General features: G+C 62.6%; 56 protein-coding genes, 1 tRNA gene and 2 pseudogenes (2 of these 59 only partly in view). 31 read left to right on the top strand and 28 right to left on the bottom strand.

The window, feature by feature from the left end:
- A protein-coding gene (locus tag BM348_RS07215) for a ribonuclease H-like domain-containing protein (RefSeq protein WP_092903320.1) crosses the window boundary here: on the top strand, nt 1-984 show its 3' portion. It extends 591 nt beyond the left edge of the window; only the last 984 of its 1,575 coding nucleotides appear in the window; the start codon falls outside the window, past its left edge; it ends in the stop codon at nt 982-984.
- Between the two features lie 6 nt (nt 985-990).
- On the opposite strand, the gene BM348_RS22175 is transcribed toward BM348_RS07215, so the two are convergent.
- A complete protein-coding gene (locus BM348_RS22175) occupies nt 991-1,119 on the bottom strand; it encodes a hypothetical protein (protein WP_281244674.1) in 129 nt (42 codons plus the stop codon).
- A 58-nt stretch (nt 1,120-1,177) separates the two neighbouring features.
- On the opposite strand from BM348_RS22175, the gene BM348_RS07210 reads away from it, so the two are divergent.
- The gene (locus tag BM348_RS07210) at nt 1,178-3,952 is read left to right on the top strand and encodes a DEAD/DEAH box helicase (protein WP_092903318.1); all 2,775 of its coding nucleotides are present in this window, start codon (nt 1,178-1,180) and stop codon (nt 3,950-3,952) included.
- Nucleotides 3,953-4,051: 99 nt separating this feature from the next.
- Here the strand turns inward: BM348_RS07210 and BM348_RS07205 are convergent, their stop codons facing one another.
- Nucleotides 4,052-4,735, bottom strand: coding sequence for a DUF502 domain-containing protein (locus BM348_RS07205; protein ID WP_092903316.1), 684 nt, complete (start codon nt 4,733-4,735; stop codon nt 4,052-4,054).
- 204 nt (nt 4,736-4,939) lie between these two features.
- On the opposite strand from BM348_RS07205, the gene purD reads away from it, so the two are divergent.
- A complete protein-coding gene (gene purD, locus BM348_RS07200; RefSeq protein ID WP_092903314.1) occupies nt 4,940-6,232 on the top strand; it encodes a phosphoribosylamine--glycine ligase in 1,293 nt (430 codons plus the stop codon).
- 346 nt (nt 6,233-6,578) lie between these two features.
- Here purD and BM348_RS07195 read toward each other — a convergent pair whose 3' ends face one another.
- Nucleotides 6,579-8,048 (bottom strand): aldehyde dehydrogenase family protein, encoded by a 1,470-nt coding sequence (locus BM348_RS07195; RefSeq protein WP_092903312.1) that lies wholly within the window; start codon nt 8,046-8,048, stop codon nt 6,579-6,581.
- 212 nt (nt 8,049-8,260) lie between these two features.
- Between BM348_RS07195 and dpsA the strand changes: the two genes are divergently transcribed.
- The gene (gene dpsA, locus BM348_RS07190) at nt 8,261-8,806 is read left to right on the top strand and encodes a DNA starvation/stationary phase protection protein DpsA (protein WP_092903310.1); all 546 of its coding nucleotides are present in this window, start codon (nt 8,261-8,263) and stop codon (nt 8,804-8,806) included.
- 161 nt (nt 8,807-8,967) lie between these two features.
- Here dpsA and BM348_RS21225 read toward each other — a convergent pair whose 3' ends face one another.
- A complete protein-coding gene (locus tag BM348_RS21225) occupies nt 8,968-9,135 on the bottom strand; it encodes a hypothetical protein (RefSeq protein WP_175507124.1) in 168 nt (55 codons plus the stop codon).
- A gap of 117 nt (nt 9,136-9,252) precedes the next feature.
- On the opposite strand from BM348_RS21225, the gene BM348_RS07185 reads away from it, so the two are divergent.
- The gene (locus BM348_RS07185; protein WP_092903308.1) at nt 9,253-9,807 is read left to right on the top strand and encodes a macro domain-containing protein; all 555 of its coding nucleotides are present in this window, start codon (nt 9,253-9,255) and stop codon (nt 9,805-9,807) included.
- A gap of 54 nt (nt 9,808-9,861) precedes the next feature.
- On the opposite strand, the gene purM is transcribed toward BM348_RS07185, so the two are convergent.
- The 3 genes from purM to BM348_RS07170 all read right to left on the bottom strand — a co-directional run bounded on the left by purM (nt 9,862) and on the right by BM348_RS07170 (nt 13,436).
- Nucleotides 9,862-10,863: a phosphoribosylformylglycinamidine cyclo-ligase gene (gene purM, locus BM348_RS07180; protein WP_092903306.1), complete on the bottom strand. Its 1,002-nt coding sequence runs from the start codon at nt 10,861-10,863 to the stop codon at nt 9,862-9,864.
- A gap of 121 nt (nt 10,864-10,984) precedes the next feature.
- Nucleotides 10,985-11,605, bottom strand: coding sequence for a metalloprotease (locus BM348_RS07175; protein ID WP_092903304.1), 621 nt, complete (start codon nt 11,603-11,605; stop codon nt 10,985-10,987).
- Between the two features lie 58 nt (nt 11,606-11,663).
- Nucleotides 11,664-13,436 carry a TraB/GumN family protein gene (locus BM348_RS07170; RefSeq protein ID WP_092903302.1) on the bottom strand — a complete coding sequence of 591 codons (1,773 nt, stop codon included), beginning with the start codon at nt 13,434-13,436 and terminating at the stop codon, nt 11,664-11,666.
- A gap of 109 nt (nt 13,437-13,545) precedes the next feature.
- Here BM348_RS07170 and BM348_RS07165 point away from each other — a divergent pair, with 109 nt between their 5' ends.
- Nucleotides 13,546-13,989: an acyl-CoA thioesterase gene (locus tag BM348_RS07165; RefSeq protein ID WP_092903300.1), complete on the top strand. Its 444-nt coding sequence runs from the start codon at nt 13,546-13,548 to the stop codon at nt 13,987-13,989.
- Between the two features lie 5 nt (nt 13,990-13,994).
- On the opposite strand, the gene BM348_RS07160 is transcribed toward BM348_RS07165, so the two are convergent.
- Entirely contained in the window at nt 13,995-14,780 is a 786-nt protein-coding gene (locus BM348_RS07160) for an HAD-IIA family hydrolase (protein WP_092903298.1), read from the bottom strand.
- Nucleotides 14,781-14,867: 87 nt separating this feature from the next.
- Between BM348_RS07160 and BM348_RS07155 the strand changes: the two genes are divergently transcribed.
- Nucleotides 14,868-15,332 (top strand): hypothetical protein, encoded by a 465-nt coding sequence (locus BM348_RS07155; RefSeq protein ID WP_092903296.1) that lies wholly within the window; start codon nt 14,868-14,870, stop codon nt 15,330-15,332.
- A 60-nt stretch (nt 15,333-15,392) separates the two neighbouring features.
- On the opposite strand, the gene BM348_RS07150 is transcribed toward BM348_RS07155, so the two are convergent.
- On the bottom strand, nt 15,393-16,202 hold the full coding sequence (locus BM348_RS07150; RefSeq protein ID WP_092903294.1) for an MOSC domain-containing protein: 810 nt from the start codon (nt 16,200-16,202) through the stop codon (nt 15,393-15,395).
- A gap of 303 nt (nt 16,203-16,505) precedes the next feature.
- Here BM348_RS07150 and BM348_RS07145 point away from each other — a divergent pair, with 303 nt between their 5' ends.
- The 9 genes and pseudogenes from BM348_RS07145 to BM348_RS07105 all read left to right on the top strand — a co-directional run.
- Nucleotides 16,506-18,017: a phosphoenolpyruvate carboxykinase (ATP) gene (locus BM348_RS07145; RefSeq protein WP_092903292.1), complete on the top strand. Its 1,512-nt coding sequence runs from the start codon at nt 16,506-16,508 to the stop codon at nt 18,015-18,017.
- Between the two features lie 208 nt (nt 18,018-18,225).
- A complete protein-coding gene (locus BM348_RS07140) occupies nt 18,226-18,411 on the top strand; it encodes an HEWD family protein (protein WP_092903290.1) in 186 nt (61 codons plus the stop codon).
- Between the two features lie 90 nt (nt 18,412-18,501).
- On the top strand, nt 18,502-18,804 hold the full coding sequence (gene cutA, locus BM348_RS07135; RefSeq protein WP_092903288.1) for a divalent-cation tolerance protein CutA: 303 nt from the start codon (nt 18,502-18,504) through the stop codon (nt 18,802-18,804).
- Between the two features lie 102 nt (nt 18,805-18,906).
- Nucleotides 18,907-19,383 (top strand): 50S ribosomal protein L11, encoded by a 477-nt coding sequence (locus tag BM348_RS07130; RefSeq protein WP_092903286.1) that lies wholly within the window; start codon nt 18,907-18,909, stop codon nt 19,381-19,383.
- Nucleotides 19,384-19,519: 136 nt separating this feature from the next.
- Complete coding sequence (locus BM348_RS07125) at nt 19,520-19,807, top strand: amphi-Trp domain-containing protein (protein ID WP_092903284.1); 288 nt, start codon at nt 19,520-19,522, stop codon at nt 19,805-19,807.
- 169 nt (nt 19,808-19,976) lie between these two features.
- Nucleotides 19,977-20,609: a 50S ribosomal protein L1 gene (locus tag BM348_RS07120; protein WP_050050598.1), complete on the top strand. Its 633-nt coding sequence runs from the start codon at nt 19,977-19,979 to the stop codon at nt 20,607-20,609.
- A gap of 1 nt (nt 20,610) precedes the next feature.
- Nucleotides 20,611-21,654: a 50S ribosomal protein L10 gene (locus tag BM348_RS07115; RefSeq protein ID WP_092903281.1), complete on the top strand. Its 1,044-nt coding sequence runs from the start codon at nt 20,611-20,613 to the stop codon at nt 21,652-21,654.
- Between the two features lie 14 nt (nt 21,655-21,668).
- Nucleotides 21,669-22,019, top strand: a complete 351-nt coding sequence (rpl12p, locus tag BM348_RS07110; RefSeq protein WP_092903279.1) for a 50S ribosomal protein P1 — start codon at nt 21,669-21,671, stop codon at nt 22,017-22,019.
- 120 nt (nt 22,020-22,139) lie between these two features.
- Nucleotides 22,140-23,015, top strand: a pseudogene (locus tag BM348_RS07105) (tripartite tricarboxylate transporter permease); the annotation flags it as partial.
- A 203-nt stretch (nt 23,016-23,218) separates the two neighbouring features.
- Here the strand turns inward: BM348_RS07105 and BM348_RS07100 are convergent.
- Nucleotides 23,219-23,983, bottom strand: a complete 765-nt coding sequence (locus BM348_RS07100; protein WP_092903678.1) for an HFX_2341 family transcriptional regulator domain-containing protein — start codon at nt 23,981-23,983, stop codon at nt 23,219-23,221.
- A 292-nt stretch (nt 23,984-24,275) separates the two neighbouring features.
- On the opposite strand from BM348_RS07100, the gene BM348_RS21220 reads away from it, so the two are divergent.
- A complete protein-coding gene (locus tag BM348_RS21220) occupies nt 24,276-24,737 on the top strand; it encodes a hypothetical protein (RefSeq protein WP_175507068.1) in 462 nt (153 codons plus the stop codon).
- Here the strand turns inward: BM348_RS21220 and BM348_RS22405 are convergent.
- The 4 genes from BM348_RS22405 to BM348_RS07075 form a co-directional block, all read right to left on the bottom strand.
- Nucleotides 24,625-25,914 (bottom strand): hypothetical protein, encoded by a 1,290-nt coding sequence (locus BM348_RS22405; RefSeq protein ID WP_139231157.1) that lies wholly within the window; start codon nt 25,912-25,914, stop codon nt 24,625-24,627. The genes BM348_RS21220 and BM348_RS22405 overlap by 113 nt on opposite strands.
- Nucleotides 25,915-26,350: 436 nt before the next feature.
- Entirely contained in the window at nt 26,351-26,509 is a 159-nt protein-coding gene (locus BM348_RS21215) for a hypothetical protein (RefSeq protein WP_175507123.1), read from the bottom strand.
- Between the two features lie 321 nt (nt 26,510-26,830).
- Nucleotides 26,831-27,838, bottom strand: coding sequence for a tyrosine-type recombinase/integrase (locus BM348_RS07080; RefSeq protein WP_092903271.1), 1,008 nt, complete (start codon nt 27,836-27,838; stop codon nt 26,831-26,833).
- Nucleotides 27,835-28,380: a hypothetical protein gene (locus tag BM348_RS07075; protein WP_092903269.1), complete on the bottom strand. Its 546-nt coding sequence runs from the start codon at nt 28,378-28,380 to the stop codon at nt 27,835-27,837. Before BM348_RS07075 ends, BM348_RS07080 begins: the two co-directional genes overlap by 4 nt.
- 58 nt (nt 28,381-28,438) lie before the next feature.
- Here BM348_RS07075 and BM348_RS07070 point away from each other — a divergent pair.
- The 5 genes and pseudogenes from BM348_RS07070 to BM348_RS07050 form a co-directional block, all read left to right on the top strand.
- Nucleotides 28,439-28,816 (top strand): annotated as a pseudogene (locus BM348_RS07070) (tripartite tricarboxylate transporter permease); the annotation flags it as partial.
- An 83-nt stretch (nt 28,817-28,899) separates the two neighbouring features.
- A complete protein-coding gene (locus BM348_RS07065; RefSeq protein WP_092903265.1) occupies nt 28,900-29,706 on the top strand; it encodes an N-acyl homoserine lactonase family protein in 807 nt (268 codons plus the stop codon).
- Nucleotides 29,703-31,016 carry a hydroxyacid-oxoacid transhydrogenase gene (locus tag BM348_RS07060; protein WP_092903676.1) on the top strand — a complete coding sequence of 438 codons (1,314 nt, stop codon included), beginning with the start codon at nt 29,703-29,705 and terminating at the stop codon, nt 31,014-31,016. Before BM348_RS07065 ends, BM348_RS07060 begins: the two co-directional genes overlap by 4 nt.
- 100 nt (nt 31,017-31,116) lie before the next feature.
- Nucleotides 31,117-32,022, top strand: coding sequence for a PLP-dependent cysteine synthase family protein (locus BM348_RS07055; protein WP_092903263.1), 906 nt, complete (start codon nt 31,117-31,119; stop codon nt 32,020-32,022).
- A 164-nt stretch (nt 32,023-32,186) separates the two neighbouring features.
- Complete coding sequence (locus tag BM348_RS07050) at nt 32,187-32,906, top strand: hypothetical protein (protein WP_092903261.1); 720 nt, start codon at nt 32,187-32,189, stop codon at nt 32,904-32,906.
- Nucleotides 32,907-32,955: 49 nt separating this feature from the next.
- Here the strand turns inward: BM348_RS07050 and BM348_RS07045 are convergent, their stop codons facing one another.
- From BM348_RS07045 to cyaB, 7 genes are all read right to left on the bottom strand, one after another.
- Nucleotides 32,956-33,900, bottom strand: a complete 945-nt coding sequence (locus BM348_RS07045; RefSeq protein ID WP_092903259.1) for an alpha/beta fold hydrolase — start codon at nt 33,898-33,900, stop codon at nt 32,956-32,958.
- Nucleotides 33,897-34,547 carry a DUF5804 family protein gene (locus tag BM348_RS07040; protein WP_092903257.1) on the bottom strand — a complete coding sequence of 217 codons (651 nt, stop codon included), beginning with the start codon at nt 34,545-34,547 and terminating at the stop codon, nt 33,897-33,899. Before BM348_RS07040 ends, BM348_RS07045 begins: the two co-directional genes overlap by 4 nt.
- Nucleotides 34,548-34,650: 103 nt before the next feature.
- Nucleotides 34,651-35,754: a DUF354 domain-containing protein gene (locus BM348_RS07035; protein ID WP_092903255.1), complete on the bottom strand. Its 1,104-nt coding sequence runs from the start codon at nt 35,752-35,754 to the stop codon at nt 34,651-34,653.
- A 292-nt stretch (nt 35,755-36,046) separates the two neighbouring features.
- Nucleotides 36,047-37,225, bottom strand: coding sequence for a tRNA sulfurtransferase (locus BM348_RS07030; protein WP_092903253.1), 1,179 nt, complete (start codon nt 37,223-37,225; stop codon nt 36,047-36,049).
- 109 nt (nt 37,226-37,334) lie between these two features.
- Nucleotides 37,335-38,609 carry an MFS transporter gene (locus tag BM348_RS07025; RefSeq protein WP_092903251.1) on the bottom strand — a complete coding sequence of 425 codons (1,275 nt, stop codon included), beginning with the start codon at nt 38,607-38,609 and terminating at the stop codon, nt 37,335-37,337.
- Between the two features lie 126 nt (nt 38,610-38,735).
- Complete coding sequence (locus BM348_RS07020; RefSeq protein ID WP_092903249.1) at nt 38,736-39,941, bottom strand: methionine adenosyltransferase; 1,206 nt, start codon at nt 39,939-39,941, stop codon at nt 38,736-38,738.
- Nucleotides 39,942-40,062: 121 nt separating this feature from the next.
- Nucleotides 40,063-40,614: a class IV adenylate cyclase gene (cyaB, locus tag BM348_RS07015; RefSeq protein ID WP_092903674.1), complete on the bottom strand. Its 552-nt coding sequence runs from the start codon at nt 40,612-40,614 to the stop codon at nt 40,063-40,065.
- A 138-nt stretch (nt 40,615-40,752) separates the two neighbouring features.
- Between cyaB and BM348_RS07010 the strand changes: the two genes are divergently transcribed.
- Entirely contained in the window at nt 40,753-41,721 is a 969-nt protein-coding gene (locus BM348_RS07010; protein ID WP_092903247.1) for an FKBP-type peptidyl-prolyl cis-trans isomerase, read from the top strand.
- 70 nt (nt 41,722-41,791) lie between these two features.
- Here the strand turns inward: BM348_RS07010 and BM348_RS07005 are convergent, their stop codons facing one another.
- Nucleotides 41,792-43,072, bottom strand: a complete 1,281-nt coding sequence (locus BM348_RS07005; protein WP_092903245.1) for a DUF7125 family protein — start codon at nt 43,070-43,072, stop codon at nt 41,792-41,794.
- A gap of 95 nt (nt 43,073-43,167) precedes the next feature.
- On the opposite strand from BM348_RS07005, the gene pyrB reads away from it, so the two are divergent.
- The 4 genes from pyrB to BM348_RS06990 all read left to right on the top strand — a co-directional run bounded on the left by pyrB (nt 43,168) and on the right by BM348_RS06990 (nt 45,888).
- The gene (pyrB, locus tag BM348_RS07000; RefSeq protein WP_092903243.1) at nt 43,168-44,085 is read left to right on the top strand and encodes an aspartate carbamoyltransferase; all 918 of its coding nucleotides are present in this window, start codon (nt 43,168-43,170) and stop codon (nt 44,083-44,085) included.
- The gene (gene pyrI / locus BM348_RS06995; RefSeq protein WP_092903240.1) at nt 44,078-44,617 is read left to right on the top strand and encodes an aspartate carbamoyltransferase regulatory subunit; all 540 of its coding nucleotides are present in this window, start codon (nt 44,078-44,080) and stop codon (nt 44,615-44,617) included. Before pyrB ends, pyrI begins: the two co-directional genes overlap by 8 nt.
- Before the next feature lie 179 nt (nt 44,618-44,796).
- On the top strand, nt 44,797-44,931 hold the full coding sequence (locus BM348_RS22170; RefSeq protein WP_281244673.1) for a hypothetical protein: 135 nt from the start codon (nt 44,797-44,799) through the stop codon (nt 44,929-44,931).
- A gap of 123 nt (nt 44,932-45,054) precedes the next feature.
- A complete protein-coding gene (locus BM348_RS06990; RefSeq protein ID WP_092903238.1) occupies nt 45,055-45,888 on the top strand; it encodes a hypothetical protein in 834 nt (277 codons plus the stop codon).
- A gap of 9 nt (nt 45,889-45,897) precedes the next feature.
- Here BM348_RS06990 and BM348_RS06985 read toward each other — a convergent pair whose 3' ends face one another.
- Both BM348_RS06985 and BM348_RS06980 read right to left on the bottom strand, forming a co-directional pair.
- On the bottom strand, nt 45,898-46,365 hold the full coding sequence (locus BM348_RS06985; RefSeq protein WP_092903236.1) for a hypothetical protein: 468 nt from the start codon (nt 46,363-46,365) through the stop codon (nt 45,898-45,900).
- 92 nt (nt 46,366-46,457) lie between these two features.
- Complete coding sequence (locus tag BM348_RS06980) at nt 46,458-47,126, bottom strand: helix-turn-helix domain-containing protein (RefSeq protein ID WP_092903234.1); 669 nt, start codon at nt 47,124-47,126, stop codon at nt 46,458-46,460.
- 254 nt (nt 47,127-47,380) lie between these two features.
- Here BM348_RS06980 and BM348_RS06975 point away from each other — a divergent pair, with 254 nt between their 5' ends.
- The 3 genes from BM348_RS06975 to BM348_RS06965 all read left to right on the top strand — a co-directional run bounded on the left by BM348_RS06975 (nt 47,381) and on the right by BM348_RS06965 (nt 50,149).
- Entirely contained in the window at nt 47,381-48,256 is an 876-nt protein-coding gene (locus tag BM348_RS06975) for a S49 family peptidase (protein WP_245779409.1), read from the top strand.
- Nucleotides 48,253-49,302, top strand: coding sequence for a hypothetical protein (locus tag BM348_RS06970; RefSeq protein WP_092903230.1), 1,050 nt, complete (start codon nt 48,253-48,255; stop codon nt 49,300-49,302). Before BM348_RS06975 ends, BM348_RS06970 begins: the two co-directional genes overlap by 4 nt.
- Nucleotides 49,303-49,471: 169 nt before the next feature.
- The gene (locus tag BM348_RS06965; protein WP_092903228.1) at nt 49,472-50,149 is read left to right on the top strand and encodes an HAD family hydrolase; all 678 of its coding nucleotides are present in this window, start codon (nt 49,472-49,474) and stop codon (nt 50,147-50,149) included.
- A gap of 466 nt (nt 50,150-50,615) precedes the next feature.
- On the opposite strand, the gene BM348_RS06955 is transcribed toward BM348_RS06965, so the two are convergent.
- Nucleotides 50,616-50,689: transfer RNA gene (locus BM348_RS06955), tRNA-Lys, on the bottom strand.
- Between the two features lie 178 nt (nt 50,690-50,867).
- On the opposite strand from BM348_RS06955, the gene BM348_RS06950 reads away from it, so the two are divergent.
- Complete coding sequence (locus BM348_RS06950; protein ID WP_092903224.1) at nt 50,868-52,316, top strand: DHH family phosphoesterase; 1,449 nt, start codon at nt 50,868-50,870, stop codon at nt 52,314-52,316.
- Nucleotides 52,317-52,334: 18 nt separating this feature from the next.
- On the opposite strand, the gene BM348_RS06945 is transcribed toward BM348_RS06950, so the two are convergent.
- The 3 genes from BM348_RS06945 to BM348_RS06935 form a co-directional block, all read right to left on the bottom strand.
- Entirely contained in the window at nt 52,335-52,628 is a 294-nt protein-coding gene (locus BM348_RS06945; protein WP_050051621.1) for a PRC-barrel domain-containing protein, read from the bottom strand.
- Between the two features lie 334 nt (nt 52,629-52,962).
- Complete coding sequence (locus BM348_RS06940; RefSeq protein ID WP_092903222.1) at nt 52,963-54,090, bottom strand: phosphotransacetylase family protein; 1,128 nt, start codon at nt 54,088-54,090, stop codon at nt 52,963-52,965.
- Nucleotides 54,087-55,768, bottom strand: the 3' portion of a protein-coding gene (locus tag BM348_RS06935) for an acetate--CoA ligase family protein (RefSeq protein ID WP_092903220.1). The gene runs 415 nt beyond the window's last position; 1,682 of the gene's 2,097 nt are visible here — the last part of the coding sequence; the start codon falls outside the window, past its right edge — the gene reads right to left on this strand; its stop codon occupies nt 54,087-54,089. The genes BM348_RS06940 and BM348_RS06935 overlap by 4 nt, the downstream gene beginning before the upstream one ends.

Below are 55,768 nucleotides of genomic sequence, written 5' to 3'. Positions count from 1 at the left end.
TCCCGAGAGGGATACGGCTCCGCGGGGTCGCTCTCGTCGATAGCCGTCGGCGCCGGTCCCGATGGGGGTCTCGAGAACCGCAGCGTAGGGCCGATCGAGACGCTCGCGGCGGACGAGTTCGGGCTCGAGGCCGTCTCCGGCGTCGGCCCGAAAACCGTCGACAAACTCGAGGGCCGCGGCGTAACGAGTCGGGCCGACCTCCTCGAGACCTCGATCGAAACGCTCGCGTCGATGCCAGGGATCGGCCGGCAAACCGCGGTGCGGATGCGCGAGCATGCGACGGTTCTCGAGTCGGGAGCGCCGCGTCGACTCTCGGACGAGCCGCTCCCCGCGGCGGATCGACCGCGGCCGCCGCTGTGTCTCGACATCGAGACTGACGGGCTCTCACCGACGATCATCTGGCAGATAGGCGCGTACGACCCCGCGACCGACGAATACCACGCCTTCGTCGAGCGCTCGGACCCGACGGACCCGAGCGCTGTCCTCGAGTCGTTCTGCGACTGGCTGTTCGGCGTCCACCCCGACCGGGCGCTTCTCACCTGGAACGGCTGGCGCTTCGACTACCGGCACCTCGAGTCGTTTCTCACCCGGTACGTCCCGCGGTATCTGGACGCGTGGGACAACGTACCGAAGCTGGATCTCTACGGGTGGGCAGTCGGCGACGATAACGCCGTCCTCCCCGGTCGGACGAACGCGCTCGAGGACGTTTCGGCGGCGCTCGGCTACGAGGGGACGGCCACCGGCCTCGACGGCGCACGAACCGCCGCTGCGTACCAGCGGTTTATTCGAACCGGCTCAGAACTCGAGTGGGACCGCCACGAGGCCTACTGCGAGGACGACTGCCGGGCGTTGTGGCACGTCTACGAACGGCTCCGCGACGTTCCGACGGCCGCCGAACTCGCAGGAACTGCGGGCGAAGACGAGATCGCGACGACGAACGACCGCTCTCGAGGGGGGTCACAGACCGGACTCGGTGATTTCTGATGAGAACTACGAAGACACGAGCGTCGGGGACGGATCGAACGCGATCGTTAGGGGCGGACCGAACGCGATTGTCAGAATCGTATCGAACGTCGCGTGCCAGAGCGGCTCGAGCGCGATCGGGAGATATCGATCCATGGCGGTGGAGAGACGAAACTCGAGGACAGCGGGGAGCTAAAGGACGGTGGGAAGCCAAATGACGAATTCCACACGCAGAACAGACGAGACGCGTATCGACGGGGCGGTAACGGGCGACGATGTCCGCGAGACGTTCCCGCGATATCGCGACTCGGCGGACGCAACCGTCCTCGAGCGGCCGGGTCGTGACCCGGAGACGGTCCCGAACGACGACCTCCTGCGACCCGAACTCGCAGCGCCGCTCGAGAACGACTGCTACACGCACCAGGCCGAGGCCCTCGAGGCGCTCGAGCGCGGCGAGAACGTCTGCGTGGCGACGAGTACGTCCTCGGGCAAGACCCGGATCTACGCGCTCCAGATCGCCCGGAACTATCTCGAGGCCCAGAGCGAGCCGACGGGTTCCGAACCGACCGATTCGACTGCGTACGTCCTCTACCCGACGAAGGCCCTCTCACGGGATCAGGAGCGCGAACTCAACGACTTCTACGACCAGTTGGGACTCGACATCACGGTGCGGGTCTACGACGGAGACACCGAACGCGGGACCGAGCGACGGCAGATCCGCGAGGAGGCGGACGTCATCATATCGAACTTCGCGGGGGTGAACACGTACCTCCACGACCACGACCGCTGGGCGAGATTCTTCTCGGCGTGTGACCTCGTCGTCATCGACGAATCTCACACCTACACGGGCGTCCACGGCATGCACGTCGCGTGGATCCTCCGACGGCTTCGACGGGTTCTCGAGTACTACGGCTCGGAGCCGCAGTTCGCCCTGACGAGCGCGACGATCGGCAATCCCAGAGAACACTCCGAGACGCTGGTCGACGAGCCGGTGACGGTCGTGGACGAAGACGGCTCGCCGCGCGGCCCGCGCGACATCGTCCTCTGGAACCCGCCGCCTCGAGCGCGCGAGGACGAAACCGACGGTCCGGAGGACAGTGCGGACGTTGACGCCGTTCCCGACACCGACGACGCGTCCGACTCCGAGTCGGGCGTCCTCGAGCGCGTTCCGGCGACCGTCGAGGCCCCGAAACTCCTCTCGCACCTCGCGTATCACGACGCCCAGACGCTCCTGTTTACGCCCTCGAGAAAGCTCGCCGAGCTCTCGGTCAAGCGAGCGAGCAAGCACCGGACCGATCGCAGCCGGTACTACGCGGATCCCGAACGGGGCAGCGCCATCGAGCCCTACCACGCGGGCCACTCGAGGCCGAAACGCCACGGGACCGAACACCAGCTAAAGAACGGGCTGCTCGACGGCGTCGCCTCGACGAACGCCCTCGAACTCGGGATCAACGTCGGCGAGATCGACGCGACGGTCCAGATGGGCTATCCCGGCCAGCGCCAGTCGTTCTGGCAGCAGATCGGCCGCGCGGGGCGGGGAACGGATCGAGCGCTCTCCGTTCTCGTCGCCGAACACCGGACGCTCGATCAGTACGTCGTCTCGAATCCCGAGTTCCTGCTCGAGAGCGACGTCGAGGACGCCGTCGCGGACGTCGAAAACGACGCCGTCTTCGCCCAGCACCTGCTGTGTGCGGCGGACGAACTCGCGATCGCCGAAGAGGACGTCGGGTCGTTCGCCGATCGGGGTCGGCTCGAGCGCGGCCTCGAGATGTGGCGGCGGGCGGGGAAAGTGACCGGCGCGCTCGAGACGGGCGTCTCCTACTGCGGGCCGCCTCGTCCGCAGTCGACGATCTCGCTCTACGCGACTCGCGGCGAGGAGTACGAGGTTCGACTCGCCGCCGACGTCGACGAGGCGCACGATCCGGAGATGGAACCGCTCGCGCGCGAACGCGTCTACAGGGACTTCCACGAAGGGGCCGTCAGACTCCACGAGGGCCGCCAGTACGAGGTCACCGAGGTGGTCCACAGCGGGCCCACCCCGCACGTCACGGTGCGGCCGACGGACGTGGACTACTACACGGTCACGCGAAGCGACGTGACGGTGCTGGACGCGGTGTCCGAAGAGAGCCGCGACGTCGGCGACTTTACGCTTCACTACGGACGCGGCCGGGTGCTGGTCTACCACGGCACTTACGACGAGGTGGGGGTCCACGGGGGCAAGCGCCGGGCGCAGGGCGTCCCGACAGATAACCCGCCGCTCTCGATGGAGACACAACTCTGTTGGCTCGAGGTCCCCAGGAGGACCGAACGGCAACTCGTCGAGAAGTATCGCGACTTCGCGGTCCCCGGGCTCGACTCGGAGCTCGCCGACAGCCCGCATCTGGGCTACGCCGCCGGGCTCCACGCGGCAGAACACGCCACGATCGGCGTCGCGCCGCTTGAGCTCATGGTCGACAAACGCGATCTCGGTGGGCTCGCGACGCTGACGATCGACTCGCACCTCGATCCCGAGGCGGCGGACGACCGGTCTGTTTCCACGTCCGAAGTCGCCCACGCGGGCGCGTCGATCGACGACGAACCGAAGAACCTCGCCGCGGCGCAGGCGACGGTTCGGGCGACCGCGGCCCGTCTCGAGGAGACGCCCTCGAGCGGCTGGTTCATCTACGACGGGATCGAGGGCGGCCTGGGCTTCTCGCGCTCGATCTACGAGAATTTCGAGCGGATCGCACGCCGTGCCCGCGAACACATCGCAGATTGCGAGTGCGGGCGAATCGACGGCTGTCCAGCCTGCGTGATGGACGAACAGTGCGGGAACGACAACCAGCCCTTACACCGCGGTGCGGCGATCGACGTGCTCGATCGGCTTCTCGACGCTGCTGGCGACTCGAGTGAGAGTCCCGACCACGCCGGTTCGGGCGAGGCCGTCGAATCCGGCGCGGGTTCGGACGAGCGCGACGACCAGCGACGGCCGCCGCTGTTTTTCGCGTAGGTCGGCCGAGGGGATACCGCGAGTCGGCCGGCATAGGGTGTTGCTATCCTCCACCACTCGTCGTCGTAACACCGCTCACGCTCGATACCGCGCCGCCGCTCACTTCTCGTCTCGTTCCATGTTCATCTCGTCTATAACTCTGATCTCGGTCCCCTCCCGGAGTTTCGTATCGGCGCTGTCGGCGTCCCCGAAGCCGGCGCTGACGACTCGAGTGAGCGCCGATTCGAGGGATTCGTCGAGCGTCGTCACCTGCTCCGGCGAGACCTCGACGACGAAGCCGCTCGCGATGTTCGGCGACGTCGGAACGAAGAGTCGCATCTTCCCGCTTTCGGTGGTCCGGCCCGTTTTGAACGCCGTCATGCGGGCCCCCTTCCACGTCTCGACTTTGACCGGCGTCTGCAACGCGTCGTTCTCGCCGACGGTCGTTTCCGTCGCAGTCTTCGACGCGTTGTAGACCAGCCGCAGGCCCGGAACGCGATTGGCTCCGTAATCGACAAAGTCCTCGAACAGCGCTCCGAGTTTCGTTCTGACCAGCGGGCCGACGACGATCATCAGGGCGGCGAGGAGCGACAGAAAGACCACGACTCGCAGGAAGCGCGCGAGTTCTCTCCGGGCCGGCTCCCCGACAGTCGGGAAGAATCCTTCGAGGAACTCCGCGTTGATCAGGACGGCGGGTAGGAGGTTCGCAATGAACGAATACAGCACGTAACAGATGAACAGGGTCGCGAGGATCGGACCGAGGACGATGAGTCCGCTCGCGAAGTCACGCTTCCACCGGCTCATACGCGCATCACGAGCGCGAATACGCGACGATGTTGTTAGTAGATTGTGATTGTCACAGCGCTCGATCCGATCGCGGCTGACACCGCCCCGCGAAACGCTGCCGGTCGTGGCGTACGCGCCGCCGGCCGGATTGTGCACAAACGTGTCGATATCGACGCCGCGAAAAGAGCAACGCTTACAGGTTCGTGCGTCCGGCTATCGAACATGCGCGAACACGTGTTGCTGATCGGCGGCGGCGGGCGCGAACACGCGATCGCTCGCGAACTCGCGGAAAGCGAGGCGAAGCTCTCCGCCTGCGCGGGGAACAAGAATCCGGGTATCGCTCGGCTCGCGGCCGAGTTCGAAACGCTCGAGACGACCGATCCGGCGGCGGTCGCGGAGTACGCCGAGGAGATCGAGGCCACCATCGCCGTCGTGGGTCCCGAAGCGCCCCTCGACGCGGGCGTCTCGGACGCGCTCGAGGACGCGGGCGTCTACGCCTTCGGACCGAAGCGAGCCGACGCGAAAATCGAGACGGACAAAGCGTTCCAGCGCCGGTTCATGGCGGACAACGACATCCCCGGCTGTCCCGACTTCGAGACGTTTGAGGACATGGACGCCGCGTGTGAATTCATCGACGAGTACGACGGCGACCTCGCGATCAAACCCGCCGGGCTCACGGGCGGAAAGGGCGTGAAAGTCATCGGCGATCAAGTGACTCCCGAGGAGGGCAAGGAATACATCCGCGAGTCGGAGTACGACAGGATCGTCCTCGAGGAGCGGCTGATCGGCGAGGAGTTCACCGTCCAGGCGTTCGTCGCCAACGGCGGCCTCGAGACCGCGCCGGCGGTCCAGGACCACAAGCGCGCCTACGAGGGCGACGAGGGGCCGAACACCGGCGGGATGGGGTCCTACACCGACGCGACGTTCGAACTACCGTTCATGACCGAGGGCGACTACGCCGACGCCGTCGAGATCATCGAGGCGACGGTCGACGCCCTCGAGGACTATCGGGGCATCCTCTACGGCCAGTTCATGCTGACCGCCGAGGGGCCGAAGGTCATCGAGTTCAACGCTCGCTTCGGCGACCCGGAGGCGATGAACACCCTGCCGGTGCTCGAGACCGACTTGCTCGACGTGCTCGTGGCCGCTCGAGACGGCGACGAGCCGCCGGCACTCGAGTTCGCCGAGCAGGCGACGGTCTGTAAGTACGCGGTTCCGGAGGGCTACCCCACGGATCCGTCCGCCGGAGCCAGAGTGCAGGTCGACGAAGAGAGCGCCGGCGACGCCCTGCTGTACTACGCCAGCGTGGACGAACGAGACGACGGCATCTACACGACGACCTCGCGGTCGTTCGCGCTCGTCGGTGTCGCAGACTCGATCAGTGAAGCGGAGGAAATCGCAGAGGACGCACTCGCCGTCGCCGGCGAGGAAGGGCTGCACATGCGCCACGACATCGGCAAGGCCGCGCTGGTTCAACAGCGAATCGACCACGTTGCCGAACTTCGAAACGAGTAGATTCGGCGGACTCGAGCGGTATTCGGTGGCGGTCTGGGCTTCTCGAGCCGATGTGGTTCAACGGCTTCATTCGAACCGAACACTTCTGAAAGCCCTGCCTACAGCCTCTCTCTTCCCAGCCTCGTCCTCCCCAGCCGCGGCGGTTCACTCGTTTGAGGGCTTCACTTCTCGTTCAGCCCTCGCGTTCACCGCCGCCCTCGCGCGGCTTCGGTGGGCCGCGAGCGACCCACCAGCGCGCGCCAAGGAGGCATAATTTCGGTTGCAATTGATAGCGATACCGATCAGGATCGGAACATCCCTCGAGAAAAGACAGCGACAGCGGCGTTGTAGTGGGAATTGAGCCGATCTAGAGCACGATGCTCTTCTTGCGCATCATCTCGTGGATCGAGGCGTCGAGGCCTTCGCGGCCGATGCCAGAGTCCTTGTTGCCGCCGAAGGGCACGTCGCCAAGTCCATGGCTCGGTGCGCCGTTGATTCGAACGCCGCCGGCGTCGACACGCTCCGCGACGTCCATCGCGCGGTTGTAGTCGCTCGTGAACACGGCGGCGTCGAGCGCGAGGTCGGAGCCGTTGGCGATCTCGAGGGCCTCCTCGCGGCCCTCGAAGGTGGTCACGACGGCAACGGGACCGAACTGCTCTTCGTCGACGATCCTGGCGTCGTGGGGCACGTTCGCCAGCAGCGTCGGTTCGAAGAATTGGCTGCCGAGTTCGTCCGGAACGCCGTCGGGTGCCTCTCTGGTGCCGCCCCGGACCAGATCCGCGCCCTTCTCGACGGCGTCCTCGACGAGTTCTTCGACCCACTCGGCCTGGTCTTCGGAGATCAGCGGCCCGAAGGCGGTGTCCTCGTCGAAGAGGTCGCCAGCTTGCCACGTGCTCATGTTGTAGTCGATGCGCTCGACGAGGTCATCGTGGACCGATTCCTCGACGAGGACGCGGGAGACGGCCGAACAGCGCTGTCCGGCGTACTTGAGCGAGCCCGACGTACAGGCGCCGGCGACCTCCTCGAGATCGGCGTCGTCGAAGACGATGGCCGGGGCGTTTCCGCCGAGTTCCATGTGGAGGTTGACCATGCCGCTCTCGTTCGCGACGTGTTTGCCCGCGCCCGACGAGCCGGTCATCGCGATGGCGTTGATGCGGTCGTCGCCAGTGAGGATGTCGCCGATGACGCTCGCCTCGCCGGGGACAAAGTTGAACGCGCCCTCGGGAATGCCGTCGACGTCCGCGATGACCTCTGCGAGAATCGCGGCCGAGATCGGCGTCTTGCTCGCGGGCTTGAGCAACACGCTGTTGCCCGCCGCCAGCGCCGGCGCGACCTGCAGCGCGGTCGTCGCGAGGGGGTAGTTGTATGGCGTGATACAGAGGACCGAGCCGATCGGCTCGTGTTTGACGATTGCCTGCCAGCCCTCGTGGCCCGCCGTTGAGCCCTCGCGGAACTCGCCTTTGCTCACGATGTTTCGGGCTTCCTCCGCGGCCCGGTCGAATCGTTCCGCGGCCGAGCCGACCTCACCGCGCGCCGAGGAGATTGGCTTGCCCGCCTCGCGAACGATGATCTCGGCCAGTTCCTCTTCGCGCTCGCGCAGCCCTTCGGCGATCGCTTCACACCACTCGGCGCGCTCGACGACGGTCGTCTGGCGCATCGTGGATTTCACCTCGTGTGCGGCCGCGAGTGCGTTACGCGCTTCGGCCGGCCCCGCTGCGGCGACGTTCGCGAACGTGCCACCGTCGGCGAGATCCGAGACCGGAATCGTCTCACCGGTCTCGAGCCACTCGCCGTCGACGTAAATCCGCTCCGTCCGCTGTGCTGTCCTCGTTTCCATACCTCCCTCTAGGACCTCCACCTTGAAAATATTTACTCAAGCGTGAAAAAACGGCGATCTGTCCGTTACAGTCTGCCCAACCGAGAAGTCACGCTCGAGAGGGAGTCACCCGAACCATAGCTCGGCAATAGATAACATTAGTTTTGGCTACCCAAAGAATATTTTCTCCATGGGGAAGCTTTAAGTGGAATGCTCCTGTATGTAGAAACGAGATGAGCACCCAAAAGACCGTCCGACAGCAGGCAGATCACGTCGAGGAGAACGAGCTTCGACTTGACCGTGAGAAAGCCGAACAGGTCGTCGACGCGTTGAATACGGAACTCGCGAACGCGTACGTCCTGTACCACCAGCTCAAGAAACACCACTGGGTCGTCGAGGGTGCGGAGTTCCTCGACCTCCACGTCTTCCTCGAGGAAGCCTACGAGCACGCAGAAGAGGGCGCAGACGAGATGGCAGAGCGCGCACAGGCCCTCGGCGGCGTTCCGGTATCGGGGCCGACGAACCTCGAGGAGCGCGCGACCGTCGAGTTCGAGGGCGAGGACGTCTACGACGTCCGGACGATGTTCGAGAACGACCTCGAGATGTACGGAGACATCATCGAGTCGATGCGCGATAGCATCGAACTCGTAGAGAACCTCGGCGACTACGCGACGGCCGAGATCCTCCGGGAGATCCTGGTCGAGCTCGAGGACGACGGCCACCACTTCGAGCACTACCTCGAGGACGACACGCTGGTCCTCGAAGAAGCGACCCACTAAACGCCTGCGAAGAACCCGTAACGGTCGTCGAATCTGCGGCCGCTTTTTGTTGCCGATCGTATCCGTAAGACAGAGAACCGAACTCAGCAGTCGGTGAAGCCTTCCGAGGCGTCGGTATCGATTGAGACAGTATCGATCGACCGAAACTACCGACCGATCAACTACGGCTCGAGATCGACGGCTGTATCGCTCGCGATCCAGCCGTCCGTATTGTTTCGCTCGGTGACGACTAGCTTGCCGGGTCGTGGTTCGTGAGATGAGATGACCGTCGCCGATTCTGCCTCGACGCGTTCGGTGTCAGTATCCTGTTCTGGAACGGGGGCGTCCATCGCGTGGAGTTAGGCGACCCTAAATCTAAAAAGGTTTTGGTCGGCCTAAGAGTGCGGTCGGTTCGGCCGTGATTCGCGCGGTTCACTTTCAAGCGGGTGGCGGTCCACGTCCGACGCATGGAGTTCGACGTCGTTCAAGGAGACATCGCGAGCCGATCAGCCGACGCGCTGGTCAACGCCGCGGGGACGAGCCTCGAGATGGGATCCGGCGTCGCGGGCGCGCTGCGTCGGGGTGGTGGCGAGGAACTGAACCAGGAAGCGAAAGCGAACGGTCCCGTTGACCTCGGTGACGCGGCCGTGACCGACGCCTACGACCTCGACGCCGAGTACGTGATCCACGCCGCCGCGATGCCCCACTACGGAGACGGCCGGGCGACCGCGGAGAGCGTTCGGAATGCGACCCGGAACAGCCTCGAGGCCGCCGACGACCTCACCTGCGAGTCGCTCGTGATCCCCGCCCTCGGCTGCGGGGTCGCGGGATTCGATCTCGCGGACGGCGCGCGGATAATCGGAGACGAACTGGCGAGCTATCGGCCGGACGCGCTCGAGGACGTCCGATTCATCGTATATAGCGACGAGGAGTACGATACGATCAGGAGCGCGCTCGAGGAGAATACGGACGAAGACGTTCCGGGAACAGAATCGCACGCCGAAAGCGAAGCGGATCGATAGCACGCGTCGTTCCGCCCGGGAACGCGCGATTAAGAAAGCGACCGTCGCGAAGGCTCAAGAGAGCGAGAGCCCGCGGATCTCGACGCTCTCGCCGTCTTCGACCCGTCCGATTACTTGCCCGCCCGTCCGTTCGACGAGCGAGTCCGCCTGCTCGGGCGGGACGGCGACGACAAAACCGGTGCCCATGTTGAACGTCCGGTGCATCTCCTCGTCGGTCACGTCACCTTCGGTCTGGACGAACTCGAAGATCGGCTGTGCGGGGAGCGGATCGTCAACGACGTACCGGTTCTCGCCCATCCGGAGCAGGTTGGTCCAGCCGCCGCCGGTCACGTGGGCCGCCGCGCGCACGTCGGTCTCGACCATCGGCTCGAGTAAGTCCGTGTAGATGCGCGTCGGCCGGAGCAGTTCCTCGCCGATCGTCACCTCGGGATCGAGCGGGAACGTGTCCGCGTAGTCGTGGTTTCGCGTGACGGCCTCGCGTGCGAGCGTGAGTCCGTTCGAGTGGATGCCGTTCGAGGGGAAACCGACGAGCGCGTCGCCGACGGCGGCCTCGCCGTCGAGGATCTCGTCTTTCGGCGCGAGTCCGACGCAGGTACCCGCGAGGTCGAATCCGGTGACGACGTCGGGCATGACGGCGGTCTCGCCCCCGAGGAGGGTGAGATCGGCCTGCTCGAGGCCGACGGCGAGTCCCTCGCCGATCTCGTTCGTAATTTCGTCGTCCGGTTCGTCGATCGCGAGGTAGTCGACGAACCCGGTTGGTTCGACGCCGGCCGCGACGAGGTCGTTGACGTTCATCGCGATGCAGTCGATACCGATCGTCGAGAAGTCCTCGATCGCTTCGGCGACGAGCAGTTTCGTGCCGACGCCGTCGGTCGCCAGCGCGAGGTACCGATCGCCGATGTCGAGCAGGCCGGCGTACTCCGTCGTCAGGTCGCTCCCGAAGGCCTCGAGCAACGCCGCGGTCGCGTCCTCGCTCGCCTCGATATCGACGCCCGTCTCGGCGTAGGTGAGTCCGTCCTCGGACGCGGACTCGGATCCGTCCGTCTGGTCGGTCATACCTGACAGACCTCGCGGATCGGCTAAAAGGTCACCGGTCCGGGCCTGAGACGACTCGAGACGGCCAGCGAGTCGAACCTCGAACGCAGTTCACTGCGGAGTCGTCGTCCTCGAGGGGCCGCTAGAATCCAGTCCCGAACATGAAGAGAAATCCGATCAGAAGCGCGCCGCTCGTGACAAAGATGCCGGCGAAGACGCCTTTGTTCCAGTTCCAGACCGACTTACCGTCGAGCGGGCCGAACGGGACCATGTTGAACGCGGCCAGAAAGAGGTTGATGAGGACGCCCATGTGACCGACGATCCCGATCCCTGGAAGGACCATCAGGGGGAAGAACAACAGCGCGAGGCCGTGGTTCGTCAGCGGCCCCGCGAGGGCGATCATCGCGTTCTCGCGTTCGGTGATTCGGCCGGCGTGATAGACGGCTCCGGGCGCGGCGAAGAGGAACCCGATCAGCGCGCTCATGATGGCCAGAAAGAGCATCTGGTAGTCGGCGCGAAACTCTGCGATCTGTCCGTACCGGATCGCGACGACCTTGTGTGCGAGTTCGTGACAGAGAAAGCCGACGCCGACGGTCACGAAGCTTAACCCGACGCTCAAAACGAACTCGGTCGGCGTCCCGACGCCCAGGTGGATCGGATTCAAGAGCAACGCGAACGCGACGCTCAGAGTGATCCACGCGGCGGCGAGATCGATCAGTTCCTCGTCGCTGAACTGCAGCTCCGACTGCGTCGGATAACTCATCGACAGTTCACCCTCGTCGCGAGCGATTCGCAGGCGAAGTCGGCGGTTGCCTCGTCGATCATGCGAGGTACCCCCGGATTAGCTCGAGACTGTTCTCTGCGCCCTGGAGGAGTTCTGCGAAGAGGGCGTCGACGCCGCCGATCCCTGGGGCGATCCACGGGAGCACGACGAACGGGAACAGCACCGTCGCAATCAGGCTCCCGATATTGGTCAGCGCGACGATCATGATGAGTCGGAACAGCGGCACGTCGAACATGTCTTCGACGGCTTCGCCCAGCGGCCGCTCCGTGTCGTCGATGATCTCGTTCAACAGCTGGATATCGCGGACGTTGACCGGCCGGTGTTTGAGTTCCACGTAACCCGCGAACCAGCCCGGTGCGAGCAGCGGGTTGATGCTGGTGAGCCAGGCGACCGCGCCGCCCAGCCCCGCGCTGTCCCAGCGCGCCCCGGCGAGGCGAGCGAGCGTGAAGGCGAAAAAGCCGTTGAACAGGAACCAGGCCGCGAACAGTCGGAACAGGAACGCGTCCTGCACGCCAGCCATGATCAACAGGGCGAAAAACCCCACGAAGACGGCCATCACGAGGTAGCCGAACACTTTCATGACCGAAAACCGCCGACCGGGGTCCGTTCCGCTGATCGACTCGAGCGGCGGCAGCGTCTCCGGGTCCTCGAGATACCGTTCGATACCCGCTTTGTGGCCCGCCCCGACGACAGCGAGAACGTCGTATCCCTGTTTCGAGAGCGTGTGGAGGTTGTGGGCGATGTAGGCGTCTCGCTCGTCGATCAGTGCCTCCGCGCCGCCGGGGCTGAACCGGCGAAACTCCTCCATCATCGCCGCGACGACGTCGCCGTCGGTCATCTCCTCGATGTCGATTTCGTCCACGTCCTCTACGTCCGCCGTGAACACGTCAAGGGCGATTCCACAGAGCCCGCCGACGATCACCCCGATTCCGAGTCCGGCGAGGACGCCGACGGCTCCGCGGATCGAGTACGTGCCGACGTTCTCGAACAGTCCGGCCGAGACGGGGCCGACGAACGTCTCGGTCACGACGATAGCGACGCTCGCGAGGAGACCGAGTGCGATACCGGCGAGGACTCGGACGGAAAACCCGTTGAGGAAGCCGCCAGTTGCGTTCCCGGCGTTATCGAGCGAGGGAAGGAAGATCAGCCCAACGAGTCCGCCGAGGACCGTTCCGCCGCTGACAGCGCCGGCGTACTGCAGTCCGGTCGTTCCGGTGACCCCGAGCAACAGGAGATCTCCCAGGCCTAAGAATGGTGCAACCATCGCCGCGAAGACGAATCCGAAAAACGCCCCGACGACCGCACCGAAGGTGATTCCGATCGTTCGGGGGTCGGTCGCGCCGAGGGCCAGCCCGCCGACCATCTTTAACTTCTCGATGACCGATAATCGCGCCCAGAACCGCTGAATCGTTATCTGGATGTCCCGGTCGACGAGCGCGACGCCGTGACCGTTCGCCTCGGCCGACTCGATCGCCGCTCGCATATCCGCGCCGGGTTCGATGTCGAACTGGTCGCCGAGCCGAGACTGGACGTACGAAAGCATCCAGTACGCGAGAAACTGAAAGACGGTGTTGCCGGAGAGGAGATCTTCCGCCTGTACGTCGTCGGGAGCCCCGCCTTGCATCTGGCGGTATCGGCCCTCGTCGAGTTCGACGGCGACCATGTCGGGGGATTCGTCCTGAATCGTCTCCCTGACTTCGTCGACGCTGGCCTGAGAGACGTGAGCGGTCCCGAGAACCTGTACGGATCCGCTCTCGCCGTCCGGCGGGTCGGCTGCGTCGCGGACGTCGACGTCACCTGCATCGCTCATTACCGAATCAACTCGGGCGCGACTTTTACCAGTATCGAAGCGTGTCAATCGACAACGTTCCCGAAGCCGTGTCGAGAGATTGATTGCACTCGTGGGAAAAGACCGGGCGATGACCGATCTCCTCGAGACCGTGGTCGAAAACCGGGAAATGGTCCAGCCCCACCACGCGAACGCGCTCGACGTGACCCACGGCGGCAACGTGATGAAGTGGATGGACGAGGTCGGCGCGATGGCCGCGATGCGCTTTGCCGGCGAGACCTGCGTCACCGCCCGCGTCGATCAGATGAACTTCGAGCGGCCGATCCCAGTCGGCGATACCGCGTTTATCACCGCCTACGTCTACGACGTTGGCGACTCGAGCGTGCAGGTTCGAATCGTCACCGAGCGCGAGGACCTCCGGACTCACGAGCGCGAACGGACGACGGAGTCGTACTTCGTGTACGTCGCTATCGACGAGGACGAACGGCCGACGAGCGTCCCCGAACTCACCGTCAGCACCGAGGAGGGCGAGCGGCTGCGGCGCGAAGCGCGTACGGGCGAAAGCACGCGCTAATGGCGCTATCCTTCGATTAGTTCCCCGAGTTCGCCGATCGATTCGAGGACGTAATCCGGGTCGACGGCGGCGCGCTCTATATCGCTTCGATCGGTGATCCCCGTGAGGACGACGGCGGTCGCCGCTCCGGTCCGCTCCCCCAGTGCGATGTCGGTATCGAGCCGATCGCCGACGACGAGGGTTCGTTCTGGTGACGCCTCGAGTCGCCCCATCGCGGCCTCGGCCGCGACCGCGGAGGGTTTGCCAAGAATCGCATCCGGCTCGCGGCCCGCCACCGCTTCCATCGCCGCCAGGATCGATCCCGATCCCGGAATGTCGCCGCCCTCCGTCGGGATCGTCGCGTCCGGGTCGGTTCCGTAGAACGGGGTCGATCCCTCGAGGGCCCGCAGCGACTCCCAGATCGTTCCGTACGAGAACTCCCGGTCGATCGATCCGAGGACCACGCCGCTCTCGTCCGGATCGGCGGTTATCGTGAGGTCGTACTCCTCGAGGAGCGTTTCCAGCCGATCATCGCCGACCAGGAAGATCGGCTCGTCAGGGTGGTTCGCCCGGAGAAATTCGGCGGTGACGACGGCGGACGTGAGCACGGCATCCGAGGAGATATCGATCCCGTGATTGCCGAGTTTCGTCTGGTAGTGGGGCGCCCCTCGCGTGGGGTTGTTCGAGAACAGTACCACGTCTATTCCGGCCGTCTCGAGCGTCGCCAGCGCGTCGATCGCGCCGGGGATCACCCGCTCGCCGCGCAGGATCGTTCCGTCGACGTCGAGAATCGCGGCCTCGAACCCGGTCATCGTCCGATCAACGACCGGCGGGAGGTTGAGCGTTCGGGTTCGCTCGCGGAGGGAATTCTTATCCGGGGACGGCGCGTAGGCTGCTCCATGGGACTGGAGGTCGAGCCCCCGGATCCGCCCGAACTGTCGTTCGTCGATCCGAACGAGTACGACGACGCGACGATCAGCGGCGGGGGCGACATCGATTATCGGCGCGAAGCGCTACAGGGATTTCTCGAGGACGGAGCGTGGGAGGAGGCCTTCGACGAGTGGCTCGCGGACACGGACCTCGAGCGACGGGAGTTCGAGATCGCCCGCGACCTCGATCTCTTCGCCGGGTTCGACTTCTTCTGGGACGACTTCGCTGACCGGGTCGGCTATCACGCGCCGGGGATCCCCGAGGACTGGCAGGCGCGAGAGTACCACCCGGACCTCGATTCGTGGGGAACCGTCTCGTCGATCAACGCGGAGTTGACCGAGTTCGGACAGACCGTTTCGGTCCTGCTCAAAGAGGAGTACATCGACTGGGAAGCCCAGTACGAACCGCCGGAGGACCTCCCCGACTTCGAGTGAGATCCGTCGTCACCGACCGAGATCGATTTCGACCGTTTTCGAGCGGGATCGCCGGCGCTGTTAGCGCGAGGGCGCGGACGATTCTTGGTGAGATTCGACCGTGACCGGGTCTCCGACGGTCAAACGGTCGCCCCAGACGCGCTCGGGGACTCGCGTGTTGACCATCACTCGGTAGTAATGGTCGAACCAGGCCGGGTTCGCCCACTCCGGAAGCGTCGCCTCGCGCCGGTCGACGAACCGTTCGCGGAACCCGTCGGTCGGTTCGCCGGTATCGGGATCTCTCGTCGGAACGACACACCGCTGGCACGGGTTGACCCCCTCGAGCCGACTCGAGCCGATCTCGAAGGGGACGCTCGTCCCCGGCCGATCGTAGAGGCGATCCTCCCAGAACGGCTCCGTCTCGCCGACGACGAGATTCGGCCGGAGACGACGGCGCATTTCCGCGGGGTCGATGCCGTCGAACCACGACGCGATGGTCCCGAGCGTTCCCGAACTGATCACCGTCGGCCCGGCGGCGTCGGTATCGTCCGGAAATCCGCCCTCGTCGGCGCGGACGACGTCGACCTCGTATCCGAAAAAACACGTCAGCCACGAGGCGAAGGCGTCCCGGTCGACGTCGAGGTGAAAGGAGAAGGAGTCGTCACTCCCCTGGTTCCGGACGGTGATCGTCTTCCGCTCGAGATCGTACGATGCGCGCAGTCGATGGACGGCGCGCTCACCTTTCCCGTTGACGTAGGCTCCGTCCTCGTCGACGATCGCGTACCGACGATCCCACTCGAGCCCGCCGCGTTCGCGAATCGACGCCGCTTCAACCGTCGTTCCGTCGAGCGATTTGACGGGGTAAACGTGTATTCCCTCAAGGCGACCCATTGGCTGTTCTAACGGGATCACCGCTGAAATCAGTACCTATATCACGGTTTTTTACTCGAGTGACGCCGTCGGTTTTCCGGGCGTCTCGAACGAGATACTGCTCTCGGAATATCTTATCTCTGATCCGAGTTAAATCTCAAACAAAACAGATACATTACCATTTGTATCGGAAACCGGATTCGGGCCGTTTAAGCGGTTACTCGGTAGTAGATCCCATCTGACAATTTCGACCAGGGTAGGTAGTGACATACTTCGATCAAAAACCTCCGGGTTTATACGGCCGGATGGTGGCCGATCATGTATATGTCCGAAACCGGGGCGGAGTCCCGTCCGCTGGTCAGACAGCTTCCCGATCCGACCACAGCGTCGAACGTTCGAACCAACCCGTCGCTCGAGGAGCTTCGCGAACTCGCGAGCCCGGACGAGACGACGACCGAATACGGGTCGCCGTCGTACGTCAGCGAGGTGCGATCTCGAAGCGCGGACCGGACGAAAAACGCGATCGACGCCGAGTTCTCCGACGACGACTCCGATCTGCTCGCCGACGCCGTCGCCATCGCCGACGAGCGGGAGATGCTCTGCGTCGATCGGCTGCTGGGTCGCCACCCCGACGCGACGTTTTGCTGTCGGCTGTTCGTTCCGGTCGAACACGCTCGGATCGCGCTGGCGTGGGCGAAGCTGTTCGAGCCGACGGACGGCCGCGACCCCGACTTCGTGACCGTCCAGGCTCCCGACTACGATGAGCGGGCGATCCGCGTCCTCCCCGACGAGGGGTTCACCGCCGTCCTCGGGACCGATTACCTCGGGGAGGCGAAGAAGTCGTTCCTCCGGCTGTTCATGCGTCGCATCAAAGAACGCGGCGGCCTCGGTCTCCACGCGGGCAGCAAGCGCGTTCGCGTCCGCGACGAGGACGACGACCTCCGGACCGTCGGCCAGGTCTTCATGGGCCTCTCGGCGACCGGTAAGTCGACCCTAACCTCACACGGCTGCTGGCTCGAGGAGCCCGAGGCGGCCGTGATGGTCCAGGACGACGTCTGCGGACTGTTGCCCGACGGCTCCGTCCCCGGAAGCGAGGGCGGCGGGCTGTTCATCAAAACCATCGGTCTCGATCCCGACGAACAACCGGGCCTCTACGAGGCGGCAACGGCTGAATCCGCCGTCCTCGAGAACGTCGCCGTCGACGACGACGGAACGGTCGACTTCGATGAGCCGCGATACACCTCGAACTCCCGTGCGGTCGTCCAGCGCGACGAACTCGAGAGCGCCGACGAGGAGATCGACCTCGACCGGATGGACCAGGTCTTCTTCATTACGCGCAACCCGCTGATGCCACCCGTTGCGAAACTCGACACCGAGCAGGCCGCCGCCGCGTTCATGCTCGGCGAATCGATCGAGACCAGCGCGGGCGACCCGTCTCGCGCGGGCGAATCGATCCGCGTCGTGGGGACGAACCCGTTCATCATCGGGCCGGAGGGCGAGGAGGGCAACATCTTCCGGGACCTGATCGACGACCTTGAGGTCGACTGTTACGTGATCAACACCGGCTATCTCGGCGACGAGTCCAAGGATATCGGCGTCACCGAGTCCGTGACGATCCTCACGGAAGTCGCGCGCGGAACGATCGAGTGGACCGACGACGAACGGACCGGACTGACCATCCCCGAGTCGGTGCCGGGACTCGCCATCGAGGAGTACTACGTCCCCGACCACGTCGACGACTACGACGACGCCCTCTCTTCGCTGCGAGCGGACCGACGCGACTATCTCGAGGAGTTCGACGAACTCTGCGACGAGATCGTCGACGCCGTCTACTGACCGCTCGAATCGGAGTGGGATTGACGATCGATCCGGTTCTGCGACCCGGGCGGCGCTCGAAACCTGTTCGGTTTCTTCGAATTGACGATATTCCAATAGTGGCTCCGTCTCGATGGGACTCGCTGAATTCTTCACGATTTTTCGCCGATACATGCAGCGTTTGCCGAACACAGTCACGGTTATATGTGTCCAGTTCGCATACCCGCCAATGAGTGTCGAACTTCGAACCCCGACCGCCCGCGTCTGCGAGCGGTGTGGTCGCGGCGAACGGTGGGACGAAACGCTCGAGGCCTGGCAACTCGCAACCGAAGACGGCGAAAAGAAGGTCGGAAATCCGCACTGTCTCCACGAGTGGGACATAAACGGCGCGTTCAATCCGATCCAGGGGAACTAACCCGTTGCAACGCCGGGAGGGCAGGTGCGTCGCCGGAGACTTTCTTCTCGAGCCGCGACGTTTTTCCGCCGCTGAGCCGTCTCTCGATCCGTGCCGACAGTCTATCTCACATCGCCGCCGGACGCGGCCGCGGAGATCGCCGAAACCCTGCTCGAGGAGCGCCTCGCCGCCTGCGTGAATCGACTCCCGTCGGAGTCGATCTACCGCTGGGACGGTGAGATTCAACGAGAGGCGGAAGCCATCCTGCTCGCGAAGACGACCGACGAGGCTTACGACGACCTCGTTTCACGCGTTCAGGACGTTCACCCTCACGAGGTACCCTGCATCGAGCGCTTCGACGAGGATAACGTGCTCGAGTCGTTCGCGACCTGGCGGGCCGAGAACGTCGATTGACGACGGTCGTCGGGCCGCCGGTCTTTCTCCCTGTCAGACTGTCACAGGATCGGACTGCCCGAAAAAGCAACCCTTAAAACTCGAGCGAGGATTCATTCGGGTATGGCTGGAACCATCGAAGTGCTCGTTCCGGGTGGCCAGGCCAACCCTGGCCCACCGCTCGGTCCCGAGCTCGGACCGACGCCCGTCGACGTGCAGTCGGTCGTCAACGACATCAACGAACAGACCGAAGCGTTCGACGGCACCGAAGTACCCGTCACCGTCGAGTACGACGAAGACGGCTCCTACTCGATCGACGTCGGCGTCCCGCCGACGGCGGCGCTCGTCAAAGACGAGGCCGGCTTCGAGACGGGAAGCGGCGAACCACAAACGGATTTCGTCGCCGACATCTCGGTCGAACAGGTCAAAACGATCGCCGAGCAGAAACATCCGGACCTGCTCGCCTACGACACGAAAAACGCCGCCAAAGAGGTCGTCGGCACCTGCGCTTCGATGGGCGTCACCATCGAGGGTGAGGACGCCCGCGAGTTCAAGGCGAAGGTCGACGACGGCGAGTACGACGACGTCCTCGTCGAGTAACTCGAGAGCTCCCCGGTCGAGCTCGCGGTTTTCGTTGTTCGTTTCTCGAGACACATCGTTCGGTAATAGATCGCACTTCCAGCAACCGGCACGGACCGGGGGTAGCGTTATTTTTCTGGGCCCGAAAGCCACGTCTATGTCCGACGATGAGACAGAACTCGAGTACGAAAGCACGCTCTCACGCGAAGAAATCGCGACCCACTTCGAGACGTTCGCGGAGAACCTGCGTTCCACAGAGGGATTCGACCTCGAAATAGGCGACGAAACGGTCGCCCTCGCACCGCCCGAGTCGCTCGAGTTCGAACTCGAACTCGAGGACGAACCCGAGGACGACGGCGTCGAGCGAAGCATCGAGTTCGAGCTCGAGTGGATGCGCACCGACGAAGAGGATCCGCTCCCCGAACTCGACGTCGTCGAAGAGTAACCGAACGGGCGCGATTTTCACGACCCCGTTAGTCCCTCGCATGGCGTTGTCGTCCGCGAGCGCGCGGTTCGACGGTTTTAAGTTCGTCATGGGATTTCTCTCAAAGGAGACAGGCTTCGCCTGTTTCACTGACCCGTAGGAGCATCCCTGCGTACTACGGAGGTGAACGATGGCAAATTCGGATATCGAAACAGCAGTCGCTCGAGCGCTCGAGGACGCGCCGGATCGGAACTTCACCGAGACGGTCGACCTCGCAGTCAACTTGCGCGACCTAGATTTAGACGAACCGTCGAATCGTGTCGACGAGTCCGTCGTCTTGCCGTCCGGAACCGGCCAGGAAACCCAAATTATCGTCATCGCCGAGGGAGAAACCGCAGTCCGCGCCGAAGAGGTCGCGGACGACGTTCTCTCGGGCGACGACGTGGCCGATCTGGACGACGACGAGGCCAAAGACCTCGCAGACGAGACGGACTTCTTCATCGCCGAAGAGGAGATGATGCAAGATATCGCCCGGCACCTCGGGACCATTCTCGGTCCGCGAGGGAAGATGCCGGACCCGCTCTCGCACGACCAGGACGTCGTCGAGACCGTCAACAGACTCAAGAACACGGTTCAGATCCGCTCGCGGGATCGGCGCACGTTCCACACGCGCGTCGGTGCCGAAGACATGAGCGCGGAGGACATCGCCGACAACGTCGACGTTATCCTTCGCCGACTCCACGCCGACCTCGAGAAGGGTCCACAGAACATCGATTCGGTCTTCCTGAAGACGACGATGGGCCCGTCCGTGGAGGTGGCCTGAGATGAGCGCAGAAGCCGAGCGCAAAACTGAGAACCTGCCGCAGTGGAAAGAACAGGAGGTCGCCGAACTCTCGGAGCTCATCGAGAACTACGAGAGCATCGGCGTGGTCGGCATCGCCGGCATTCCGAGCAAACAGCTCCAGGACATGCGCCGCGGCCTCCACGGCACCGCCGTGGTCCGCGTCAGCCGAAACACGCTCCAGACGCACGCGCTCGAGGAAGCCGGGCTCGACGAACTCGTCCCTCACATCGAGGGACAGGTCGGGCTGGTCGCGACGGACAGCAACCCGTTCGCACTCTACAAGGAACTCGAGGCCTCGAAGACGCCCGCCCCGATCAACGAGGGCGAGGTCGCCCCGAACGACATCGTCATCCCGGAGGGTGACACCGGCGTCGATCCCGGTCCGTTCGTCGGCGAACTCCAGAGCATCGGCGCGAACGCGCGCATCGAGGACGGTTCGATTCAGGTCATGGAGGACTCGACGGTCCTCGAGGCCGGCGAAGAGGTGTCGGCCGACCTCTCGAACGTGCTCAACGAACTCGGCATCGAACCGAAGGAGGTCGGACTCGACCTCCGCTCGGTCGTCGCCGAGGGCGTGCAGTTCGACCCCGAAGACCTCGACATCGACGTCGACGCCTACGAGAGCGACGTGGCGACGGCCGCGGCCCGCGCACGGAACCTCGCGATCAACGCGACGTTCCCGACCGACGCGACCGCGCCGACGCTCATCGCGAAGGCGACGGGCGAGGCCAAGAGCCTCGGCCTGCAGGCGGCGATCGAGTCCCCCGACCTCGCCGACGACCTCGTGAGCAAGGCGGACGCACAGCTTCGTGCGCTCGCCGCCCAGATCGAGGACGAGGAGGCGCTGCCGGAGGAACTCCAGGGCGTCGAGGCGCCGACTGCCACGCAGGCGGAACCCGACGACGAAGACGAATCGGCTGACGACCAAGACGACGAGGCCGACGCTGACACCGACGTCGACGACGAAGACGACGAAGACGATGATTCCGGTGGCGGCGAAGGGCTCGGCGAAATGTTCGGTTAATTGAGGTTACAACAATGGAATACGTATACGCTGCACTCATCCTGAACGAAGCGGACGAAGAGATCAACGAAGACAACCTGACGGACGTACTCGACGCGGCCGGCGTCGACGTCGAAGAGTCTCGAGTCAAGGCGCTCGTCGCCGCGCTCGAGGACGTCGACATCGACGAGGCCGTCGACGAGGCCGCAGCAGTTCCCGCCGCGGGCGGCGCAGCGGGCGGCGCGGCCGCAGCGGAAGGTGGCGCTGACGAGGGTGGAGACGACGAAGCCGACGAAGCCGACGACGCCGATGCAGGAGGCGACGAGGACGAAGACGACGAAGACGAAGGCGACGGCGGCGAAGGTCTCGGCGAACTCTTCGGATAACTCGCCTCGAGACGATTTCGACCCTTTCTTTCGACGATACGGGCGTAGCTCTGCCAGCGGGGAGCGAAGCCACCGATCGACGCCCGAGAGTTAATAACTGATCCCGCGGCCAGACCCGGCATGGCCGTCCCCGTTCTCGAGTCGCTGGTCGATCCCGCGCTGTCGGCCCAGCTCGTCGCGTGGGTACTCGCGGGTGCGGCCCTCGGTAGCTGTAGCGGGCTGATCCCGGGACTGCACGCGAACAACTTCGCGCTGTTGCTGGCGGGCGTCGCGCCCTCGGTTCCCGGGCGGCCGCTTTTCGTCGGCTGTGCGATGCTCGCGGCTGGCGTCGTCCACACGTTCGTCAACGCCGTTCCGGCGATGGCGCTCGGAGTGCCGGACGCCGAGATGGCGGTCACCGCGCTGCCCGCACACCGAATGGTGCTCGAGGGCCGCGGGTACGAGGCGATCCGCCTCTCCGCGCTCGGGAGTCTGCTCGCAGTTCTCGCGGCGGTCCCGCTCGCGCTCCCGATCACCTGGGGCGTCACTGCCGTCTATCCGACGATCAGCGCGAACCTCTCGATCGTGCTCGCGATGGTCGTCGTCGCACTGATCGCCTCGGAGCGCACCTGGAAGCGATGTGCGGGGGCCGCCCTCTCGTTCGGTCTGGCGACGGCACTCGGCGCGGCGACGCTCGATCTCACCCCCGACGCGCCCCTCGAGGCCGGCGGGATGCTCGCGCCGCTTTTCGCCGGACTGTTCGGCGCACCCGTACTGATCGAAGCGATTCGCGGCGGCGGCGTCCCGCCCCAGCGCGACGAAGCGATTCGGATGCCGCGTCGGCTGGTCGGGATAACGGCGCTTGCGGGTTCGTTCGCGGGCGCCGTCGTCGGGTACGTTCCGGGTATCTCGGCGGCTATCGCTGCGGTCGCCGTCCTCGTCTTCGTTCCAGGCGAATCGGGGAATCGGGGGTACATCGTCGCGACGAGCGGCGTCGACACGGCAAACTCGATCTTTGTGTCCACTCAGTATTACTTCGTATTACGTAGAATTACTTCTAACCACTAATAGTTGGTGCATCATATAACCGTGTTAGTAGAGTGATTTTTTATATATTTTGAACAACGGAACGAATTTCGAACCGAATTGGGTAGTCCAGATTTTTAACAGACACACGTCCAAATTTCCGGTATATATCAACTTTATTTGGATGGAATTAACTACTCCACAGTATATTCATCCTCGATAAGATACCGAAATGCATGGAGGGTGTTCTGTCCATCGGAAGTGAGTTTCACGATTTTCTCACGACCTTTCTTTTCTGTGGTAACATACCCATCATCTTCCAAGGGGTTTATTACGTGGTTGTCTAAGAGCCGGTATTTTCCTTTCTGTTCTACATCATGGTCTGCAATGAACGGTAGACCTATCTCCTCCCCAAATTCAATTAGTTCTCCCTTTGTTGGGGCTGAGTCCTCTGACGTTCTTTCCTTGATGAAATTTAGAACTGCAATTTCTTGATAATCTGGCGAATCAATTGGATAGCGTGGTAGCTTTGTTATTTCAGCGACTCCTTCGGGCGGTGTTGGGCCATAATCTTTCGCTTGAACATAATAAGGAGTTGCATCAGCAACCATACAGGCAATCATCCCTGCAATCGCGGTCACTTTTCCACCCGTTGATAGATTCACGTACACATCTTCCGAACTGAACTCGTTAATCTTCTCGGCAATCATGCCGAGAGCATCATACATATTGAAAAGCCTACATTTATCCTTCTCGGAGTCTATTCCATATTCATCCAGCTTATCTTGAATTTCCTTTATTCGGTCTTCTTCATCATCATCGTCGGACTCATGCATTAGCAGGATGACTGTATCAGCTTTCAATTCCTTAGCAGGGAGGTGCGCCCGGTCAAACTCAAACCCGATTGGCATGATATGGACTCGATTCTCTACCTTGAAATCAAATTCTGACTGTTGCATACTTATACCGGAGTCGCGAAACCACTTATAGTATGGGTGATTCCGTACTATCAAGAACAATCGAGTAATCTCTGATGGCATAACTACCTCCACAAAAGTCTTTTTAACGGCCATCACCTATTGGGAATCAGAAGAGACCGCACTAATGCGGGTTGGACCCTGAAGAAATATGTTGGATACCATGCACCGACCGACTGAGGCTCGTTCTCCACCTGCCAAAGTTGCGAGCGAGCCAATGAGGTTGAACCGAACCTTTCAGCCCGACTTGGGACTGTTGCCTGTCGGTGTGGTTGTGACACAGACTGGTAGCAGGAGCAATGTAAGCTTTACCCAAAAAATCGGGCTGGCAAATATGTCACAAGATATGGCATCACGTCAAGACCAAATCGACCAGCTCGTAGAGTTCGTAAATAAATCAGGAAAGGTGTCTGTGTCGGACATCGCTGATGAACTCGACATCAGCCACAGTTACGCCTATTCGCTCGCTATGGACGCTATGGAAGAAGACAGAATCGACGGAGACCGAAATACTCCAGTTATCGGTTATGTCTTCGAGCGAAATGACGACGATAGCGATTTAGAGGTTCTAACGAGCCGAAAGGGGCTACTCTGGGCAGTCAAGAAGTATGCTCCTGAACGACTTAGCGAGGCACGCTCGAAGAAGACACTGAAAAGTCTTCGCCGGTTCGTCCGAAATCAAATCGCGGATGGGACCGTTCCAGTGAACTGGGCATGGAGACTTTACCCCGCCTAAGCTGAACATGAGGGGGCGGGAAGCTTTGGTGGCTATTCTTACCGCCCCATTTGTAGCAGTTCTTTTCAGGGCTTTGGAACAGATAATGTCTATAACTTTTATGACACTTCGGCCACGAACAAGTGGGCAGTGGGGTCAAGTTATGGATTCGGTGTTCCACTCGTGGAAGCTGTCTTGGACTCTCCTGAACTTGGCTTCCAATCTCGAATACCTCATGGCATGGATTGCTCTTGCTTTTCTCGTTGTGGGGTTCCTCCGAGGGTTTCTCAACAATGGTTCTTTTTGACTTTTTTGTGCTTCGACAAGTGTTCCTGTCTTCAACATTGGTTAGTTGGATTCCTGAAGAGGTGCGGAAGCCTCGAGATGAAGCGGCCCACTCAATCGCTCCCTGCATGGCTTCGGCTTCAGACATATCGTCAACCCCAGAGACATGCGGAATTTGCGTAGCGACGTAACGGGAGAGCTTTGAGACTGTCCCTCGCTCCCGGTCGGTCTTGCCGATGGGCTTCAAATCCTGCGATGGGATAGTGTTGACCTTGACGGCATCCTCGAGCGGGTGTTGTTCTTGGCTCGCTATATCACAATTGTTGATGAATGACTCGACAGCAGGTGCAAAAGTGTCGGGTGAGGGATTGCCGTCAATCCACATGACAATGTGCCAATGGCTAACGCCTTGGTCCGTCGCTCCCCGGACAGCGGCATACTCAAACTTGTACTCCCGAAGGTGGTAGCGGAGCGTAGCAAAGACGTTGCTCAGAGGTTCGGTAAGAGCTTCAGTATGCTCGAGGGGGGTAATCCACTCCCCGCCGAAGACGGGGTTGGCAGTGAGTGTGAGCATGGCCACTGTTGGGTTATCGTACTCCTGTCGGAGTTGTCTATCAGTGGACAGCAAAGCACCGTAGCGCCGTCTTGCTCGCCCGAGAAGGGTTCCCGATGTATACCTCTCGTTAGCGGCTTCCCCCGCTCTGTGGGCCTTGTAGACGTCTGTCGCTTCGGCAAGGGTCAACCCTGCAAGCTCCTTGACGGTAAGGTCAACTGGTGAGTCTTCGGCCAGTAACTGCGTTTCGCTTCGGGGAGTACCAATTTTTGCGCTTGGACAAGTATGCCCGTCGCTATCAGGAGACGGTAAACACACGCCGCCCTCGTACTCTCCGCTGGTCGTTACTTCATGGTCCATATAGAATTAGTTCGTCTGGGGTTGCGCCGCGTGTGTTTACTCGTCTTTGTTCAAGTAGTGGCGAAGGTATCGCCGCAGGTACTCACTGAACGCAGAGTTACCTGCGTAGGTCCCTCGTGCATTTTTGTCATCGTGCAATGGTGTTTGCGCGAATTTCTCTCGGAGGTCTTGGTATTGGCCCTCGGGAAAGAGAATCGTAATACTCCGACTGTACTCCCGCGACGATGGGGGCGTTGCATCATAATCACTCATATCAATCTCGACAGGTTCTTCGAGAAGTTGACGGATGTACTCAGCCGTAGGATGGTTGTTCTCGTACGTATCTTGGTTATCTTCGGCGAGAGGGGACGCACGAAATTCGTCAGAGAGAGTGTTAAACTCATCAACAGTAAGATAAATACAAGTCCTCCTCGGTCCAGAGGCAACAGTTGTATCACTACTCATCCGTCTCACCCTCATTAAGTACTTGGTCGGTCAGAGCCTCAATAACGTCGCTGAACCGGGCGGACTCTGCTCCATACATCTCGAGTTTTGCACGTTGCAGTTTCTTGTGAACTTTCGGCGTAACTTTGATGTCTTTCTCTAAGTCAGTCATGTTGTTTAGCCAACGGGATGTCTTATTTTTCTCCGACTCCCGCTCACTTATAGTGATAAGAAGAGCCCCTTTTTAAAAGAAATAAAATTCATAATTATAGTATATTAATGATGGGGCCGGTAGTCAAAGCCAGAGATATGACTTTAAGTTGCTAAATTGAAACAACCCCCACCCACCCCAATTCCCCCGATTTCGGTAATAAATGGCTTGGAATGGCCGAAAACGAGGGGGCCGGAGCCTTCTTTACCCCCATGACGTCCCTGACTTTCCCAAGAAAATATGATTTACTTTGATTAAGTTTTCGAGGAGTTCGTGTGTTGACTATTCCTGCCGTCCGGGTCCGTCATCCCTGTAGTGGTTTAGGATGTACTCATTATCATCGTGGAGATATGTTTCCTCAGTCACGGAGACTGATGAGTGACCCATCGCCTTCGCCAGAGCGTAAATATCCCAACCGTTTGACTTGGCGGCCATCGCAAAACTATGCCTCAGAACGTGAGCAGTCACTTTAGCACGCTCCTCCCCGGCTCGGTTTGTCATCCTCGTTCCTTGGATTCCAGCGTTATCAGCGGCTTCAACAACTACATCATTGAAGGTCTGTCCTGAGATGTGTTTACTCCGGTTGCTCGGGAATAGATAGTCACTTTCCGAAGCCATTGCAACGGTCGGACGAACTGTATCAATCCAATGGCTCATAAGAGCGTCAAGTGTGGATTGGTAACCGACCTTTCGCTCCTCGCCGTTCTTCGCGTTCTCGGGCGGGATTGTGATAACACGGTTCTGAAAGTCCACATGCTCGAGTTCGATTTGAACGAGTTCGTTCCTTCGCATCCCGGTTTGGAAGCAAAGTCGTACAAGAAGCTCATTTCGAGTGTACGGCTTCGGAACATTCTCAGCTACCTGCCTTACGTCATTTGGTTCAAGAAACCAAACTCCATCATCTCGGCTTTCTCTGGCATTGAGAGCGTCTTTGTACGGCTTAATTTCCTTCAGCTTCGGCAATTCTTCAACAGGATTCCCATTGAGGGGCACGTCTATCCGCTTGCCGTTAAGCCGCTCAGCTTCGGTGAAAAACTCACCAAGAGCGGCATGACGGATATTTACCGACGAAACAGAGTATCCATCATATATCATGTCGATGATGCAATCCTCTATGTCAAGCTCGTCCGCCTCAAAGAGGCTCTTGCCATCCAACCACTCGCGGAACTGGCGGCAATGCCGCTCATACTCTTGAAATGTAGATTTGCCTTTTTTCCGCTCAAGTCTCTTGATGACCTTCCACTCATCTTCGTCCTGCCAGCGGTCAGTGAGGGTTTCTAACCCAGTCATTCTTTCTTCCAGTAGTAAATCTGGCTGTCACTCGACTTACTATCTACAAGACCTGTGACGCTCTCAAGACGTTGAAGGGCATCCCTCACATCAGCCTCGTTGGAACCCAGTTGTTCGGAAATCCCTTCAGGAGTAGCGGCCCACTCGTCAAAGTCTGCGTCATTGTAGACGTGTGACCCTGTGGAATCGGGGTTAGGAACAAGAGCCGATTCCGGCGGAGTCGGAAGGAAAGACAAGACGGCCTTCTGCATGTCAAACCCTTCTGTGACTTCTGAATCATGCTCCAGCGTAGAAATCCGGGCTTGCACCGTGTCAAGAGTATCGTGAATCTGGTTGACGCTCTCAATCAACTCACCTATCCGCTCATCTTCTTTGGGGACATGCGCGTCATCTAACTCCGACTCAGTATTCATCTCGTTATGAACAGAAAGCCGGATTAGGTGGCTCAAGTTCCCCGCTTCCGGGTGTTCCTCAGCATACTTTTTCCATTCCTCTTTCGTGTCCGGTTCAACCTTCAGCGTGATGTGTTCCCAATCAGTCATGGTGATGTTGTTAGTCCCCGTTGTCTTGGGTGTTACGAGGTAATACTAAGGAGACACCAACTCGATCTTCGCGCTGTTCGCGCTCGTCTCGCTCGGACAGCCCCGAACCGGCGTCATGATCGCATTCGACAACGTGAACGCACCGCTCGACGTGCCGATATTGCTCTCGAGTATTGTCATCGCCGGACTGGCCGGTTTCGTCCTCGTGATCGTGCTGGGTGACGCGTATCTCGAGTTCGTGGGACGTCTCGCCTACTGGAAGATCTCGGTGGTGGTCCTCGGGCTGTTGCTCGCGCTTTCCTATCTGTTCACCGGACTCGTCGGTATCGGCGTGTTCGTCGTCGCGACCGCGGTCGGACTGGTTCCGGTCCGCCTTCGGGCGCGCCGCGTGCACCTGATGGGCGTGCTCATCGGGCCGCTGATGCTGGGGCTATGAGGGGCCGCGGTCGCTTCTCAGGCCCGTAGACCAACACGAACGATTATGTTCGTAATCCGTGTAGTACGACGGGGATCACAACCATGGTTGATGCTAGCATCGAGGTCCTGTATCGCGGGGCGCTCGAGTGCGACCAGAACTACATGATCGAGGGGGAAACGCTCGGCACGAAAGACGAGCCGAACCCGGACCTGAGCTACGACGAGATTCCCGTCTGGAACCTCGTCATCGACCACCCCGAGGGAACAATTCTCTGGGATACCGGCTCGCACCACGACGCCCTCGAGGGCCACTGGCCCGAAGGGCTCAAACAGGCGTTTTACCCGTACGACGCGCACGAACACCCGCTCGACGAGGTTCTCGAGGAGAACGGCTACGGACTCGAGGACATCGATTACGTGTTCCAGACGCACCTGCACTTAGACCACGCGGGCGGGCTGGAGTTTTTCGACGGTACTGACGTCCCGATTTTCGTCCACGAACGTGAACTCAAGTTCGCCTACTACAGCGCGAAGACCGACAAGGGAAGCGGCGCGTACATCCTCGAGGACTTCGATCACGACCTGAACTGGCGGGTCCTCCACCGCGATCGCGAACGGCACTTCGATGACGTCGAGTTCGTTCGCTTCCCCGGACACACACCGGGTCTGACCGGGACGGTGATCCACCTCGACGACGAGGGAACGATCGTCTTTACGGGCGATCAGGTCTATCAGGCACCGAACTACGAGGACGAGCAACCGCTCGGCGCGTCGCTGCTCTGGGGCAAAACCGAGTGGTACGAGAGCCTCAGACGAATCGAGAAATTCGAGCGACGCAATGACGCGGAGATCGTCTACGGTCACGACGCAGATCAGTTCGAGCAGATCCGTGAGGGGTGGGGGCGGTGAGTTACGATCGATCGGTTTCCGCGGAGCAACATGCGCTCGAGACCGAGACCGTCTGGCACCTACAGATGCCCCAGATCCGATTCGGCCGGGACGCCGTCGAAGAACTTGGGTTCCAGCTTCGGGACCTCGGCGTCGAAGCGGGCGCGCGCGGACTGGTCGTCACCGACGAGAACCTCGTCGACATCGGGCACGTCGATCGAGTCACGGACCACCTCGAGGACGCCGGATACGACGCGACCGTCTGGGACGGCGTCGAACGCGAGCCGTCGCTCGAGGTCGTCAGCGAGTGCATCTCGTTCGTTCGCGAGAACGAAGGCGAGGACGGGTACGATTTCTACCTCGGGTTCGGGGGCGGGAGCTGCATCGACGTTGCAAAAACGACGCGCGCCGTGATCGCCAACGGCGGCGAAGCGCTCGATTACATCGCCGAACCGACGGGGAACGGCGAGGCGCTGACCGAGTCGGGACCGCCGCTCGTCCTCATGCCGACGACCGCCGGGACCGGCGCCGAAATCTCGCCCGTCGCGATCCTCTCCGTCGAGGAAAAGGAGATCAAAGAGGGCATCTCGAGCAACCACGTCCGCGCCGACGCGGCCGTGCTCGACCCGACGTTCACGACGACGCTGCCGCCCGAAATGACGGCCAAGACCGCGATGGACGCGCTCGGTCACGCCATCGAGGGCTACACGACCCACCCCTTCGACGGGTTGCTCCGCGCGACGGACCCGCAGGAACGGCCGGTCTACGCCGGCCGAACGGAGCTCACCGAGATGTTCTCCGAGAAGGCGATCGACCTGCTCTCGAGCAACGTTCGGACCGCCGTCCACAACGGCGACGATATAGAGGCTCGGGCGGCCATGCTCAAGGGCGCGCTGTTCGGCGCGATCGCGGGGCTCACCGCGGGCGCGAGTCTCTGTCACGCGATGGCCTACCCGGTCGGGAACCGCTATCACACGTACCACGGCGAGACGATCGCCGTCCTCACGCCGGCCTCGACGCTCGGGTACAACGCCGCGAGCGACCCGGAGCGGTTCGCGGAAGTGAGCAGGCTACTCGGCGTCGACACGGACGGCCTTGGCGCCCGAGAAGCGGCCGATCTCGCTCGCGAGGAGTACGTTCGGCTTCAGCAAGATCTGAACGTCATCCCGAGCGGGCTCAACGAACTCGCGGGGATCGACGAGGAAGATATCGACTGGCTCGCGAGCCAGACCGTCGAAACCCAGCAGCGACTGCTCCGGTGTAACCCGCGGCCCGTGACGGAGGACGACGTGGCCGCGATATTCCGAGACGCGCTGTACAACTGGGAGTAGGGGAGTCTCGTTGCAGTCGTCCGGCGTCGGAAACGGGACACCGGCAGGACGTGCCGAGGTCCAGCACCGGTTTACGTCCCGACGCCCTATCCGGGGTATAATGAAGGACAGCATTCTGGACACCATTGGATCGCCGCTCGTCCAGGTCGACTCGCAGGAGGGGGTGACGGTCGCCGCCAAGATCGAATCGTTCAACCCGGGCGGGTCGGCCAAGGATCGACCGGCGCTCGAGATGGTCCGCGCGGCCGAACGCGAGGGGGCCATCGAACCGGGCGATCGTCTCGTCGAGCCAACCAGCGGCAACACCGGGATCGGGCTCGCGCTCGTCTGTGCCGCTCGCGACTACGATCTCACGATCGTGATGCCGGCCTCGAAGTCCGAAGAGCGACGGCAGATTATGTCGGCCTACGGTGCCGACCTCGAACTCGTCGACGGCGAGATGGAAGACGCCCGCGAGCGCGCGGACGAACTCGAGGCCGAGGGCGCGATCCAGCTCGGTCAGTTCGAAAACCCGGCCAACCCGGAGGCCCACTACCGGACGACCGGCGAGGAGATCGTCGAACAAGTCGGCGAGCGGGAGGTCGACGCCTTCGTCGCCGGCGTCGGCACCGGCGGCACGCTCTCCGGTGCCGGTCGACGGCTCCGCGAGGAGTTTCCCGACGTCGATATCGTCGCCGTCGAGCCGGAGCGAAACGCCGTCCTTTCGACGGGCGAGGCCGGGAACGACGACTTCCAGGGAATGGGGCCGGGATTCGTCAGCGACAACCTCGAGCGGGACCTGATCGATTCGATCGAGACGGTGCGACTCGAGGACGCCGAAGACGAGTGCCGTCGGCTCGCGCGCGAGGAGGGCGTCCTCGTCGGCCAGTCAAGCGGCGCGACGAGCATCGTCGCCCGTCGCGTCGGCGAACGAATCGCCGCCCCAGACGCCGACGACGATCCGCTGGTCGTCACCGTCTTCTGGGACAGCGGCGAGCGGTACCTCTCGACCGGGCTGTTCGACTGACGGAACTCGCTCGCGCCCGCTGGTGTCGGATCGATCGGCTCTCGAACATCCGCTTCGTTCGCGAGTTCACCGTCGAGGGAGTGGACGAGACGGGATCGATGGATGAAAGACGCCTTTTAGCTAGCCAGAGATACATATCCCCGAGCGGTGTAGGGGGAGTTACGATGACACGATCCTCACGACGACACCTCCTCGCGGGCGGCGCCGGACTGATCGCGCTCACCGCGGGCTGTCTCGACAGCAGCGGGCTGGCCGCCTCTCCGGGTCCGGGAGACGCCGACAACGAAACGAGCGACGACGAAGCCGACAACGATGACAGCGAAGCCGAGTCGAGCGACGACAGCGACGACAAGGGCGACGATGATCTCGAGTCGACGACCACTGCGTTCCAGCACGGCGACCGACCGGAAGATCCCACGATCGACCTGTTGACGAGCGAAGACCAGGCGGACCGGTGGGTTTCGGATCGATCGATCGGCGACGCCGTTTCCGAGTTCGTCGACGAGACGGACTTCGAGGAGGCGGGCGTGATCGCGCTCGAGGCCGGGGCGAACACCACGTGCTACGAACTCGCGGTCGAATCTGTCGGTCTCGAGGACGAGACGGTGACCGTTCACGCCGAAGTCACCGAGACTGACGAGAACCAGATGTGCGCCCAGCAACTCACGGCGGTCGGCGCGTTCGTTCGCGCGTCGATCGGCGGTGAGCAACCCGACTCGATTTCGACCACGATCGTCGATGCCGACGGGAACGAGTACGGACGCGGAGCCAGCGTGTCGAGCAACAGTGCAAGCGCGAGCGCGTCCAAGTCCGTCTCGACGAATCGATCCGAGGAGGAGAGCGGTTCCGACGGCGACTCGGGGACCGACACCGCGTCCGACTAGTCGGTCCTCGCTCTCGATCTCGAGAGTAGTTCCGTTCCGGAGTCCGATCTCAGGCGCTGGTGCCGTTCTCGGCGTCGGATCCTTTCTCGGCGGTAGTACCGTTCTCGAGAAAGTCCTGTAGGCACTCTCCGAACTCGGCGGGTCGCTCGCGTGGAACCCAGTGCCCGCAGTTCTCGAGGAGTTCGAGTCGCGAGTCGGGGAGCAGTTCGTGAGCCCGCTTCGACCAGCGGACGGGAAAGAGCGGATCGTCGACGCCGTGGACGAGTAGCGTCGGCACCGATAGCGACTCGAGGTCGTCCGTAAAGTCCGTCCGGGCGTCGCCCTCGGCGGTTATCTCCGCGCGTTGGAACGCCTCGAAGGCGGTCCCGGCACCGGGTTCGCTCGCTCGAGCACGAAACGCGTCGACGAACGCTGGCTCGAGCGCGCCGGCGTCGGCGACGACGGCGTCCAGCGCGAATCTCGCGGTCTCCGCGGAGAGTCCCGTCGCGAGCCATCCGAGCGAGTTCGCGCCGGGAACGTGCGCCGTCCCCTTGAAAAACTGTCCGCCCGGAATCCGTTTTCCGAGGCCGTAACTATCGACGAGCGCGAGTTTGGCGACGGTTTCTGCGTGCTCGAGTGCGTACCCGAGCGCCGCGGCGCCGCCCATCGAGATGCCGACGAGGGTAACCGGCTCGTCCGCGAGGCCGGTTTCGTCGAGAAACCCCTCGAGGACGGAGACGTAGCTCTCGATCGTCTGTTCGCCGATGGGGGCGCCGTTCCCGCCGGTAACGACGCTGTCGCCGTACCCCGGCCAGTCCGGCGCGTAGACTCGGTAGTCGTCGGCGAGAGCGTCGATGGCGTGTTTCCACGAGAGCGTCGCGTCGTCGACGCCGCCGCCGTGGAGCAAGACGACGGGGTCGCCGCCGGTCCCGGCGCGGCGGTAGCTGAGACGAGTCTTCGATCGGCCGTCTTCCCCGTCCGACCGAATCGTCACGACGCCGGTACCGCCCGTCATTGGGTGAACTCCGCTTCGGTGAGTCGGACGACGAGGGTCTCCTCGACGTCCCGGAGGTCGTATTCGGGCAGGTCGCCGTCGGTTCGGCGAACGTACAGCGGTTCGACCAGCCGTTGCGGGCCGAACGCAGTCGCGACGCCACGATCCGACGACCGTTCGCTCGGTTCCTCGGTTGATTCGTCGGCTGACTCGTCAGTCGACTCGAGTTCGGGAGCAGCCGAGCCAGGGTGACCGGACCCGTCCTCGTCAGCCTCGTCGTCGGGCGAACCGGAGCCCGGGCCTCGCGCCGTGTCCTCCTCTTCGGAAGTATCGGGCCGTTCGAGCCCGTAGACTTTGCAAAACTCGCCGGTCTCTTCGGGGTCGACGTCGCCGTTTCGGAGCTGTTCAGCTAACCCGCGCGAGAGCCACTCCTCGTCGTCGATGCTCGGTTCCTGTACGAGACACTCCTCGACGAACCGAGTGAGGTACCACTGCAGGTCGTTGAGCAACGAGACGGCTGCGCCGACGCTGACGGTTCGGACGGCGAGTGCGTTCTCGAACGGGCGCTCGAGATCGTACGTCGCCAGCGCTTCCCTGGACGTCTCTCGAGAGAGCAGTTCGTACTGGAGGTTCACACCGTCTTCCCCGATGAGACAGACGCGGGTCACTGGTGTGTTGTGCGTGGGACTCGGTAATGTGGGTTTCGCCTCCGCGTCGCGCTCGCGCGATCGATTCGATCGCCTCATCGCTTCCGATCCGAAAACCGCAGCGTCACTGGGTCGTCGCCCGCGGTCTCTGCGCTTCGGCGCGCGGACTCGCGAGGACGTGCTCGACGTCGCCGCGGGCCTCCGCAACGTCGACGATCAGTTCCGTGAGATCGACGAGCCCGCTCACGTAGGCGTCGCGTCGCTCGCGATGTCGGGCGCGCGCGTTCCCGTCCCGGAGCACCTCGAGTGCGCGGCCTCTGACTCGCTCGTAGCGATCGCACTCCTCGAGCAGGCCGACGTCCGCGAGCGCGGCGAACTCGCCGAACTCGCGGTCTTCGGTGCCGCCGTAGCGGATCGCCGGCGTTCCGAGCAATCCCGCCTCGGTGACGATCGTTCCCGTGTCCGCGACCAGCAGGTGTGCCTCGCGGATCGCGTCGTGGAGCAGCGCCGGATGGAGGTCGTACTCGCGCGCCGGGAGGTTTCGAAAGTCCATCGTCCCGGCTTCGTCGGAGACGAAGACGGTCGCCTCCTCCGAGAGCGCCTCGAGGAGATCCCGGCGCTGTGTCAGCGAAAAGCCCGCCGCGCCGACGTCGTGAAGCGCGTCGAAGGCGTTGAACCGGACGATCGCGTACCGCTCGTCGTCGTCGACGCCCAGGCGGTCGCGAATGTCCGGTATCGGCTCGTAGACCGCCGGATGCAGGTACGCACACTCTTTGAACCCGTCGAAGGTGTAGTGAGCCGGTCCGAGATCTCGTCGCGTCGCGTGGGGGGTGATGATCGCGTCGGCGAACGGCCGGGAGACGGTGTGGTTGAAGTCGCCCGGTTCGTCGTCGAGCAACAGGACGGTAGGAGTCGAAGTGACGAGCCCCGAAAACGCGGCGTAGGGTCCGCGACCGAAGAGGACGTCGGGCTCGAACCGTCGGGCCTCGAGTGCAATGTCTGCAAGTTGACCGGTGAGTTCGCGCGCGAACTCGAGTCGGGAGTATGCGGTTGCTTCGTGACTGCCGTACACTCCGTACGTGATACCAAAAAAATCCAGAAGGTCGGTTGTGCATCCATACTCGCGGGCCAATACGAGCACGTCGTGCCCTCGGTCGACGAGCCGATCGATAGCGTTTCTGTACGTGTGGACGTGTGCCGGCGTATTCGTGAAGACGAGAACCCGCATCGCCTCCCCGTTGCCGCTATCGACCCTTTGTAATTAGAATGGTACAACTGACGGTACCTGTTCCTATCAAAAATACATACATTAGCGGGCCGCTATATGTGCGTAGCCTCCCCGAAACGATCGAGTAACTGTTACATACATCCGGCTAGCCGTCGCATACGATCGTAGCCGAAAGCGGGTCGATAGCCTCGGAGACGCGACAGTCGAAGACGGCGACCGAACTATGATACTGCAAGGATGGGATTTCCCACAGATAGATTACGTGTTCGGTCGCGGTTCAACCGCGGTTCGATCACGGTTCGACCAGATCCGCGTCGTCGGCCGCCGCCGTCGCTCGCTCGAGCAGGCCATCAGGTTCGACCGCCAGAAGGCGCTCGAGTTGCGCGTTGGTTTCGGCTCGATCGGGCGCGACTCGGTTACAGCCCGCGTCGATGGTCGAATCCGAGTAGGTGCCGATCTCGCGGGCCAGCGCGACGATCTCCTGTTTGTCCCGCGTGAGAAGCGGACGGTGGATCGGCAGGTCGGTGACGCGACTGGTGACGCCGAGGTTCTGTGCAGTCTGGCTCGACTTCTGTCCGATCGCTTCGCCGGTCACGATCCCGCTCGCGCCGGTCTGCTCTGCGATTCGTTCGGCGGCCCGATAGAAAAACCGCCGTAGGGATAGCATCCGTCCCGTCTCCATCTCCTCGACGAGCGTCGCCACCGCCTCGCCGCCGGGGACGCGATAGACGCGCAGGTCGAAGTTCGGCGCGTACTGAGAGAGCACGCGAACGGTTTCCATCGCTCGCGCCTCGTGGTCGATCCCGCCGTACTCGCCCAGATCGACGTAGACCGGGACGATCGGCGATCCCCGTTTCATCATCTCGTAGGCGGCGACGGGCGAGTCGATGCCGCCGCTTACCAGCGCGACCATCGGTTCTTGGGAGCCGAGTGGCAGTCCGCCCGGCCCGGAGACCGAATCGAGGTAGACGAACGCCTCCTCCTCGCGGATTTCGACGCCGAACGTGAGGTCCGGATCCTCGAGGTCGACTTCCGGTTCGAACTCGTCTTCGACGGCCTCCCAGACGACCGTGCCGCCCTCTCGAGCGACGTCCTCGCTGGTGTAGGGAAGCTGTTTGTCCGCGCGGTTGACTTCGAGAGCGAACGAGCCGCCGGTGTAGTGGCGACGCGCCGTTTCGTCCAGCACGTCGTAGATCGCCTCACGATCCGGCTCGAGGGTGACGGCGGCGCTGGCGGAGACCACGCCGAACGTCGACGCGGCGGCTTCGACGGCGGCTTCGACGTCCCCCTCGTCGGTTGCGATCAACGGCCGGTGCCAGCGCCGATCGACCGCGCCGGAGACCGATCGATCCTCGAGCGCGGCCTCGAGGTTCTCGACGAGAATCCGAAGCATGTACCGCTTGACGGTCGTGCTTTTGGTGTTTACGTCCCCGTGGCGAACGAGGACGGTGTCGGCTCCTGGCGGGTGCATAGCGTTCGATAGACGCGCCCCGCTATAAGGGGGTTACGAGGCGAGGGAGTCACCGTGATTCGTTCGGACGACGCCTCGCACGGGCGCGACCGAAATCCGATTCGGCGACTCAGACGACCGACTCGTCGACCGTCGGACTGAGGCTTCCCGTGTGCGTGTAGATCCCCGCGACGAGAACGACCGCGCCACAGAGCGGGATGAAAACGCTGAGCGCGTACAGGAAGTCGAACCCGACGGATTGTGCGATCGGGACCGCGATAAGCGGACCGAGTCCGCCGCCGACGTCGCCGAGGACGTTGTTCGTGGCCATCGCGCGCCCCATCCTGTCTTCGGGCGTGAGATCGGCCAGCAGCGCCGTCAGCGGGCCACCGACCCCGCCTTGACCCGCGCCGATGAGGCCACAGGCCGCGACGACGTACCAGAACGAGGGCGCCATCGTCAGGACGACGAAACCGAGACAGTTCGTCAGCAGAAAGCAGACGAGAACGGGAACGCGGGCGCCGACGCTGTCGCTGATGGCACCGCCGGAAATCGTGAACACCGATCCGGAGAGGACCGAGACGGCCATCAGTAGTCCGGAGGTACCCTGCTCCTCGTAGTCGATGGCTGACCCGAACAGTTCGACCGAGAGAGTCAATGACTCGGCCTCGAGGTAGATGACGAGGGTCGAGAAGAGCACGCCCACGTACGCGAAGTAGAGCCCGAAGTTGACCAGCCCGACGGTGACAGCCGGGAGCGTCAACTCGAGGTCTAACGGCGAAACCGATCTATCGTAGGATTCGACGTGCGTTTCCGGGACGATGAAGTAGGCGATGACGCTCGCCAGTCCCGCGAACGCCGCGGCCATCACGAACGCCGCCGCGTTGCTGTACAGTTCGCTGACGAGCCCGCCCAGTACCATCCCCGCCGGGAATCCGAAGGTGATGCCGGCTCGGACGATACCCATGCTGGTGCCGCGCGAAGCGGTTTCGCTGACGTCCGCCGTAATCGTATACGCCGTCGCGAACACGAGCGCGCTCCCGATTCCCCACAGGACCCGCGCGAGAACGAACCAGAACTCGGGAACGTCGGGCACGAACGGAAGCTCCGGGGCGAGGATAGCGACGACGTATCCGAACGTGGCGACGCCCTCGACCGCCAGTCCGGCGATAAAGGGCGTTCGCGTCCCGATTCGGTCGACGAGGATGCCCGCCGGCGCGTTCGCGACCAACCGCGTCCACCGATTCGCCGAGAGAATAACGCCGACCATCACCGCCGAGATGCCCAGCACTTCGCCGAGATTCGGCAGGATGGGGAAGATCACGCCGCCCCCGAACCCGACGAAGAAGGTGCTCGCGACGACGGCGAGCACGACCGCTCGAGGGTTCGGAGTCGAATCGGACACTACCGGGCCACCACGGTATTTCGGTTCGTAACACCGGATTCGGCGGGCGGAATAATGATTATTCCGACCGCGACGTCTCCGCGATACCGCGGCTCAAAAGCGAGTTAAACGGGACAACTCGAGCGTTCAAAACGTCGATAGCTCGCCGTCGATGACGCTGCGGGTGATTTCGGTGACGTTGGCGAGTCGATCGTCGACGATCGCTTCGATCTCGTCTTCGACGTCCGAGAGGACGACGCCGTCGTCGGTGACGACGTGAACGTCCGCGACGTGCGGTTGATCGATCGGTCGACCGATCTGACTGAGCAGTCGCACGCGCAGGTCGCGGATCCCGTCGACGTCCTCGACGACCCGCTCTGCGATGTCGGTCGACAGCAGGTTGTAGATCTTGCCGATGTGATTGACCGGGTTCTTTCCGCTGGTCGCCTCCATCGACATCGAGCGGTTCGGCGAGATGAGACCGTTGGCGCGGTTACCCCGGCCGACGGAGCCATCGTCGCCCTGTTCGGCGGAGGTCCCCGTCACGGTCAGGTAGATCGCGCCCTCGTCGTAGTCGTCGGCGGTGTTGACGTAGACGTTCACGTCGCGGTCCGTGTACTCCGTCGCGATCTCCGCGACGAACTCGCGGACCGAGTCGACGGCGTCGACGTAGGCGTCCATGTTCGGGAGGTACTCGTCGATCATCGCCGCGGCGACGGTCACGTCGATCTGATCGCCCTCGCGTTTGCCCATGATCTTCACGTCGGGGCCCAGATACGGGTTGTCGTCGGCGAACTCCCCGTTGAGCCGACGCTCCGCATTGTAGACGATCTGTTCGGTCTCCGAGAGCGGCGCGTGGCCGACGCCGAAGCTGGTGTCGTTTGCCATCGGAACGGTAACTTCGTCCTCGCCGAAGACCTCCTGTAGATCGCCGCTTCCCTCGCCCAGTTTCACGTCGACGACGATGTCCTCGCCGTAGGTGAGCTGTGGAATTTCGGACTCTATGTACTCCCGTGCGGCTTTGAGCGCGATCGTCTCGGTCGGAATCGTCTGGCCCTCGTAGCGTTTGGTCGCTCGACCGACGATGAGGACGTAGATCGGATCGACGACTTCGCCGCCGCCGAACGCCGGCTCGGCCTCGCCGGCCACGAGTTGGGTCTCGTCGGTGTTAAAGTGCAAGACCGTTCCCACGCGCTCGAGGTATTCGCGCGCCAGCGCGCCGGCGACGTGCTCGGCGATGCCGTCGCAGATCGAATCGGGGTGACCGATCCCCTTTCGCTCGACGATTTCGACTTCCTGATCCTCGACTGCTCGACGGTCGATCGGTTCGACCCTGATGTTCCGCTCGCTCATTGGATGGTCTTGTCCGAGCGTGGTTCTATAACTTGCGGAAACAGTTCTACCCGATAATATGCTCCGCGGTAATCCCCCGCGGATAACTCCTTCGAGAACTCTCCTCGAGCCCCGGAATCCGTCAGTCCTCGAGGAGCAGCCCCAGATACGACGTGCGAACCGTTTCCTCCGCCTCGAGGCCGAGCCGCTCGAGCACCTCGAACGCCCCCTCGCGTGCGGATTCGAGATCGTCGTCGGTGGCGTCGGTCTCGACTTCGACGTATTCGCCGACGCCGTCGACGGCGTCGCAGGTGATCGTGTAGCCCTCGAAGTCGCCGAGTTCGAAGCGCTCGCGTCGCTTGCGAACGGTCGCGGCGGGATCGAACCCGAGGTTTCGAAGCACCGCGTCGAACGCTTGTCCGTCCTCGAGGCCCGTTTCTATCTCCTCGCGGGTCTTGGACTCGTCGTCCACGAGCGGGCCTTTGTACGTCACGACGGCTTCGGGATCCTGTTCGTCGACGGGGCGCTCCCGACGAATCCGGAGCGCCTCGTCGGTTTCGGGGAACGACCGGTGTGGCGCGTCGTAGTACGTGTCCGTCTGGACGACGGCCCCGAGCGAAGTCGCCTCGAGTTCGGTCAATCGATCACGAACCCGCTCGAGATCGGCGGGGACTTTCACTTCGACCTCGTACATGCTCGGCTCGAGGCGGAGCGGCGGTAAGTATCGGTCGTTTCGATCCACGCGTCGGTCCACTCTCCCGAGCCAGCGCTGCCGGCGACGCGCCGGCGCGAAAACGTCGTCCTTAAATGTAGACAGGGGGACGTACAACGTATGACCGAGGATCAAGAGGCCGAGCTCGATGAGCAGGCCGATGACGTCGACGAAGAAAGCGAAGAAGAGACCGCCGAGGGACTCCAGAACGGAGACTTCGTCGAAATCGCCTACACCGCACGCACCGTCGAAGAGGGACAGCTCGTCGATACGACCGACCCGGAAGTCGCCGAAGAAGAAGGCGTCGACGACCAGGACCAGGAGTTCGAGCCGCGAACGATCGTCCTCGGTGAGGGCCACATCTTCGAAGGCGTCGAAGAAGCGATCACCGGCGGCGAAGCCGGTGACGAGGGGTCCGTGACGATTTCCGCCGAAGAGGCCTTCGGCGAGTACGATCCCGACGACGTCCAGACAGTAAGCGCCGACAAGATCGACGAGGACGACCGCTACCCTGGCGCGCACGTCCACATCGACGGCGAACACGGCTACATCAGCACGATCATCGGCGGCCGCGCTCGCGTCGACTTCAACCACCCGCTGGCCGGCGAGGACGTCGAGTACGAGTACGAAATCCTCGAAGAGGTCGACGACCGTGAACAGCAGGCCCAGGGTCTCATCGAGATGTACCTCGACGAAAAGCTCGAGCTCTGGATCGAGACGGACGAGGTCGAAGAGGAAGTCCCCGTCGAACCCGACGAAGACGAAGACGAGGACGCCGAACCGGAGTTCGAGACCGAGACGGTCGAGAAAGAGACGCTCTACATCGAAGCGACGCCACAGCTGTCGATGAACCAGCAGTGGATGTTCTCGAAACAGCAGATCGCACAGGACGTCATCGACAAGATCGGCGTCGACCGCGTCATCGTCCAAGAGACCATCGACGGCATGGGCGGCATGGGCATGCCTGGCATGATGGGCGGCGGCATGGGCGGTATGGGCGGCGGCGACATCGAGGACGCGCTCGAGGACGCCGACGTGGACGCTGACGAGATCGTCGACGAACTCGAAGGCGCAGTCGACGAAGAGTAGCGACGAACTCGACCAACGGACTCGAGACTGATTTTTCGGCACTTCTCCTCCGAGCCAGTGGTTGGTGCTCCTAGGCGATGTCCCGGCTGGTATCGACCTCGACCCCGTCTGTAAGCTCGAGGCTGATCGCCGTCGCCGGTTGCGGCCCGCGCCGACGCTTCGGAACCGCCAGCGTGTGGTCGGGACTCGAACGATCGGTTGCGAGGTCGAGAACGACGTCGGCGGCGTGTTCGGTCCGCGTGCGGTTTTCGGGCTCTGCGATTCCCTTCAGACAGTGCAGGTAGCCGACGCTTCCGGTCGATTCCAGTCGGTCGGCGAGTTCGCCGAGAAACTCGACGTAGGCCGTCGTCTCCGCGCGCTCGAGGACGTCCATCGTATCGACGATCAGATTCGATCCGTCCGGAAGGTCCGCCAGGAAGCGACCGACGTCTTCGAGCGGCGTCTCGTCGCCGATCGATTTCAGGGATGGATCGCCGACTGTCGCGCACGTCGACTCGAGCGCGCGAGCGACGGCGTCGACGGATCGTTCGGTCGTGAGATACACCGTTGGCCGGGCCGACGTGAGTTCGTACAACAGCAGTTCGGACTGGCTCGCCGCGGCGGCGCTGAGGGCGACGAGCGAGCCGGGAGCGATTCCGCCCTCGAGCGTTCTGTCGAGGCTCTCGATGCCGGTCGCGAGCCGACCGGTCGGTCGGTCCCGTTCCGAGGACTCCTGTGAGAGATACCCCTCCGATACCAGCGCGTCGGCCAGCGCGTCGTAGGCGTCGCGAGCGGAACTCGAATCGAGGGGATCGTCCACCGGCGGGACGGTCGCGAGGACCGGCGCGTCGATCCGCTCGTCGTACCGATCCGGCACCGTCTTGGCTCCCGAAAGCACCGTCCCGGCGACGGGCGTCTCGAGTCGACGCGCGATGGCGATCGTCTTGGCCGCGGCTGTCAGGCTCTCGTCAGTGGCGGTAGTTACGACGACGGCGACGTGGGCAGCAGCGAGCGGATCCGCGAGGTCGGGTCCCGCACCCGACGGACAATCGAGGACGATATCGGCCGCTTCGGTGCTCAGTTCCCGGAGTTGTGCTCGCATCGTCGCGGAGCCGGACTCGATCGGTGCCGGGAGGACGCGCGCGTTCGAGTGCTCGGCAACGGGCTGAGCGACGTCGACGAGGGATTCGCTCTGCGGCGATCGATCGACGGTCGGCTCTCGGTCGACGCGAGCGACGGTGTGGAGGTTCGGTAACTGCCGATCCGTATCGACGGCGATCGTACGGTTTCCGGCGCGCTCGAGCGCCTTCGCGAGCCCGAGCGCCGTCGTCGTCTTGCCACAGCCACCTTTCGATCCGGCGATTGCGATCATAGGGGAGATTGGCCTCGGTTTCGTACTTGAACCCTCGCCGGGGGCGACCAGAGAATGGAGGGATTCAAGGTGGACGCAACTGCGTACACGAACGGATGCGACACGATCACCTCATCACGAGCAAACAACTGTCGCGGGCGGATATCGAGACCGTCCTCGATCACGCAGCCGAGATCGACGCCGACAGGTCGGCCGTCGCCGACAAATACGCCGATCGGCTCCTCGGCTTGCTCTTTTTCGAACCGAGCACGCGGACGAAACTCAGCTTCGAGACCGCCATGAAACGTCTCGGCGGGGACGTCATCGACATGGGTTCGGTCGACTCCTCGAGCGTGACCAAAGGCGAGAGCCTCGCGGACACGATCCGCGTTATCGAAGGCTACGCCGACGCGCTCGTTCTTCGCCACCCGAAACAGGGTGCGGCGACGATGGCGAGCGAGTTCGTCGACGTGCCGCTGGTAAACGCCGGGGACGGAGCGGGTCATCACCCGACCCAGACGATGCTCGATCTGTACACAATCAGGGAGAACGCGGGGCTCGACGACCTGACGATCGGCATCATGGGCGACCTGAAATACGGCCGAACCGTCCACTCGCTGGCACATGCGCTCACGAAATTCGACGCACAGCAACACTTCATCAGTCCCGACAGCCTCGCGCTCCCGCGGGAGGTCGTCTACGACCTCCACCAGGAGGGGGCGTCGATCCGAGAACACGACGCCCTCGAGGAGGTCCTGCCCTCGCTCGACGTCCTCTACGTGACGCGGATTCAGCGCGAACGGTTCCCGGACGAAAACGAGTACCAGAAAGTCGCCGGCGAGTACCAGATCGGTCCCGACTCGCTCTCGAGCGCATCGGACGACCTGACGATCATGCATCCGCTGCCCCGGGTCGACGAAATCGCACCCGAAGTCGACGACACCGAGTACGCGGCCTACTTCGAGCAAGCCCACAACGGCGTCCCCGTTCGAATGGCGTTGCTCGATCTCCTCCTAGGTGATTCAGATGAGTAACGACGAACGCGAAAACGACGCACGCGGCGAACCCACCGACTCCGGCGAGACCGACACTCGCGGAACCGGTCACGCACACGACCACGAACTTCGAGTCAGCAAAATCCAGAACGGGACGGTGATCGACCACGTTCGGAGCGGACAGGCGCTGAACGTTCTCGCCGTGCTCGGTATCGACGGGAGCGAGGGCGAGGAGATATCCATCGGGATGAACGTCCCGTCAGACCGATTCGCCAGGAAGGACATAATCAAGGTCGAGGATCGAGAGCTGAGTCAGGACGAGGTGGACGTGCTCACGCTCATCGCGCCCGACGCGACGATCAACATCGTTCGCGAGTACGAAGTCGTCGAAAAGTCCCGCGTCGATCGGCCCGACGTCGTCGAGGGCGTGCTCTCGTGTTCGAACTCGGGGTGTATCACGACCGGCGACGAACCGGTCACCTCGAAGTTCGACGTGCTCGAGGACGCCGTTCGCTGTGCGTACTGCGAGACGATTTTCCGAGAGGACATTCCGGCGTTGATCGACACCTGATCGGTCGGCTACCACTCTGTGACGATCCGCCCTCGTTCTCGAGTGAGCGTGAGGTTCGGTTCGGCGTCGAATCTCGAGGTCGTCGCCTGGATCGAGCCGTAAAATCGGTTCGGCGATGGATCAGGACCCGTGAACTAACAGAAATAATAAATACGTTGTGGCCGTAGTATGAACTGAGTATGTCGCGCACACTCAAAATCTTGGTCGCCCTGTTCGCAATCGCCGTCCTCTGGAAGGTCGTCTCCGGAAGCGGGTCTTCTTCGGAGGTCGAATACGATTTCGAACCGGCTGAGCAGGCCGAGCAGACGGAATAACACGCCAACCAACTCGATCGAATTGGACGAGACTGGTGGGTAGTTCGGACACCGGTCGAACGGTCCGCCGCCAGCAGACTGGAAACCCGAACCGCTTACCCGTGCGGCGTCGTACGAACGACTATGTACGGCGTCGTCACGCGCAACGAAGACGAACTTGACTGGCCGGAGTTCGATCGCGCCTTCTACGAAGTTAAAGACGTGACCGGCAGGTCCGAAGCGCCCGTCGAGAATGCGGTGAACATGGTCTCGTGTTTCGGCGACAACGCGGCGGCCGACGCCGAGCCGTCGCTGGTCCCGGTCGACGACGAGGGAAACGCCGCCACTCGAGACCGGCCCTACTTCGACTGGGCGTACATCTGCCCGACCCGAGAGGAGTACCGCGAGGGCCTGTTCGACATCATCGACGACTGTGTCGCCGCCAACGAGGACGTTCGACTCGACGACATCGGCTTCCCGCGGGCCGAGTACTGTCACTGTGATACCTGTACGACACGGTTCGCGGAGAGCGAGTACGACGACCGCCTCGAGTGGCGCGCGAGCGTTATCACGGAGTTCGTCGCCGAGGCTGCGGATCGAATCCCTGGACGCGTCTACATGACGCTGTATCCCGACCCCTACCCCGGGCATCTCTACGAGCGCGCGGGGATCGACCTCGAAGCGATCGAACCCTTCGTCGACGAGTTCGTCGTTCCGCTGTACGACATGGCGTACTCGACGACCTACTGGCTCGAGACGATCGCGAAGGGGTTCGAAAGCGCGCTCGAGACCCCCTTCAGTATCGAGTTGTACGCCATCAATATCGAGATCGACGATCTCATCGACGCCACGAACGTCGCCGACGCCTACGCCGAGTCGGTGCTCTTCGGGTACGAGGCGAGCAACGGTCGGGCGACGCTGCGACGGATGCGAGCGGACCAGCGGACGGGCGTCTCCCACGGGGAACCGAACGGTTAGTCGGGCCGTCTAGAGGCGGTCGTCATCGTCGTCAGTACGGCTTCTGTCGTCGTCCGTCCGTGTTCTATCGTCTCGCGAGTCGTCGTCCATCAAGCCGCCATCGTCGTCGTCATCGCCCATCAAGCCCCTATCATCATCGTCGTCGAGGATGCCGTCGTCGTCAGTCCGCCTCGAGTCGTCTCCTGCCGTGGAGCCTGCGCCCGCGGTGGTGCCGGTGCTGGCGCCGCCCGTGTCCCCGAGGTCGCCCTCGAGTCGTACTTCGTCGTCGGAGACGCGAGCGACGGCCTGCTCCTGAAGCGGGAACGTCTCCTCGTCGGTGTCTTGCCACCCCAGTTTCGCCTTTATCGTGTCGGTGATACCCGCATCAGGTTTGACGTGTGCGGTCCCGTGTTCGACGTCAGCAACGATCCCGACCTCGTCGCCGTTCTCGTTGACGACGCTCTTTCCCACGTCGTCGTCGGTGAATTGTGCGCACATTGCACTGTCTACCACGGGAGAGATCGGTATGCCGGTAATGCTTGCAAGTGACAGGCGACGCGGCGACCGCTCGTCGCTCCCGACCGCTTCGATCAGACTGGCGACGTGAACCCCGCGTCTCCACGACCAGCGGACGTCTCGAACTCGGCGGTCACGAGCGCGCGGTACGCGCGTCGAAGCTGTTCGGATAACGCCTGGTGTGACACGCCCAGCTCGTCCGATAACTCTTGCATCGTGATTTTGCGTGGGATCTCGAAGTAGCCTCGCTCGACCGCCGCGAGAAGGGTGTGGTACTGCTGTGTCGTCAATCCGTACCGCGTGTGCATCTCGGTCGTCGGGTCGAACAGTCGAACGATCGTCGGCTCGAGACCGACCGAACGAAGGTGCTCGTAGAACGTTGCGATAGCCTCGCGCTCGCGGAATCGAACGCTGAACCGCCACATTCCTTTAGCAGCGCTCGCTGAGAGGACAGTCCCGCCCTCCGCATCGACTATATCGAAGATGTCGATACTTTGGGGATCAAACCCGATATCGAACAGCCATCGGTCGTCTCCGCCGCCGATCTGCGTACACGTTCGGATCGAACTCGCTTCCTCGAGCGCCGACTCGATTTCTGCGGCCGTCGCTCCCGACAACCACAGCGTTCGATTGCTCGAGGCGATCGCCTGCTCCATCTCACAGAAGAGTGCGGGGAGTGCGTCGAAGACATCCCCGAGGCTCGTTTCGGACGCAGCCAGTTCGATATCCGCTATTGAAGCCATACCTCAGGTAGCGCTGAACGCGCAATAACCCCACTTCCAAACATATTAGCACCGTTCGTCCGAAAATTCACCCTGATAGACTGATCGACGGTGGGTCACCGACGGCGCGGGTTCGATCCGTCGGTCCATTCGCCTTTCGCTCGCGTTTTCTGAGTCAGAAATTCCCCGCCGCGAGTTATGTGCCGTATGTGTGAATACCAGTCTACATGACTTTATGGCCATTTAACAGGCTTTCACGAGGACAGCAAGTTGCTGTGGTCGCGTTGCTCGCAATCGCCGCTGCGCTCGTAGCCCCGCAGGTGTACGCCTTCGGAAGCGGCGGGGAGGGGACGGTCAAGGTTGTCGAAGTAAGCGGCATTATCGACTCGGACACGTCCCAGCAGTTCGAAGACGAACTCCGCGAGGCACGCCACAACGACTCCGTCGAGGCGGTCGTTCTCGAGGTAGACAGCGGCGGGGGCCAACCCGCCTCGAGCGAACGGATGTACACCGCAGTCGAGCGGACGACCGAGGAGATGCCGGTAACCGCGTACGTCGACTCGATGGGTGCTTCGGGCGCCTACTACGCGATGGCACCCGCCGACAGGATCTACGTTTCCCCGTCCTCCTCTGTGGGTAGCGTCGGCGTGACCGGACCGGCACCGACCCCGACCGGCCCGAGCGCGGGACAGAGCGGTCCCGACAAAGGATCGCTCCACCCCGAAGACGACCGCGCCGGCACCGAACTGATTCAGGAGACGTTCATCGACAGCGTCATGGAGCAACGCGGTGACAAAATCTCGCTGGATCGCGAAGAAGTCGCACACGCCCGAACCTACTACGGCGTCGAAGCGGTCGACAACGGATACGCCGACCGGATCGGCACGCTCGACGACGCGATCCACCACGCGGCCGACTCGGCAGGCCTCGACTCCTATAACCTCGAGTTCAACCGAAGCGAGTCGAGCGACGTCGGCATTCTGGGACTCGAGACGACGGCGGAGGGCGACGCGACGATCGAGACGTCGGACGACTCGAGCATTAACCCCTACCAACCGCAACTGATCGCACCGGATGTCTGGCACCACGAGGTTGCACCGCAACTGCCGGATTCCGCCGTTGCTGTGGAGTCCGGAGGTGAGCAGCCATGAGCGCGAGCGCTCGGACGCTCCTTGCCACATTCGTCCTCGGATTCGTGGTGACGATCGGTCTCGTCGCCGCCGGAACGGTCGTCGTCGAGGACGGCACGCCAGACCTGCCCGATACCGAACAGGACCATTTCCAACCGGACGAAGCGCTCCCCGCAGAAACGTCGGACGGTGGCGAGATCACAATGGACAGTCAAGAGCAGTCGAATACGGTCGTGATCCACACCGGCGGGGCGGCCGGCGGACAGACCTCGCTCGGACAGTTGCCGATTCAGGACAGCGCAGACGGTCCCGAACTCTCGACCGGATCGCTCGGCGGTACCGAACGGGGCGTTACCCCGCTCGTCACGACCCTCATCGAGAACGGCCACAAGGTCGAGTTCTACGCCGGAGCGGCGACCGACGGACAGCTCTCGCAGGCGCTCAGTGACGCCGACGCGTTCGTCGCGCCGGGTTCCGTCTCGTTCACCGAACAGGATCGCGAGACCATCTCGACCTTCACCGATGCCGGCGGTCGGTTCGTGATGACCGCGAATCCCGGTAGCTCGGCTACAGTCGCCGAACTCGGCGCTTCGAACGGGCTGTACACCGAAGCGGGCTACCTCTACAACCTCACCGAAAACGACAACAACTACCTCAGCATCTTCGCCGAGCCGACCGGTAGTTCGGCCCTGACCGACGGCGTCGAGGAAGTCGTCTTCCGGAGTAGTTCCTCGGTCGGCTCGAGTGACGGCGATACCGTCCTCGAGGCGGAGGCAACGATGTCGACGACGCGTGAAGACGGGTCCTACGGCGTTGCCGCGGTCGACGGAGACGTCGCGGTGATCGGCGACTCGAGCTTCCTCGAACCCGAGAACGCACACCGGGCGGACAACAACGTCCTCGTCGGAAACGTCGCCGACTTCCTCGTGACGGGCTCGGTCAACGAGGCGAGCCTCCCGGGTGCAGGCAACCAGACGCCTGCGGGACAACCGTCGACGGGCGGCCAATCGCAGATTCCGGTGGGCGGCGCTGAAGACATTCCGGAGATGAACAACGAGTCGACGTAACGGTCTCGAACGACGCCAGTCACTGATTTTTGAACATTCGTCTCTACGCATCCAAGAACCGTATTCCAGCGTGCTGTGCGGTAGTCTCGACGACACCGTGATCGTCCAGTACGGGTCCGAGAGTTCGCTAATCGAAATAATCAATTAGACTTTCCGAGTACAGCCAAACGTGACAACGTACGATACGGTCCTCTTCGACAGCGATGGCGTCCTCGTTGAACCGCCTGCACGCGAGACTCAGGCCGGTGCGACTCGCGATGCGTTCCGGTCGGTCGGTACAACCACTGTCGAACCCCATCACGTCGACGCGATCGTCGCGGGTGTCTCGCTCGAGGATCTGTACGACATCTGTTCGATATACGACCTCGAACCAGAACGGTTCTGGGAGGTTCGGGAACGACTCGACGAAAAGTCGCAGTTCGAGAAATTTCGGGACAGATCCAGAACCCGATACGACGACGTTACTGCGATTTCTGACCTCCGACAGCGGTGTGGCGTCGTCAGCAACAACCACCACAGCACGATCGAGTTCGTCCTTGACCACTTCGACCTCCACTCGCTGTTCGAGACCTACTACGGCCGCGAAAAGACGCTCGAAAGTCTGCGGCTGAAAAAGCCGAATACGCATTATCTCGACAGCGCGCTGGCCGATCTCGAGGCCGACTCGGCCCTCTACGTCGGTGACAGCGAAAGCGACGTGATTGCGGCACATCGGGCGGGAATGGACTCGGTTTTCGTCCGCCGCGACCACTGTCGTTCTCTCGACCTCTCTGTCACACCGACATACGAGGTTTCGGATTTGCTCGAGTTGCCGAACATCGTTGATCATCCAGATACGGGGCGATAACGATGTCTGGCGGACGAAAACCGAGAATTACGACCGACGATGTTCTCCAAATCTTTCTCGATGTCGACGACCGGTGTGAACCGTTTGGTGCTCCCGAAATTTCGGATTTGCTGAGTTGTCACCGGAATACGGCTCGGAACAAACTCGAAGATTTGACTTTTATGGGTGATCTCGAGTCGAAGCAAATCGCAAGCGGGAAAGTGTACTGGCGGCCATGCGAGCAGGTGTAGCTGAAATTTGGCGATTGGAACGTGGTTGCGGGTGGTCCGCCACTCTGGAAAACCGATGACTCTCGAGTTCTTCGCCGCTCTGCTCGTCACGAATCGTTCCTCGCAAAAGCGGGCCGGGCGCGATTTGAACACACGGTCGATCGCTTCCTCGCTCACTCCGTTCGCGAGACTGCGCTCTCTCTGCGTTCAAATCCCGATAGCCGCTTCGCTCCTCGCGTAATTGCTCGGAGCAGAAGCGGGCCGGGCGCGATTTGAACACGCGACCGTCTGATTAAGAGTCAGACGCTCTGCCTAACTGAGCTACCGGCCCTGTACCCGAGATTTTCGGATACGTGTTGAAATACGTTTCCCTTGGGGACCGTCGTGGGACAGATGTGCACGGCCTCGCCGTTCTCGGACACAATGGCCGTTCCCGAACGCAATCACCGTTCGCGGAACGTACCATTCTTCGGGAGCGTTAAGTGCTGTGAGACCTACATCACGTCCACATGAGCATGGGGGTCACGATCTCGTCGATTTCTGACTACGCGATTCTCGGCTGTGGGAGCGTCGGCTACGCCGTCGCGGAGGAACTCGTCGAGCAAGGCAAGGACGTCCTCATCATCGACCGCGACGAGAGCCGCGTCGAGTCGCTCCGAGATCAGGACCTCGATGCACGAACGGCAGATATCCGCGAGCCCGAGGCCGCGGAACTCGTCGCCGAACGCGATGTCGTCTTGATCCTCGCCTCGAACGTCGAGGCGAACAAGCGAGCCGTCGAGCACATTCGAAACTCCGATAGCACTCAGTTCGTCGTCGCTCGAGCGAGCGACCCCGTTTCCGGCGACGAACTCTCGGAGCTCGGTGCCGACATCGTCATCAACCCCTCGGCGGTCATCGCGGACTCGGCGCTTCGAGCCCTCGAGTCGGGGGAACTCGAGTACAACGCGGGGAAACTCGCCCAACTGTTAGAGGAGACGACCGAGCGACTGGCGATCGTCACACAGGAGAGTCCGGACCCGGACTCGATCGCGAGCGCTGCAGCGTTGCAAGCGATCGCGTCCCACCTTGGGGTCGAGTCGGATATCGTCTATCTCGGCGATATGGGCCACCAGGAAAACAGGGCGTTCGTGAACCTCCTCGGGATCGATCTGGTGCAGTGGGACGAACTCGAGGATCTCTCGGGCCACGATACGGTCGCACTGGTCGATCACTCGACCTCGACCGAAATCGACCTCGACGTCGATATCGTGATCGACCACCACGAGCCAGAGGCGGAGTACGAGCCCGAATTCGTCGACATCCGACCGAACATGTCCTCGACGTCGACGATCATGACGAAGTACATCCAGGAGTTCGACGTCAACGTCTCCGAGGAGGTCGCGACCGCGTTGCTGTACGGTATCCGGGCCGAAACGCTCGATTTCAAACGCGACACCACCCCCGCGGACCTCACCGCCGCCGCGTACCTCTATCCGTTTGCAGACCACGACACGTTAGAACAGGTCGAGTCGCCGTCGATGTCACCCGAGACGCTCGACGTGCTCGCGGAGGCGATCGCGAACCGGGACGTTCAGGGGAGTCACCTCGTCTCGAACGCCGGGATCGTCCGGGACCGCGAGGCGCTCACGCAGGCCGCCAGCCACCTGCTCAACCTCGAGGGCGTCACGACCACCGCCGTCTTCGGCATCGCCGAGGAGACGATTTTCCTGTCCGCCCGGTCGAAAGACATCCGGATCAACATCGGCAAGATCCTCGACGACGCCTACGGCGAAATCGGCGAGACGGCGGGCCACTCGACGCAGGCCAGCGCGGAAATCCCGCTGGGCATCTTTACCGGCATCGAAATTTCGGCCGAAACCAGAGACACGTTCCTCGAGTTGACCGAAGAGGCGGTCAAACGGACGCTGTTCGACGCGATGGGGGTCGAAGGCGGAGAGGGATCGAACGGAAACTAACGGGATCGAACGAGACGCCTACGCGATCAGTTCTTCTTCGTCCTCGTCGGCGCTGCGAACGCGTTCGACGACATCGTTGATGAGGATGATATCGCCCGCTGCCCGCACCCACCGGTAGGGGACGATGACGCCGCTCGCGCTTTTCGCCTCCGCTTCGAACAGTTCCGTGTTGAGGCTGCCGAGTGCGAGTCCCGTCACGGTCTGTCCGTCGACGTTCAATCGAAGGTCCTCGACTTCGCCGACGAAGACCCCGTTGTTCGAGTAGACTTCACGACCCACGAGGGAAGTTATTTCCTGCTGAGTGTCGTCCATAATCCATTCTTGGCTGGCACACTCTTAATTGTTAGTCAGACGGGCGAGGCGACCGATCAGGTGTTAGGAGAGCAACGTTTCGTCGAAACGGTCTCGACCGATCGAAGGCGACGGTCTGCATCGATCGCGTCGCGCCCCGCCTACTTATAAATAGCCACAAGTAATAAATACCGGAGACGATCGAGTGAGCGAGTCCGCATCAGGTGAGGGTATGAGGGTACAGCCAGTACTGTAGCGTGCCGGGGTGCCTCTGACATTCGGCCACCCGGAGGAGGTCGGTTTGCCCGGACCGACCGATCACGGTTTTCCTGGCGAGGAACGTACGACCCGCGAGTCACTTCTCGAATGCTGTCTCGAAAATCAGATCGACGTCCGCGTATTCGGTGAGAAGGGACTCCATCTGTTCGACGGTCCGCCGGGTCCGCGTACGGCCGCTCTGAACGACGTCCTCGGCGCGTTCGATGGTGGTGAGCGTATCCGTCTGGACCGAGAGCACGGGTACCCCCCGCTCGGTCGCTTGACCAATCACAGCCCCCGACGGACGGTGCCCGCCGGTCAGCACGAGACACCGAACGCCCGGCGCTTCGAGGGCCGCGGTGTGGATCTCCGATCGATCCCCGCCCGTGATGACGGCGGCGTTTTTCGTCCTGCGGAAGTGACGAAGCGCGCTGTCCGCGCCCATCGCGCCGACGGTGAATCGCTCCACGTAGGTGTCTTCATCGTCCTCGACGAGCGTCGTCGCACCGAGTTCGTCCGCGAGCTCCTCGACGGTGACACCCGCGAGCGTGCGCTCGCTCGGGATCGTTCCGTACGTCGTGATCCCGCGGCCGTCGAGAAACGGCACGACGTCCGTCTCGAGTTCGTCGTACGCCTGCTCGGAAACGTCGTTGAACACGACGCCCGCGAGTCGATCGCCGAAGGTTTTCGCCGCGGTCACGATGGGATCGACGTCGTCGGCCGACTCGTAGGTGGCGACGAGTAGCACGCGCGCGTCGAGGAGTTCCGCGACATCGGCATCCGTGAGATCGATGATCCCACCAGTATCGAGCGTGCCGGCGCCTTCGACGAACAGTCGATCGCAGTTCGAGGCGAGCGTGTCCGCGGCCTCTCTGACTCTGGTTCGCAGGTCATCCGGGTCCTCGCGGCCGCGAATCACCTGTTCGATGAACGTCGGCGAGTACACGATCGGTTCCATGTCGTGTATCTCAGCCTCGAACTCGAGGATCTCTCGAGCGAGAAACGGGTCCTCGTCGAGGGTCTTTCCGACGTTGCTCTCGAGGCGGGTCCCGCGAGGTTTCATGTAGCCCGCCGCGGGGGCCGAATCGCCGTCGCTCGCGAGTCGGGCGAGCGCGAGGGCGATCGCGGTCTTTCCGACGCTGCCCTCGAGTGAACTCACGAGCAGCGTCTCGGTGTCGGTTCGGTCGGTCGGCTCCGTCGCGTCGCTGGTGTCTGTGTCAGTCATAGTTCCTCCGTGTCCACGGTGACGACGAGGTCGATCGCCCGCGCGTCGTCCGGGCCCGCGACGAGCGGGTTGATATCCACCTCGAGGATCGCCGGAAAGTCAGTTACCAGTTGGGACAGACGCTGTATCGCTTCGACCACCGCGTCGGTGTTCGCGGGTTCGCGACCGCGCGCGCCGGCCAAAAGCGGCGACGCCTTCACGTCGTCGATCATGTCTCGCGCCTCGGTTTCGCCGATCGGTGCGACGCGGACCGACGTGTCTTCGAGGATCTCGACGAAGATGCCGCCGAGCCCGAAAAGCAGTAGCGGTCCGAACTGCGGGTCGCGGTTCATGCCGAGAATGGTCTCGGTCGACCCGTCCAGGTCGAGCGACTCTTGCACCTGAACGCCGAGAATCTGCGCGTCGGGCTGGTAGTTTCGCGCTCGCGCGATCAGGTCCTCGTAGGCGTCGGCCACCTCGGCGTCCGGAACGTCGACCTTGACGCCGCCGATGTCCGATTTGTGGGCGATGTCTGGGCTCGCGATCTTCATGACGACGTCGCCGTCGATCGACTCGGCGAGTTCTCGCGCGCTCTCCGGATCGTCGACGACCGCGCCCTCCGGCGTCGGGATGCCGTAGGCCTCGAGCAGGTCCATCGATTCGATGCCGAGTTGATTCCCCGATCGCGATTTCGTGCGCTCGAGAATCCGCCGCGCTCGCTCGCGATCGACGTCGAACGTCGCCGGGTCGTCTCGAGAGCGCCGGCGGACGTCGCGATAGCGAGCGAGCGCGTCGAGTCCCGAGACCGCCCGCGCGGGGTCGAAGTAGTTCGGGATCCCGGACTCGCGAAGCGTTGCTTCCGGCGCTCGCGCTCGCTGCCCGCCCATCATCGCGGTGACGACGGGCTTTTCGTGTCGGTCGCGCGTTTCGACGACTACCTCCGCGAGGTCTTCGTAGGCAAGCACCGCAGTCGGCGCGCTGACGACGACGGCGCTCCCGACGTTCGGATCGGCCAGAGCGGTGTCGAGGGCCTCGGCGAAGCGGTCGGCGTCCGCATCACCGATGATGTCGACGGGGTTGTAGACGTTCGCCTCCTCGGGAAGGGATTCGGACAACCCCTCGAGGGTCTCCTCGGTGAACGAGGCCATCTCGAGCGTCGAATCGCCCACCGCGTCGGTCGTCAGGACGCCGGGGCCGCCGGCGTTCGTCACGACGGCGACGGACTCGGATTCGGGGACCGGCAGCCCCGAGAGCGCCCGAGCGTAGTCGAACAGTTCCTGTACCGATCGCGCGCGAACCACGCCGGCTTGCTCGAGCCCGGTCTCGTAGGCGCGCTCGCTCCCGGCGATCGCGCCGGTGTGCGACGACGCGGCGTGTGCCCCCGCGTCGGTTCGACCTGACTTGACGAGCACGATCGGCGTGTCGTCGGTGACGTCTCGAGAGGCGCGGATAAATTCGGCCCCCTCGTCGATATCCTCGAGGTAGCCGATGATGACCTCCGTTTCGGGGTCTTCGCCCCACTGCCGGACGAAGTCGGTTTCCGCGAGCACCGACTTGTTGCCGAGCGAAACGACGTCGCGGAAGCCGATCTCCTGATCGTTCGCCCAGTCGAGCACCGCGGTGATGAACGCGCCCGACTGACTCATAAAGGAGATGCCGCCCTCGATCGCTCGTTCCGGTCCGAACGTCGCGTTCATTC

Source organism: Halostagnicola kamekurae (assembly GCF_900116205.1).
GTDB classification, from domain to species: Archaea; Halobacteriota; Halobacteria; order Halobacteriales; family Natrialbaceae; genus Halostagnicola; species Halostagnicola kamekurae.
This window is presented reverse-complemented; position numbering and strand designations above follow the sequence as displayed.

What these genes read in the sequence shown, in the direction of transcription:
- BM348_RS22175 (WP_281244674.1), bottom strand. Translation starts at nt 1,119, where the DNA reads ATGGATCGATATCTCCCGATCGCGCTCGAGCCGCTCTGGCACGCGACG.
- BM348_RS07210 (WP_092903318.1), top strand. Translation starts at nt 1,178, where the DNA reads ATGACGAATTCCACACGCAGAACAGACGAGACGCGTATCGACGGGGCG.
- BM348_RS07205 (WP_092903316.1), bottom strand. Translation starts at nt 4,735, where the DNA reads ATGAGCCGGTGGAAGCGTGACTTCGCGAGCGGACTCATCGTCCTCGGT.
- purD (WP_092903314.1), top strand. Translation starts at nt 4,940, where the DNA reads ATGCGCGAACACGTGTTGCTGATCGGCGGCGGCGGGCGCGAACACGCG.
- BM348_RS07195 (WP_092903312.1), bottom strand. Translation starts at nt 8,048, where the DNA reads ATGGAAACGAGGACAGCACAGCGGACGGAGCGGATTTACGTCGACGGC.
- dpsA (WP_092903310.1), top strand. Translation starts at nt 8,261, where the DNA reads ATGAGCACCCAAAAGACCGTCCGACAGCAGGCAGATCACGTCGAGGAG.
- BM348_RS21225 (WP_175507124.1), bottom strand. Translation starts at nt 9,135, where the DNA reads ATGGACGCCCCCGTTCCAGAACAGGATACTGACACCGAACGCGTCGAG.
- BM348_RS07185 (WP_092903308.1), top strand. Translation starts at nt 9,253, where the DNA reads ATGGAGTTCGACGTCGTTCAAGGAGACATCGCGAGCCGATCAGCCGAC.
- purM (WP_092903306.1), bottom strand. Translation starts at nt 10,863, where the DNA reads ATGACCGACCAGACGGACGGATCCGAGTCCGCGTCCGAGGACGGACTC.
- BM348_RS07175 (WP_092903304.1), bottom strand. Translation starts at nt 11,605, where the DNA reads ATGAGTTATCCGACGCAGTCGGAGCTGCAGTTCAGCGACGAGGAACTG.
- BM348_RS07170 (WP_092903302.1), bottom strand. Translation starts at nt 13,436, where the DNA reads ATGAGCGATGCAGGTGACGTCGACGTCCGCGACGCAGCCGACCCGCCG.
- BM348_RS07165 (WP_092903300.1), top strand. Translation starts at nt 13,546, where the DNA reads ATGACCGATCTCCTCGAGACCGTGGTCGAAAACCGGGAAATGGTCCAG.
- BM348_RS07160 (WP_092903298.1), bottom strand. Translation starts at nt 14,780, where the DNA reads ATGACCGGGTTCGAGGCCGCGATTCTCGACGTCGACGGAACGATCCTG.
- BM348_RS07155 (WP_092903296.1), top strand. Translation starts at nt 14,868, where the DNA reads ATGGGACTGGAGGTCGAGCCCCCGGATCCGCCCGAACTGTCGTTCGTC.
- BM348_RS07150 (WP_092903294.1), bottom strand. Translation starts at nt 16,202, where the DNA reads ATGGGTCGCCTTGAGGGAATACACGTTTACCCCGTCAAATCGCTCGAC.
- BM348_RS07145 (WP_092903292.1), top strand. Translation starts at nt 16,506, where the DNA reads ATGTCCGAAACCGGGGCGGAGTCCCGTCCGCTGGTCAGACAGCTTCCC.
- BM348_RS07140 (WP_092903290.1), top strand. Translation starts at nt 18,226, where the DNA reads ATGAGTGTCGAACTTCGAACCCCGACCGCCCGCGTCTGCGAGCGGTGT.
- BM348_RS07130 (WP_092903286.1), top strand. Translation starts at nt 18,907, where the DNA reads ATGGCTGGAACCATCGAAGTGCTCGTTCCGGGTGGCCAGGCCAACCCT.
- BM348_RS07125 (WP_092903284.1), top strand. Translation starts at nt 19,520, where the DNA reads ATGTCCGACGATGAGACAGAACTCGAGTACGAAAGCACGCTCTCACGC.
- BM348_RS07120 (WP_050050598.1), top strand. Translation starts at nt 19,977, where the DNA reads ATGGCAAATTCGGATATCGAAACAGCAGTCGCTCGAGCGCTCGAGGAC.
- BM348_RS07115 (WP_092903281.1), top strand. Translation starts at nt 20,611, where the DNA reads ATGAGCGCAGAAGCCGAGCGCAAAACTGAGAACCTGCCGCAGTGGAAA.
- rpl12p (WP_092903279.1), top strand. Translation starts at nt 21,669, where the DNA reads ATGGAATACGTATACGCTGCACTCATCCTGAACGAAGCGGACGAAGAG.
- BM348_RS07100 (WP_092903678.1), bottom strand. Translation starts at nt 23,983, where the DNA reads ATGCAACAGTCAGAATTTGATTTCAAGGTAGAGAATCGAGTCCATATC.
- BM348_RS22405 (WP_139231157.1), bottom strand. Translation starts at nt 25,914, where the DNA reads ATGGACCATGAAGTAACGACCAGCGGAGAGTACGAGGGCGGCGTGTGT.
- BM348_RS21215 (WP_175507123.1), bottom strand. Translation starts at nt 26,509, where the DNA reads ATGACTGACTTAGAGAAAGACATCAAAGTTACGCCGAAAGTTCACAAG.
- BM348_RS07080 (WP_092903271.1), bottom strand. Translation starts at nt 27,838, where the DNA reads ATGACTGGGTTAGAAACCCTCACTGACCGCTGGCAGGACGAAGATGAG.
- BM348_RS07075 (WP_092903269.1), bottom strand. Translation starts at nt 28,380, where the DNA reads ATGACTGATTGGGAACACATCACGCTGAAGGTTGAACCGGACACGAAA.
- BM348_RS07065 (WP_092903265.1), top strand. Translation starts at nt 28,900, where the DNA reads ATGGTTGATGCTAGCATCGAGGTCCTGTATCGCGGGGCGCTCGAGTGC.
- BM348_RS07055 (WP_092903263.1), top strand. Translation starts at nt 31,117, where the DNA reads ATGAAGGACAGCATTCTGGACACCATTGGATCGCCGCTCGTCCAGGTC.
- BM348_RS07050 (WP_092903261.1), top strand. Translation starts at nt 32,187, where the DNA reads ATGACACGATCCTCACGACGACACCTCCTCGCGGGCGGCGCCGGACTG.
- BM348_RS07045 (WP_092903259.1), bottom strand. Translation starts at nt 33,900, where the DNA reads ATGACGGGCGGTACCGGCGTCGTGACGATTCGGTCGGACGGGGAAGAC.
- BM348_RS07035 (WP_092903255.1), bottom strand. Translation starts at nt 35,754, where the DNA reads ATGCGGGTTCTCGTCTTCACGAATACGCCGGCACACGTCCACACGTAC.
- BM348_RS07030 (WP_092903253.1), bottom strand. Translation starts at nt 37,225, where the DNA reads ATGCACCCGCCAGGAGCCGACACCGTCCTCGTTCGCCACGGGGACGTA.
- BM348_RS07020 (WP_092903249.1), bottom strand. Translation starts at nt 39,941, where the DNA reads ATGAGCGAGCGGAACATCAGGGTCGAACCGATCGACCGTCGAGCAGTC.
- cyaB (WP_092903674.1), bottom strand. Translation starts at nt 40,614, where the DNA reads ATGTACGAGGTCGAAGTGAAAGTCCCCGCCGATCTCGAGCGGGTTCGT.
- BM348_RS07010 (WP_092903247.1), top strand. Translation starts at nt 40,753, where the DNA reads ATGACCGAGGATCAAGAGGCCGAGCTCGATGAGCAGGCCGATGACGTC.
- BM348_RS07005 (WP_092903245.1), bottom strand. Translation starts at nt 43,072, where the DNA reads ATGATCGCAATCGCCGGATCGAAAGGTGGCTGTGGCAAGACGACGACG.
- pyrB (WP_092903243.1), top strand. Translation starts at nt 43,168, where the DNA reads ATGCGACACGATCACCTCATCACGAGCAAACAACTGTCGCGGGCGGAT.
- pyrI (WP_092903240.1), top strand. Translation starts at nt 44,078, where the DNA reads ATGAGTAACGACGAACGCGAAAACGACGCACGCGGCGAACCCACCGAC.
- BM348_RS22170 (WP_281244673.1), top strand. Translation starts at nt 44,797, where the DNA reads ATGTCGCGCACACTCAAAATCTTGGTCGCCCTGTTCGCAATCGCCGTC.
- BM348_RS06990 (WP_092903238.1), top strand. Translation starts at nt 45,055, where the DNA reads ATGTACGGCGTCGTCACGCGCAACGAAGACGAACTTGACTGGCCGGAG.
- BM348_RS06985 (WP_092903236.1), bottom strand. Translation starts at nt 46,365, where the DNA reads ATGTGCGCACAATTCACCGACGACGACGTGGGAAAGAGCGTCGTCAAC.
- BM348_RS06980 (WP_092903234.1), bottom strand. Translation starts at nt 47,126, where the DNA reads ATGGCTTCAATAGCGGATATCGAACTGGCTGCGTCCGAAACGAGCCTC.
- BM348_RS06970 (WP_092903230.1), top strand. Translation starts at nt 48,253, where the DNA reads ATGAGCGCGAGCGCTCGGACGCTCCTTGCCACATTCGTCCTCGGATTC.
- BM348_RS06950 (WP_092903224.1), top strand. Translation starts at nt 50,868, where the DNA reads ATGAGCATGGGGGTCACGATCTCGTCGATTTCTGACTACGCGATTCTC.
- BM348_RS06945 (WP_050051621.1), bottom strand. Translation starts at nt 52,628, where the DNA reads ATGGACGACACTCAGCAGGAAATAACTTCCCTCGTGGGTCGTGAAGTC.
- BM348_RS06940 (WP_092903222.1), bottom strand. Translation starts at nt 54,090, where the DNA reads ATGACTGACACAGACACCAGCGACGCGACGGAGCCGACCGACCGAACC.